The 41,559-nt window shown below is 33.9% G+C and carries 44 protein-coding genes and 2 pseudogenes; 27 read left to right on the top strand and 19 right to left on the bottom strand.

The window, feature by feature from the left end; genetic code table 11:
* The first annotated feature begins 521 nt into the window (after positions 1–521).
* From ACFX4R_RS27895 to ACFX4R_RS27870, 6 genes are all read left to right on the top strand, one after another.
* Complete coding sequence (locus ACFX4R_RS27895; protein WP_074683099.1) at positions 522–1,052, top strand: MerR family transcriptional regulator; 531 nt, start codon at positions 522–524, stop codon at positions 1,050–1,052.
* A 1,225-nt stretch (positions 1,053–2,277) separates the two neighbouring features.
* A complete protein-coding gene (locus ACFX4R_RS27890) occupies positions 2,278–3,579 on the top strand; it encodes a replication protein (RefSeq protein ID WP_377571448.1) in 1,302 nt (433 codons plus the stop codon).
* 109 nt (positions 3,580–3,688) lie between these two features.
* Positions 3,689–4,477: a ParB N-terminal domain-containing protein gene (locus ACFX4R_RS27885; RefSeq protein ID WP_377571446.1), complete on the top strand. Its 789-nt coding sequence runs from the start codon at positions 3,689–3,691 to the stop codon at positions 4,475–4,477.
* A 19-nt stretch (positions 4,478–4,496) separates the two neighbouring features.
* Positions 4,497–4,793: a hypothetical protein gene (locus tag ACFX4R_RS27880; protein ID WP_074683324.1), complete on the top strand. Its 297-nt coding sequence runs from the start codon at positions 4,497–4,499 to the stop codon at positions 4,791–4,793.
* Between the two features lie 131 nt (positions 4,794–4,924).
* Positions 4,925–5,404, top strand: a complete 480-nt coding sequence (locus ACFX4R_RS27875) for a MerR family transcriptional regulator (RefSeq protein WP_097826788.1) — start codon at positions 4,925–4,927, stop codon at positions 5,402–5,404.
* Positions 5,405–5,746: 342 nt separating this feature from the next.
* Positions 5,747–5,977 carry a helix-turn-helix domain-containing protein gene (locus tag ACFX4R_RS27870; RefSeq protein ID WP_377571442.1) on the top strand — a complete coding sequence of 77 codons (231 nt, stop codon included), beginning with the start codon at positions 5,747–5,749 and terminating at the stop codon, positions 5,975–5,977.
* Positions 5,978–6,090: 113 nt separating this feature from the next.
* Here ACFX4R_RS27870 and ACFX4R_RS27865 read toward each other — a convergent pair whose 3' ends face one another.
* Positions 6,091–7,644 (bottom strand): DUF4365 domain-containing protein, encoded by a 1,554-nt coding sequence (locus ACFX4R_RS27865; RefSeq protein WP_377571439.1) that lies wholly within the window; start codon positions 7,642–7,644, stop codon positions 6,091–6,093.
* A 467-nt stretch (positions 7,645–8,111) separates the two neighbouring features.
* On the opposite strand from ACFX4R_RS27865, the gene ACFX4R_RS27860 reads away from it, so the two are divergent.
* A complete protein-coding gene (locus ACFX4R_RS27860; protein ID WP_377571436.1) occupies positions 8,112–8,243 on the top strand; it encodes a hypothetical protein in 132 nt (43 codons plus the stop codon).
* Between the two features lie 1,007 nt (positions 8,244–9,250).
* Here ACFX4R_RS27860 and ACFX4R_RS27855 read toward each other — a convergent pair.
* The 3 genes from ACFX4R_RS27855 to ACFX4R_RS27845 are packed head-to-tail and all read right to left on the bottom strand — an operon-like array spanning position 9,251 to position 11,388.
* The gene (locus ACFX4R_RS27855; RefSeq protein WP_377571433.1) at positions 9,251–9,946 is read right to left on the bottom strand and encodes a hypothetical protein; all 696 of its coding nucleotides are present in this window, start codon (positions 9,944–9,946) and stop codon (positions 9,251–9,253) included.
* Positions 9,946–11,076, bottom strand: coding sequence for an FtsK/SpoIIIE domain-containing protein (locus ACFX4R_RS27850; protein ID WP_377571430.1), 1,131 nt, complete (start codon positions 11,074–11,076; stop codon positions 9,946–9,948). The genes ACFX4R_RS27855 and ACFX4R_RS27850 overlap by 1 nt, the downstream gene beginning before the upstream one ends.
* A 12-nt stretch (positions 11,077–11,088) precedes the next feature.
* Complete coding sequence (locus ACFX4R_RS27845) at positions 11,089–11,388, bottom strand: hypothetical protein (protein ID WP_377571427.1); 300 nt, start codon at positions 11,386–11,388, stop codon at positions 11,089–11,091.
* Positions 11,389–12,010: 622 nt separating this feature from the next.
* Between ACFX4R_RS27845 and ACFX4R_RS27840 the strand changes: the two genes are divergently transcribed.
* The 3 genes from ACFX4R_RS27840 (at position 12,011) to ACFX4R_RS27830 (ending at position 15,770) form a co-directional block, all read left to right on the top strand.
* The gene (locus ACFX4R_RS27840) at positions 12,011–12,934 is read left to right on the top strand and encodes a polysaccharide deacetylase family protein (RefSeq protein WP_377571424.1); all 924 of its coding nucleotides are present in this window, start codon (positions 12,011–12,013) and stop codon (positions 12,932–12,934) included.
* Positions 12,935–13,049: 115 nt separating this feature from the next.
* Positions 13,050–14,741 carry a DUF6044 family protein gene (locus tag ACFX4R_RS27835; RefSeq protein WP_377571421.1) on the top strand — a complete coding sequence of 564 codons (1,692 nt, stop codon included), beginning with the start codon at positions 13,050–13,052 and terminating at the stop codon, positions 14,739–14,741.
* Between the two features lie 12 nt (positions 14,742–14,753).
* Positions 14,754–15,770: a glycosyltransferase family 2 protein gene (locus ACFX4R_RS27830; RefSeq protein ID WP_377571418.1), complete on the top strand. Its 1,017-nt coding sequence runs from the start codon at positions 14,754–14,756 to the stop codon at positions 15,768–15,770.
* 331 nt (positions 15,771–16,101) lie between these two features.
* Here the strand turns inward: ACFX4R_RS27830 and ACFX4R_RS27825 are convergent, their stop codons facing one another.
* The gene (locus ACFX4R_RS27825; RefSeq protein ID WP_377571415.1) at positions 16,102–16,503 is read right to left on the bottom strand and encodes a GtrA family protein; all 402 of its coding nucleotides are present in this window, start codon (positions 16,501–16,503) and stop codon (positions 16,102–16,104) included.
* Between the two features lie 199 nt (positions 16,504–16,702).
* Between ACFX4R_RS27825 and ACFX4R_RS27820 the strand changes: the two genes are divergently transcribed.
* A complete protein-coding gene (locus ACFX4R_RS27820) occupies positions 16,703–16,972 on the top strand; it encodes a hypothetical protein (RefSeq protein WP_377571412.1) in 270 nt (89 codons plus the stop codon).
* 153 nt (positions 16,973–17,125) lie between these two features.
* Here the strand turns inward: ACFX4R_RS27820 and ACFX4R_RS27815 are convergent.
* The 8 genes and pseudogenes from ACFX4R_RS27815 to ACFX4R_RS27780 all read right to left on the bottom strand — a co-directional run.
* Positions 17,126–17,242: pseudogene (locus tag ACFX4R_RS27815) on the bottom strand (small, acid-soluble spore protein, alpha/beta type); the annotation flags it as partial.
* Positions 17,243–17,692: 450 nt separating this feature from the next.
* Positions 17,693–18,667 carry a zinc-dependent alcohol dehydrogenase family protein gene (locus tag ACFX4R_RS27810; RefSeq protein WP_377571409.1) on the bottom strand — a complete coding sequence of 325 codons (975 nt, stop codon included), beginning with the start codon at positions 18,665–18,667 and terminating at the stop codon, positions 17,693–17,695.
* A gap of 323 nt (positions 18,668–18,990) precedes the next feature.
* Entirely contained in the window at positions 18,991–19,254 is a 264-nt protein-coding gene (locus ACFX4R_RS27805; protein WP_377571406.1) for a hypothetical protein, read from the bottom strand.
* 213 nt (positions 19,255–19,467) lie between these two features.
* On the bottom strand, positions 19,468–19,605 hold the full coding sequence (locus ACFX4R_RS27800) for a hypothetical protein (RefSeq protein ID WP_377571403.1): 138 nt from the start codon (positions 19,603–19,605) through the stop codon (positions 19,468–19,470).
* Positions 19,606–19,724: 119 nt separating this feature from the next.
* Positions 19,725–19,907: a YolD-like family protein gene (locus ACFX4R_RS27795; protein ID WP_377571400.1), complete on the bottom strand. Its 183-nt coding sequence runs from the start codon at positions 19,905–19,907 to the stop codon at positions 19,725–19,727.
* Positions 19,908–19,951: 44 nt separating this feature from the next.
* Complete coding sequence (locus ACFX4R_RS27790) at positions 19,952–20,125, bottom strand: Fur-regulated basic protein FbpA (RefSeq protein WP_377571397.1); 174 nt, start codon at positions 20,123–20,125, stop codon at positions 19,952–19,954.
* A 1,152-nt stretch (positions 20,126–21,277) separates the two neighbouring features.
* Positions 21,278–21,505, bottom strand: a complete 228-nt coding sequence (locus ACFX4R_RS27785; RefSeq protein ID WP_377571394.1) for a hypothetical protein — start codon at positions 21,503–21,505, stop codon at positions 21,278–21,280.
* Between the two features lie 201 nt (positions 21,506–21,706).
* The gene (locus ACFX4R_RS27780) at positions 21,707–22,033 is read right to left on the bottom strand and encodes a YflT domain-containing protein (RefSeq protein ID WP_377571391.1); all 327 of its coding nucleotides are present in this window, start codon (positions 22,031–22,033) and stop codon (positions 21,707–21,709) included.
* A 252-nt stretch (positions 22,034–22,285) separates the two neighbouring features.
* On the opposite strand from ACFX4R_RS27780, the gene ACFX4R_RS27775 reads away from it, so the two are divergent.
* The 4 genes from ACFX4R_RS27775 (at position 22,286) to ACFX4R_RS27760 (ending at position 24,933) form a co-directional block, all read left to right on the top strand.
* Complete coding sequence (locus ACFX4R_RS27775) at positions 22,286–22,711, top strand: CBS domain-containing protein (protein ID WP_377571388.1); 426 nt, start codon at positions 22,286–22,288, stop codon at positions 22,709–22,711.
* A 70-nt stretch (positions 22,712–22,781) separates the two neighbouring features.
* Positions 22,782–23,060 carry an MTH1187 family thiamine-binding protein gene (locus tag ACFX4R_RS27770; protein ID WP_377571453.1) on the top strand — a complete coding sequence of 93 codons (279 nt, stop codon included), beginning with the start codon at positions 22,782–22,784 and terminating at the stop codon, positions 23,058–23,060.
* 159 nt (positions 23,061–23,219) lie between these two features.
* Positions 23,220–23,714 (top strand): general stress protein, encoded by a 495-nt coding sequence (locus ACFX4R_RS27765; RefSeq protein ID WP_377571385.1) that lies wholly within the window; start codon positions 23,220–23,222, stop codon positions 23,712–23,714.
* 352 nt (positions 23,715–24,066) lie between these two features.
* Positions 24,067–24,933, top strand: a complete 867-nt coding sequence (locus tag ACFX4R_RS27760; protein ID WP_047934286.1) for an Rpn family recombination-promoting nuclease/putative transposase — start codon at positions 24,067–24,069, stop codon at positions 24,931–24,933.
* Positions 24,934–25,263: 330 nt separating this feature from the next.
* Here the strand turns inward: ACFX4R_RS27760 and ACFX4R_RS27755 are convergent, their stop codons facing one another.
* Entirely contained in the window at positions 25,264–25,473 is a 210-nt protein-coding gene (locus tag ACFX4R_RS27755) for an alpha/beta-type small acid-soluble spore protein (RefSeq protein ID WP_047934289.1), read from the bottom strand.
* Positions 25,474–26,001: 528 nt separating this feature from the next.
* Between ACFX4R_RS27755 and ACFX4R_RS27750 the strand changes: the two genes are divergently transcribed.
* On the top strand, positions 26,002–27,186 hold the full coding sequence (locus ACFX4R_RS27750; RefSeq protein WP_195694602.1) for an Alp7A family actin-like protein: 1,185 nt from the start codon (positions 26,002–26,004) through the stop codon (positions 27,184–27,186).
* 17 nt (positions 27,187–27,203) lie between these two features.
* Positions 27,204–27,581: a hypothetical protein gene (locus ACFX4R_RS27745; protein ID WP_318619137.1), complete on the top strand. Its 378-nt coding sequence runs from the start codon at positions 27,204–27,206 to the stop codon at positions 27,579–27,581.
* Positions 27,582–28,630: 1,049 nt separating this feature from the next.
* On the opposite strand, the gene ACFX4R_RS27740 is transcribed toward ACFX4R_RS27745, so the two are convergent.
* Positions 28,631–28,963, bottom strand: coding sequence for a YolD-like family protein (locus tag ACFX4R_RS27740; protein ID WP_377571379.1), 333 nt, complete (start codon positions 28,961–28,963; stop codon positions 28,631–28,633).
* Between the two features lie 456 nt (positions 28,964–29,419).
* On the opposite strand from ACFX4R_RS27740, the pseudogene ACFX4R_RS27735 reads away from it, so the two are divergent.
* The 5 genes and pseudogenes from ACFX4R_RS27735 to ACFX4R_RS27715 all read left to right on the top strand — a co-directional run bounded on the left by ACFX4R_RS27735 (position 29,420) and on the right by ACFX4R_RS27715 (position 34,902).
* Positions 29,420–30,262 (top strand): annotated as a pseudogene (locus ACFX4R_RS27735) (metallophosphoesterase family protein).
* Positions 30,263–30,508: 246 nt separating this feature from the next.
* Positions 30,509–31,198 (top strand): response regulator transcription factor, encoded by a 690-nt coding sequence (locus ACFX4R_RS27730; RefSeq protein ID WP_377571376.1) that lies wholly within the window; start codon positions 30,509–30,511, stop codon positions 31,196–31,198.
* Positions 31,199–31,212: 14 nt separating this feature from the next.
* Positions 31,213–32,214, top strand: a complete 1,002-nt coding sequence (locus tag ACFX4R_RS27725) for a sensor histidine kinase (RefSeq protein ID WP_377571373.1) — start codon at positions 31,213–31,215, stop codon at positions 32,212–32,214.
* Between the two features lie 86 nt (positions 32,215–32,300).
* Positions 32,301–33,065 (top strand): ABC transporter ATP-binding protein, encoded by a 765-nt coding sequence (locus tag ACFX4R_RS27720; protein WP_377571370.1) that lies wholly within the window; start codon positions 32,301–32,303, stop codon positions 33,063–33,065.
* On the top strand, positions 33,040–34,902 hold the full coding sequence (locus ACFX4R_RS27715) for an FtsX-like permease family protein (RefSeq protein WP_377571367.1): 1,863 nt from the start codon (positions 33,040–33,042) through the stop codon (positions 34,900–34,902). Before ACFX4R_RS27720 ends, ACFX4R_RS27715 begins: the two co-directional genes overlap by 26 nt.
* A gap of 333 nt (positions 34,903–35,235) precedes the next feature.
* On the opposite strand, the gene ACFX4R_RS27710 is transcribed toward ACFX4R_RS27715, so the two are convergent.
* On the bottom strand, positions 35,236–35,601 hold the full coding sequence (locus ACFX4R_RS27710) for a hypothetical protein (protein ID WP_241771348.1): 366 nt from the start codon (positions 35,599–35,601) through the stop codon (positions 35,236–35,238).
* Between the two features lie 19 nt (positions 35,602–35,620).
* Entirely contained in the window at positions 35,621–36,292 is a 672-nt protein-coding gene (locus tag ACFX4R_RS27705; protein WP_377559155.1) for a hypothetical protein, read from the bottom strand.
* A gap of 1,020 nt (positions 36,293–37,312) precedes the next feature.
* Here ACFX4R_RS27705 and ACFX4R_RS27700 point away from each other — a divergent pair.
* From ACFX4R_RS27700 to ACFX4R_RS27690, 3 genes are all read left to right on the top strand, one after another.
* A complete protein-coding gene (locus ACFX4R_RS27700; protein WP_074898160.1) occupies positions 37,313–37,495 on the top strand; it encodes a hypothetical protein in 183 nt (60 codons plus the stop codon).
* Positions 37,496–37,580: 85 nt separating this feature from the next.
* On the top strand, positions 37,581–37,919 hold the full coding sequence (locus ACFX4R_RS27695) for a VOC family protein (protein ID WP_377571363.1): 339 nt from the start codon (positions 37,581–37,583) through the stop codon (positions 37,917–37,919).
* A gap of 72 nt (positions 37,920–37,991) precedes the next feature.
* Positions 37,992–38,576, top strand: a complete 585-nt coding sequence (locus ACFX4R_RS27690) for an NAD(P)H-dependent oxidoreductase (protein ID WP_377571361.1) — start codon at positions 37,992–37,994, stop codon at positions 38,574–38,576.
* 145 nt (positions 38,577–38,721) lie between these two features.
* Here the strand turns inward: ACFX4R_RS27690 and ACFX4R_RS27685 are convergent, their stop codons facing one another.
* On the bottom strand, positions 38,722–39,102 hold the full coding sequence (locus tag ACFX4R_RS27685) for a UPF0715 family protein (protein WP_074898156.1): 381 nt from the start codon (positions 39,100–39,102) through the stop codon (positions 38,722–38,724).
* Positions 39,103–39,523: 421 nt separating this feature from the next.
* The gene (locus ACFX4R_RS27680; protein ID WP_377571358.1) at positions 39,524–39,838 is read right to left on the bottom strand and encodes a hypothetical protein; all 315 of its coding nucleotides are present in this window, start codon (positions 39,836–39,838) and stop codon (positions 39,524–39,526) included.
* 419 nt (positions 39,839–40,257) lie between these two features.
* Here ACFX4R_RS27680 and ACFX4R_RS27675 point away from each other — a divergent pair, with 419 nt between their 5' ends.
* Entirely contained in the window at positions 40,258–40,638 is a 381-nt protein-coding gene (locus ACFX4R_RS27675) for a DoxX family protein (protein ID WP_377571355.1), read from the top strand.
* A gap of 231 nt (positions 40,639–40,869) precedes the next feature.
* Entirely contained in the window at positions 40,870–41,307 is a 438-nt protein-coding gene (locus tag ACFX4R_RS27670) for a GNAT family N-acetyltransferase (protein WP_116327370.1), read from the top strand.
* The last annotated feature ends 252 nt before the right edge of the window (positions 41,308–41,559 follow it).

The raw sequence follows: 41,559 nt of genomic DNA, 5'->3' as shown, positions 1-41,559 counted from the left end.
ACCCGGACATGATGCAGGACGACATTAAAACTGAGGATTACCAGGTTGTGTTGCCCATCGACATGTTCTTTATTACCAGGACATGATGCAGGACGACATTAAAACTGAGGATTACCAGGTTGTGTTGCCCATCGACATGTTCTTTATTACCAGGACATGATGCAGGACGACATTAAAACTGAGGATTACCAGGTTGTGTTGCCCATCGACATGTTCTTTATTACCAGGTACAATACAGATTGATGTAGAATTATAATAGGGGGAAACCATGTTATTCTAAACAATATAAGTTTCCCAATTAATGCTACATGGACATACTTTAAAATCTTATTACTATCAATAAAAGGAATTTGGTAAAGGACCTTTTACAAAAATGATGCAGCCTTAAAACATTATAACTACGAAAAATTTCTAATTCCCAGTAACTTATTAGTTAGCAAACCATTTTTCTAAAGAAAATTGGTCTATAAAGGACTTCACTTTACCATATAGAATTCTACATATAAAAGGAGGGTGTCGCTATGGAAAACGACACAACAAGATCTGAAAAAGCATATTGGACAAACGAAGTTGCTAAAAGATTAGACATAGCAGTTACAACAGTACGCAAGTATGCTACTTTGATGGAAAAACATAATTATAAATTTATACGTAATGAACATGATCAAAGAGCCTTTTTGGAACGTGACATAATTGTTTTAAAAGATATTCAATCCCTAAGTAAATCACCTGGTATTACATTAGAAGAAGCTGTAAAAACTGTCCTCGAAGATATCCCTAAGACACCCGTGTCGCCACCCGACATAAAGGAGAATGACCAGTTACAAGCTATAATTAAACAATATGGTAATGAATTTACTACACTAAAAAATGAGAATGCTGAGCTGAAAAATATGATGTTAGAATTACAGGATATGATGAGGGAGCAAAAAGAATATATTGCTGTTTCACTTGAAAAACGTGATAAACAAATTACTGAGTTTTATAAAAAGACTATTGAAGAAAAACAAGAGAGAAAAAAAAGTTGGTTTCAGCGTCTCTTTAATAATTAATTACTATTAACCTGAACTTGAGCTAAAATAATAGTTCAATCAAAACTGTATCGCCCATCGACATAGTATTTTTCCCTAAATAAGATATAATTTAGGATTAAAATAGTAGTTAGTTATTCATATGTCGCCCCGCGATACAAAANATTCATATGTCGCCCCGCGATACAAAATTAAACTTCAAGTACGACATAAGTCGAACTTAAAATAATAATTAGCATTCATATGTCGCCCCGCGATACAAAATTAAACTTCAAGTACGACATAAGTCGAACTTAAAATAATAATTAGCATTCATATGTCGCCCCGCGATACAAAATTAAACTTCAAGTACGACATAAGTCGAACTTAAAATAATAATTAGCATTCATATGTCGCTCTGCGATATACGTTCCCTTCCACAAGTTGAACTATAGTTCAACTTGTTTTTTTATACCAGCAATTTTAAAGATCATTTGTTTTACTAAATGATCTTTAAACCCTAATTATTTAATGTTTAGAGATACTTAAATCTTTGAAATCCACGTTGTATGCATAGTAGGATACTTTTGAATGTAATATAAAGTGAAAATAAAACTTTAATATCAATAAAAGGGGTTATAAATGTTACAGTCATGAACTTATTTTTATAAAAAAAATGGATGTAAAAGAGGATTATAAAAGCTGAGAGGAATAAACAATATTATTGCTAATAGATAAAGACTTATATATCTTTCTTTTTTAGGCAGGGTGAGAAAAAATCACCCTACCCAAACTAATCTTTTCGCATTAACATAGAGAGAGTAATTAATCTATTACCTTTGAACAAACCTTGTCTTAAACATTTCATTTTCTAATTAAGTACTCTATTCTGTAATAGTTTCATTTCTACGTAGATATGTAGTTAAAAATAATTGTTTTAAGAGATATTATAATTTTTATTGAATTTTGAGACGAGTTAACGCTATAATAAAACTAACAAAAATGACCGGAATAGAAAAAAGACTTCAACTGTTTAAGAAGTGTTGACCGCACTCTTAAACCGTTCCCCCTAATGACGGTAGGGAAAACACTTGTCGAAGTCTCTTGTTAATAGAGTTAGTTTTTCTATAAGATAAAACTTATGTTTTTATTTTATACGAAATAGCTATCTATTTCAAGGGCTTAGTTCATCAAAATCAAGGCATTGTTTTCCTTTTTCCAGGGAAACAGTGTCTTTTTTGTGTTCCTTAAAGGAGACGATGAACAAATGTCAAAGATTTTGACCTGCTATTTAAAAGATGTAGACACCTTTAATGGACGGTTCAAATGGTTATGGACCCACAAGTCCACGCTTCGTAAAAAGAAAGAAGAGTTTTTAGAAAATCTTTGTATCCACTTTAAACAACAACAATCTGCTATCCATAAAGAATTTCCTAAAAAGAGAATGGAAATGCTCGATCACGTCATCTACAACCTAGTGGCTACGGGTATTCAAGCGATCCGTTCTGAAACACTTATGAAGAAATTTAATGTGTCCAAAAGTACGGTTTCTCGTTTTGTACGCTCGTTAAAAGCGACTCCGTTTGTACTTGTGGCACGTTATATCAAAGAAGATGCAACAGGTACTCATCCTGACAGTTATGTATTTGTCCTTAAAAGTCATAAAAACTTTCAGCAAATTTGCGGCGAAATCTTTTTTGCTCATGATACAACAGGTGTACAAACGCTTCAGCAAGAAGAAATGACCACTCCTGTGACACGTCCTGTGACGTCTCCAGAAAGTGCTGAAAACGTTGATACACCAAGCTTAGAGGCCGATAAATCATCTGATGCCTTTATTAACCTTGATTTACCTTTAAATCATATAAATAATCATTTAATGTCTGTTTCACAGTCATTCAGCTATATCAAAGGTGTTCCTAAGAAAGTCAATCAAGTCTATGCAGGTAAATATGGGCATCAACTACAAGACTTTTATGCTCGTATTCAAAATGCTGCAAAAGCAGTAAAAAAAGATACAGAGATTACGATTGAGAAAGAGCAAGTACATGAAATTGCGTATTCAACCATAGTTGGGTTAGATAAATATGTACATGAAGCAAATCAACAAGGCAATCCGTTATCCCTACGGGATATGTGTCGATTAATCTATCAGATTGCGAAAAATCAATTCTATGAATTAACAAAGCCTAAAAGTCAGGATTATTCATCAGTATACGCAAACCAACAAGAAGTTATACATAACGAAAGCAAAGAAACAACATTAGCGACTCCAAAACGGATTATCCGTAAGGAACTCGTTCCAAATTGGTTAAAGTCTGAACAGCAGCAAGAAGAAGCTCCAAAAGAAACAGAGGTTTCTCTGAATCAGCAGCTTGAAATGATTCAGTTAAAGCAAGATTTAGAGCAAGACCTAACACCAGAAGAAGAGAACTTGCTGCAGGAGCACAGCTCCACGTATAGTTTGTTGGAAATAGCTCAGGTAAAACAAGACCTAGGACAAGCTTTAACGCCAGAGGAACAAGAATGTTTGCGTCAACATAACCAGTTAAAAGACACAGCTTCCTAATCAAAAAAAGTAGAAATCTCTTAGAAGCTGATGTTTTAATAGAGTATGTTTATTTAGAACTGTGTTCTAAATAAACAACAACTAATAATCTACGCAGGAGGAGACTATTATGCCACATAAAATTACGTTAACCGGATCAGCCACAGGACCTTTACGAGAATATGATCGCTACGTTGCCTTTGATATGCGTGAAAAAGGGTCACCATCTGCGCCGAAAGGATTAAAGAAGAGTACCTTTATTTCGTATACCGTGTTTGTTGCGAAGAAAGCCTTTAATAAAACAGGGCTTACGAAGAAAAGCATCATGCATGAAAAAATCTTAATTCAAGGGGAACCAACGTTAGACATTCCCATTGATGAATGCCCTGGTGAAGTAGGGGTCATTTGTTTTCAGATTACTGTTCTCCCGAACAAAAATGACAAAGAGAAGAATGAGTCAGATGCGAAAAAAGAACCTAAAAAAGAGGATTCTGCGCCTTCTCAAGAACAAAAGAATACGGAACCTACTAAACAGCAGGAAGAACAAGCACCTGTTTCTCAACCTATAGCAAAGGAAGAGAAGAAAGAGGTAAAGCCTATTCAGCCAGAAGTACAACAAGCGCCTACAGAAGAGAAAAAGGCCGAGGAAAAAAAGACAACACTATCCAACCAGCCGAAGGGAACTCAGGATCTATTGAACTTTGATGATATTATCGTTCCTGAAGAGTTTTTAAAGACACGCCCAAACCCTGAAAAAACACAAAAGGTGATCGATTTTGTGAAGCGTACAGGACGCCTAGATGAGCCATTAACGATTGAAAAAGGATCAAAGATCTTAAAAGATGGCTACCGTCGTTATGTCGTGGCCAAAACGGTCAAAATGGATCAAGTTCCTGTTGTCTATGAATATCAAAAATAAGGGTGTAGGAGTCTACTAAATGAATAATAAACAAAAAGCGATTGAATATATTCAAAAGGCGTCTGATGAATTAGAAAAGCATCGGGAGTTTCTTGCAAATCTAGGCCTGAATGTATCCTTCTTGAATACGGCTGATAGAAAGTTAGATCAGGCCATCCATTGTCTTGTTCATTCAATCGAAGAGCCTGAGGATGACAATGACAAAGAAATTAAAGAAGTGTCCTTTCATGAAGGTGAAAAGGTTATTGTATTCAAAAACGGGGATATCAAAACGATTAAATATTTTAATCAAGCAGAGAATGTAGATAAAAATTAGATCATTTTGAGTAGGATTTAGATTGGTATATTAACGGCAAAATGACAAAACACCAAATATGGTCCTCTTATTATTTGAAGGTTTTTACATATATACCTAGAATAGTTCTCTTGATAAGAGGAGGTGATCATATGTTGAGAGTCATAACCGCAGAAGCAGCATATACCACCGAAGAATTAGCCGATATACTTGGTTTGCCCATATCAACTATACGAAAATACAACTTCCATTTTGCCAAAATTGGTGTGCACTTTACTAAAAAACAAGGTAGATTAGCTTATACAAATGACGACGTTACCATCTTTCATGAACTAAAAAGAATTTATGCTCATCCCGAAATGACCTTAGAAAAAGCCGTTATAACCGTTGCAAAAAAATTTAACTTAGTACAAATACCAGCCACTCCACCTAACATTTCAACTGAAAAGCAAACCCTTAGCCTAGAACCACGTGAGATGCAAATGAAAGAAATACAAAGCTATATCGATGCAAAATTTGAGGAACGCGAACGTCAATTAATTTCAATGGCTCGGGAAATTCGGGCGTTAAAAAAAGCACAACAACAAAAGAAGAGTTTTTATAAGTGGTTAAAAACCTTTTTTGAAAAATGATTTGCTAGAATGATGGTATCTGGTTATCTAATATTCACATAAAAAAACCTTTTTCCTCTGCCTAGAGGGAAAAGGTTTTTTGTGCAAAGTTCAATTGTAAAGAATATCGATAACAAAGACCGCCCATTACTTATCAGTGTATAAGGCGGTCTTAACTGTATTCATGCTATATGATTATGACAAAAATATCGACAGTATTCTAAAGAAATTGGTTTTTTCTCTTTTTCTTTCAGTATATGAAGGTACAGCAGACCTTTATGCCTACATTTTTATCTTTTTGGAATCAACGTGATTCAAGATGACTCAAAGTGGACAAGATGATAGAAAAGGAGTGATGTAGATATGTTGTTATGGTGGAAGAACCCCAAAAGGTCTAAATTCGGTAGATTTTTGGACCAAAATGGTATTGCTCAGACAGACTTTGCTGAGAGAGCAAACGTATCGAGAAGCACGATTTGGCGTTTATGTAACAGGAAAGACTACATACCCACACCTGTCTCATTAAAAAAAATCATGGATACTGTACGAAAAATTGATAAAAATAAGCAAATTCAAGATTTTTTTGATTTATAAGCCCTATCATAGGAAAATAGGGCTTATTTATTGTATTAAGTACAAAAAACTTTATAAAAAAGAACTTTTATAACAGTTTACTAGCAATCTATATACAGAAGAAAATGAGCACACTATTCTAAGTTTTGATAAAAACGGTAGATTGGAAATTCCATGATCTCTTCTTTTTCCTCACTAGGAAGAGTAGCAAATATTCTCTTCGCTTTTGTCTTATTTTTCAACAAAACCTCACATGCAAAACATATTGTTTGCTCGTTATTCATTTCTGCTCTTGCTTGTATGTTATAAAGATCATTTTGTTCATCTTCTGATAATTCATGGCCTTGCTTGAGTTTAATGAGATAAATATTAACTTTTGCAATTTCATCTTTTGGATACTTAGCTAAGTATCGTTGGTTTAGATCAAGAGCAAGCTCTAAATAATTTTCATCGAGGGTTTTATCATAAAAGTCTATATAGTCTAAAGAACTAGTAATTGTTAAGTCAGCTTGTATATCATGATGCTCATCGGCAAAAGACAATTTTACTATGTCGAAATCAAAGTTTGTATCTTTCACCATTTCTTCAATTTTTCGAGAAGCGAAAATGCTTACTTTTTGGTCATAATTTTCCCGATTATCAGATAACATAACAGGTTCAACAGTATCCTGCCCGTGATTACTAGCTACATCTGTTATAGACGAAGATCTATCCATTATTTTTAACGCTTCTTCACTATAAAGGTTAAGGAAACACCCATTTGCATACACTAATGCTAGTTTCACATATTGAGAAAGTTCAATATTGATTATCTCCGTTCTTTTCAGTTTCTCATGACGAATATTAAGCAAGTTATATTGTTTATTTTTAAAGATATTGATTATAGCATTGAATAGGGAAGGTAAATCTTCTTTATTACCGAATATATAATTTTCACTTATTCCAATTTGAGTGCAACTATCTCTTAGTTCTTCGTAAGACTCAATCTCTTCCTCAATTTGTTGGAGATGTCCCTTTACATTTAATGTTCCACCAGATAACTTTAAAGTTTGAAATGGAAACTTATTGCGCTGTATGTAATAGTTTATTAATCGTAAACATTTCATGTAGGAACCGAGGCTTTTTACTTTTCCTAAATGAAATACACCAGATTTCTTTCTCTTATCAAAATCCAGCGTTAAAGTATCTTCTATAACGACCTTGAATCCTTTCTCTGTTTCAATGATTTGGTAAGTAACAAGGGTAGATTCATTGTTCATATAAACGACTTCATTTTTTTCAATTTTTAACCCGTCTGACTCAGCCTCTTCCACTGGCAACCTAATACCATCGTCTGGGATACCATATACGTGGATAATCTCTTCAAATAAATTAAAATCTTCCTTTTGCATACTAACAAAATCCACTTTGTAATTCGAAGCTTCTTTCTTTTCAGATGCTTCGGTAAAATGTTTTGACTGTTTGTCTATCTCTTCTATAAAAGTATTACAGAAGGGCTCTAAATCTCTATTTTTAAATTGTGTTAAATCTAGGGGAATAGACTTTTTTCCACTTAAATCAAGACGAGATAAGAGGGATCTCACTTCTAGTGGGGCTAATATTCGATAATACGCTAGCTGTTCAACAGTTGTTGTATCAGTTTCTAGATCTTTTACTGCAACCTTTTTTTTGATTTTTGTTGTAACCATTCAATTCTCTCCTTCTTAATGATGAACATTTAAGTCGTTAAAAACTCATCGAATCCTAGTATAGCAACAACGAAACAGCATTCGTTAGATAAATTAAATCCAACGAGTGTATTTCTCAGCTATTTCTTAGTCAATGAAATGGGTTTACTATCAAACAAAAAAATCCTGTTATATACAAGATTCTTGATCAAACATTATTATAAACAATCCAAGTCCAAACAAAATAAAATGAAAAAGGGCACTTTCCCGGCTAGGAAAGCACCCCCATGTCAAAACTTAGTACGTAACGGACTTTTATTATAACATAGGTTGCCCTCAAAAAGTAGAAGGGCCTTATCATGGATAAAAGCGAAAAACTATTAATGGGTATTGAAAATATCTTGAGTGTAGCGTCTGATTTAGTTGGTGAAGTTGCTGGGCTAAAGAGTGCAGAAAAAGAATGTAAAACCCTGGAATAGAAAGTATTTATGAATCAAATAACTCAAGCAGAACAAGAAGTCTTTGCTCTTGATGGTCATTCTATTTCAGCAACACAAGACATTTTCCATAAAGAAGAGTTCACGATTAAGAATCAAAAAAGAAGTATCTTAAAGAAGTGAAATACATCATGTATGACAGAAGCTGTTCAACAGTTTCTGAATTTGTATCAAGAACCCTTACAAGAACTAATACGTACTTCTTAACTATAAAATAGCCTCTAAGGCTACAAAAGCAGGCTTGAGCCTGCTTCTTCTTATACAGAGAAAAGAGCATTCCTCTCAAATGAGAAATGCTCTTTCCTATAAGCATGATTTGGGTTATCAAACGTGAACCCACCGTTAGGCTGACCACTTATATCTTACTATCTATGATGATCAATGTCATCACTTAATATTTTGAAAAGATAAATATTTGTGTAATTTTCGAACCAATAAAAAAAGGACTACCTTATCCCCAAAGGTAATCCTTTCTTTTTTATGTAGATTCTACACAACTTCATTTTACATAATTAGAATAAAAAAACCATCATTCTGTTATATTTCCTGACTTAAATTATCAAATGCTATTTTTACTTTTTTCATAAAAATAAAAAAGGACATTTCTTTTATGCCCTGTTCCCTCGTATTAGCCCCGCCTACGCTAAATACTATGACAGCCACTCATGCCATCCAACCTACCCTTATTATAAATGAAAGCGATTACAAAGTAAACTAATTAATTAAAATATTCTGTCTATTATTTTGTTGTGTCTAGTAGATTGAATAATTTCACATGTTATGAACAAACTACTCAAGAAGCTGTAAAGTTTCTATCCTTTAATCAAATAAATGTAGCAGAAAAAACAACTGAACGGACCCAGTTGTTTTTTCTGTTTTTGAGCTATATATGATGGACAGAGCTCCTTCTTTAAATTGAGTAATATCAATGGGACTTTTTTATTTCAAGACACCAAGTAGCTAGTTTACATATATTTGTCCAAGGTCAACATATATTGATTTATTTCTTGATTTATTATAAAATTATTCAGACTTTTTATAAATTAGTTTATGAATTCCCTCAAAAGCTACCTGTCCTGCAACGATGGGGTAGCTTTCTTTTTTATTAGAAAACATAGTTTCTTAGTCTCCTATGTTAAGTTAATTTTGATTCCATTTGACGATGATACTACTTTTGGTCTTTCTTCCCTTTGTTTTTTATGAGAACTTTTATATTTCTCCATCAATTCATGAATACTTGCTACCTGTATAATGCGGATGTGGTCGGAATTAACAGCATAACGAACAGGTGTAATTAAGATGACGGAAGGGAATATAGCTGCTCGATCTTCAGGCTGCCACTGCAACGTTTTCCACTCGTCCGAAAAGAAAAACTCCTCATATAAATGAATCTTATCCTGCATTTTCTGTTCTGAATACTGATTTCGTTGAATTTCGATCCAAAACGGAGATCCTTTAAAAATACAAAAGAGATCGGGTTCAATGCCTCCTTTTCTTCCAGTCGGCTTATCTTCGACAATGACCTGTTTAGGTATACTATACGTACACATTTGTTTATAGACATCCAAGATAGAAAGGAAATGTAGTATTTTTTGAGAGTTCTTTTTAATTTTGGCATCTATAGGCAAATATACAGTTGGAGAATACTGCTGTGTGCGTTCAATGAGCCCTAATCGATATAAACGCACCATGACACTATTACACGCATTTACAGGCGATTTCAGCTGTTTAAAGAAGAGTTCTACTAATGAGTTGCGATCCACAGCCCGAAACTGATTGATAAACCCAATGATGTCTTTATCACGCTGAGATAGTCGAAAACTCATTACTGTTCCTCCTTCTCTAATAATCCAAAGATAGACTGTGACACAACCTCTAGTTGCGGTTCAGGATCTTTCACACGTGTTTTATAAGGAGAAAGCATTTCCTTACAAGCTTCTTCATTTAAAAAATAGGCTTGAAACTCTTTCACGTCATCAATCTTAATTTTCATACGACCTCTGGCAGCTGCATTAATTTCTTCTGCCCCGAGTACTCCAGCTACTTTCGCATTCGTCGCATCGGCTTGCCTTCCAGAAATCCGCACCCTTAAATTGGCTTTTAACGCAGAGTTTAATAAATCAGCATCCGGACGCTGCATGGCGATAATCGTATGAACACCTAACGCACGACCTTGGCTGGCAAACTGTTGAATCATCTCTACGAGATCCGTTTCTCTCTTCACGATAGACATTTCATCAATTACCACAACGATACGAGGTAGCTTAAAAGGAAGCCTGCTGATATGTGTGACGCCATGCTCTAACAGTAAATCACCCCGTCGATACATTTCGGCTCGTAACAATGAAAAAGGTTTTCGCATGTCTTTCGCTTCAAAACAAAGCGCATCCACATGTTCAATGCCATGAAACAAACCTAAATCGGCTCGTTTAAGGTCTACTAATACCAAGCGCAAGTCTTCAGGAGAGGTATACTTCGCCCATGTGGTGAGAATCACGCGCATTAAGCTACTTTTTCCTGCTCCAATTTCGCCAGAAATCAGTAACGTTTCTAAATCCGCAAAATCCCATGAAACAGGGTTTCCATAGATATCTTGACCAATGCATACTGGAAGCTCCATTTTCTCAATATGAGGATGTATGGCTTCATAATTGTAGTTAAGCATCCTAGGTAGGCTTTTGTGGTGAACCGTGATACTAAAATTCTTTAAGCTGCCATTTATTTCGATGTTGCTGCCTAATACTTGGCGTAACGCCCATCTTTTTTTCGTTAAGAGCTCAGGATCAATCCCATTTAATAAGGAAAAGGCGTACCGAGTGTACGTATGTTGGCTATCGATTTGATGAATTTTCGGAAACAGATAGGAGGTACGGTCTCCACGTTTAACCATCCGGTAAATCTCTGCGGTACGAAATGCTTTAATTAATTGACCACGCAATTTTAGTTTTTCAAACATACACATTCCTCCTCAGAACATAAAAGTCGCAAAAAAATAAATCAAGGCGCTATAGAAGGTGACAGGCAGAATCAATCGCATGATTTTCCCAAACTGATCTACAACATCAATGACACCCCATCGTTCTAATATTCGTTCGATAATCGCAATTCCTAAGACAATGCCTCCTATGGTCAAGATAGTTGGGTCAAGCATAGCTAGGGGACTAAAAGGAACAAAGGAATAAGCCTTGAGGGGAAGAGGCCTCGTAAGAGATGGTTTGTGGGGTGGAGGTAATATTTTCCGAAAGGTAAATCCTTTTGCTTTTCTCATGTTGGTACCTTCTTTCATTCTTTTTATTTTTTGCCTTTCAGGTACTCATTATTTCAGCTCAACGCATCCGGTCGCCCCCTTCGCCTCTTCGGCTCAGCTCCCTTACAGGTTCCATGAAGGGCTTCACTACGCGTATACAACTTGTATTAACGCGGTAGCGATAGTGAACTAGATACTGATTAGGCAACGAAGTCGTAATTCTTTAGATACTATGTAGCTACCTCGGTAAGCTTGCCTGTCCAATCGAAAAATAAAGAAAAACCCTTACTGCAGTATGTAAGGAGTAGGTAGTGATGTAAGCTGGGCTTGATTTTTATATAGAGAGGGCTTGTCCTATAGGCTTATCTTTTTCATTAAGTGGACGGGAAATCTAAAGATGTCCCAGCATCTAAAGTAGAATGTAGGGAGAAGCAATAGCAGCGTGACAAATCGTATACTCCAGATCTTAAAAAATGAGAAATCTATATAAAAGAGAGAAGGCTTTAACCTTCTCTTTGGGTTCAATAAGAAAAAATTTCCACAAGAATGACCCTGCCAATATTTTCAATTTATTACCTGTGATTTTTAAAGAAATACTGTAAATCTTAAATGATATATGACGATTACAAGGAGTGCAGACAAGATGAAGAACAGAAAATATTTATTTGGTCTCTTATCAACCATTTTATCTGTAGGGTTTCTCTTCGGCTGTAACGATAACAAAGATGACGCTGAACCTGATCAAACGGAAAGGCTCTCTAAACAAGAGGAAGAGAATAATCATCATAACAATGGACCAAAAAATGTAGGGTACCAACCTGATAACGATAAGGATGTACAAAGGGAGTTTGATGCTGACACCCCGGACTTAAGAGGTGGACCTGAACATTTAGTAAGAGAACCTCATCCTCTTTCTCTGGCAGATTTAAGAAAAAAATATAGCCATACTTTTCTTCTTAATGGTGATCGAGCGAAACGGGAAGTAGCACTAACATTTGACGACGGGCCAGATGGCAAGTTTACGCCTCAAGTATTAGACGCTCTAAAAAAATCTGGGGTAAAAGCTACATTTTGTGTGGTAGGGAACCGTGTTAAAGCACACCCTGATATCTTGAAACGGATGATTAAGGAAGGACATGCAATAGTCAATCATTCTTATAGTCATCCTAATTTTCCTAAACTTAAGATCGAAGAATTCCGTAAGGAGATTGTAAATACAGATCATATTATTCATAAAGTAAGTGGTTATAATACGTCGATAGTGAGACCTCCTTATGGAAGTATAAATGAGGAGGAAATTAAGTGGTTAGCTCATGAAAACAAGAAAGTCGTAAATTGGGATGTTGATTCATTAGATTGGAAAGGATTGAGTGCAGAGCAAGTTTCTACAAATATTCTTGCGCAGGTTAAACCAGGATCGATTATATTACAACACTCTGCCGGAGGAGAAGGTGAGGACTTATCGGGATCAGTAAAAGCTTTGCCTGAAATTATTCATAAGTTAAAAGGCGATGGAGTAAAGTTTGTAACTATTCCAGACATGTTGGGGATTCCTGTAAATAAATAAAATAGGTTGGTATGGGTCAGGATAATGGGAATAGTAACAAACAGATATTTTGTATGAGTAGGATCACCAAAGGGAAGAAATACGCTTTAAAAATAATTCAATGGATGTGTAATAGATGGCAGTGACTACAACAGGAAAGAGAAAAGAGAAAATTTATATTATAAGTGCACTTGTGTTACTTTTTCTTTATTTTCTTCCTATGTATGTACTAGGAGAAGATGCCCACATACGTGTTCATGATAATTTAGATTCTAATATTGCCTGGTATAAGGTGCTGACTGAAAGTGGTCAGATATTTGGAGGCCTTCACTCTACGATTCCTCAAGTTATCAATGGATTGCCTCGTGATGCATTCGGGACAGTATTTAGTGGGATTGTTTGGCTTTACGCTCTCTTTCCTTCTATGACTGCTTATGCTTTAAGTCAAACGATTACTCGGTTAGTTGCTTTTGGTGGAATGTATTTACTATTGAAAAAACACTTTATTAAACATGAAGATGCCCAATTTGTTCGTGTTGGTGTATCACTTGCATTTGCACTTACTCCATTTTGGCCTTCAGGCATGTTAAGTACATTAGGTTACCCTCTTGCTTTATGGGCATTTTTGAATATCCGTTCTAAAGATTTTTCATGGAAAGAATGGGTAGTTCTTTTCCTTTTACCCTTTTATTCAAGCTTTGTACTTGGTTTTTTCTTCTTTTTGGTGGCGATTTCTTTTTTATGGATTTATGACTTGATTAGAAAGAAAAGATGGAATTGGCCATTTCTATTTAGCCTTATTTTTATGACTTCCCTTTATCTTTTAATTGAGTACCGCCTTGTCTATTCAATGGTTCTTTCAGAACAGCCAAATCATAGGATGGAATTTATATCTTCACAACATGATTTTTGGCACTCTATGCGCCTTTCCCTTAAAAACTTTCTCATAGGGCATACACATGTCATGACTGTTCATACGCATGTTATTCTCCCAATATTATTTTTAACATTTATTTTATTAGCTTTTAAGAGGGAGATAAAACATAACAAACTATTCATTTTTTTATTTCTTTTAAATGTTGCTTTATCAATATGGTACGCTTTTTGGTTTAATAATTTATGGATTCCTCTCAAAGAAAAGATCACCTTTTTAAATACATTTAACTTTGCGAGGTTTCATTTCTTACGAATTATTGTTATTTACCTTAGTTTCGGCTTAGCCTGTTACATTCTATGGTCACTAGGAAAGTTTTGGAGGCAACTAGCTACTATAGCGATTCTATGTCAGGTCGTCACACTTCTCCTGTTTAACGAAGAACTTCTTTATGGCTATCACTTTCACTCTCCTTCTTTTAAGGAATTTTATGCTACAGAACAATTCAACGATATAAAAGAATACATAGGGGACCCTCAGGATTCGTATCGTGTAGGAAGTATTGGACTCCATCCAGCTATTTCGCAATACAACGGATTCTACACACTAGATACGTATAACAATGTATATCCCCTTGAATACAAGTATAAATTTCGAAAGATAATAGCAAAAGAGTTAGAAAAAAATAAGCAATTAAGAAAATATTATGATGAATGGGGAAGTCGCTGTTACATCTTTGTCAATGAACTTGGTAAAACATACGAGTTCACAAAAGATCAAAAAAAAGAAGTACGTCATTTACAGCTAAACACGAATCAATTTAAAGAAATGGGTGGTCGTTATATCTTTTCATCAGTCCCTATTTTGAACGCGAAAGATAATAACCTTGCGCTCTTGAAAGAATTTAATCATAAAGAATCTGCGTGGAAGATTTACTTGTATCAAGTAATGTAGGAGGTATAAAAATTGAAGCCAACGCTGCCCTTAGTAACCATAGTGGTTCCATGTTACAACGAACAAGAAGTATTAAAAGACACCATTACGCAACTATCCTCTATTTTAGATGATTTAAGGAAAGAAGAGTTAATTTCAGCTCATAGCAAGATATTATTTGTAGATGACGGTAGTAAAGATCGGACATGGTCATTAATTGCTATGGAGAGTACAATTAATAGCTATGTAACAGGACTAAAGCTATCATGCAATGTAGGACATCAGAAGGCGCTTCTTGCCGGACTCGAAAAAGCTAAAGCTAAATCGGACTGTGTAATCTCGATTGATGCTGATCTGCAAGATGATGTTTCTGTTATTCGAAGTTTCCTCTTAAAGTATCATAAGGGGGATGAAATTGTATATGGTGTACGCGACAGCAGAGAAACAGATACTTTTTTCAAACGAAATACTGCTTTATGTTTTTACCGTCTTATGCAAAAGTTAAATATCAACCTTATTTATAACCATGCAGATTATCGTTTAATGAGCAAGCGAGCGATTGAAGAACTTTCACGTTATAAAGAAGCAGATTTGTTTTTAAGAGGAGTTGTTCCTTTGATTGGATTTAAATCCTCAAAAGTGACATATAATCGAAAAGAGCGTCTAGCCGGGGAAACCAAATATCCTTTGAAAAAGATGGTCTCTTTCGCATTTAACGGCCTCACCTCATTTAGTGTGTTTCCAATCCGAGCCTTTACTTTTTTAGGTTGCGTGTTATTTTTTATAAGTGTGATTACAGGCTGTTATGCGTTTATTCAAAAGTTATTAGGTAACACGAGTATAGGGTGGACCTCTTTAATTATCTCTATTTGGCTGTTAGGTGCCATACAGTTAATAAGTATTGGAGTAGTAGGAGAATATATTGGAAAGATATTTATAGAAGTAAAAAAGAGGCCTCCTTATGCGGTTGATATTGACTTATACACAGAAAGGTTAGGGGTGTCCACGTTCCCAGAAGAAAGTTTATTAACTAAAGAAGAATTCAACTAAATCAGCTCTTCTTATAATAAAGTGTATAGATTATATATACCAAACTTACTTCTTTCTTTTTTAACTAGTACGATATCTTTTACTTTCACATGACTATTTGATAGCATGAATTTTGAGTTTCGTTCTAGGTTTTGTTTTAGCACTTATTAGACACTTTTAAAAGTTATTCAGATAAATGATTTGCATCCATCTAAGACAAACAAGCATATCTACAAAGGTATGCTTGTTTCGTTATGTAATGAAGTTCTTGCCTCTTAATAAAAAATTAAAGCATAACTATTTTACTGCATCTTACATGTTTCCTTTAGAATACATTGATCATTTATTTATTTTATCCTTTTAATGGTTTAAAAACCCAAAAACGAGTACCTATATAGTTTAATCCAACGCTTATAATTGTTACTAAAACCTTGCTGTAAGGAAGTGGTATGTTAAATTTATAGTGAAACAAAGTTAACAAGAAAGATGTAACAATTAAAGTGAAAACATTCAACACAGTAAACTCGAGAAATTCATGCTTCCTTCTTTTCCCCTGTTGTTGAAACGTCCATGTTTTATTTAAAAGATAACTGTTTAATACACCACACCCATAAGATACGCATTGAGCTATTATATAATATACGCCTAAATAAGATAAGAAAGAAAAAACAAAAAAATCAATAGCTGTATTTAATCCCCCCACAATACAGAATTTTAAGTAGTGAATGCTTTCTTTATTAACAACGTTCTTCATAAAAAACACCTTCTCGAAATTTTCTTGCTGCTTTTTCCTTCATTTTACATGAACAAATCTCTTACGCTCATGTCGAACACTTTATTAATTAATATTACTTAAAAGAGTCTTATTGTTGCATAAACAAGGGTGTTTTTTTAACCTTTGAGAAGATATTAATGGTATGGAATATATGGTTGAAAGTGAGTTGAAATAGAAGATGAGTATTTCTGAATTTAAAGAGGCTATTATAATTGAAGGAGATTCTGTAGTTGATCGAATGGAGAGTCTATATAAATTAGTTCACGAATGTATGGGTAAAAAGGATTTAGAGAACCTTGTATTAATTACACTGACTCAAATCGCTTTTTGTCACTACTTGTTAGGTATAGAAGTCGATGAAAATTGCCGACTTGCTTCTTTGATTACTATTGTAAACGAGCATTATGATGTTAATTATAAGCTTAGTGATTTAGATATAAGCTTTTAATCTTTTTAAATTCAAATGTTGATATAGGTGACATAAGTGTAGTCCAAGTATTAGTAAATACTTTTTTAACTTAGAAAAAGGAAGAATGGATTCCCATTCTTCCCTAAACCATCACTTTATAATATTGTCTTAGAAACGTCCTCCGCCAAGTTGTTACTCAGCCATTTGTACAAGAAGCTTGGTGAATTCCTCACCTAATGATCCGTTTGCACATGAAATCCTATCAGTACCAAGGTTTATACCAAATTCATTAGCAATTTCGTATTTCAATTATAAAATATACTGCTTTTATACGTGGATTTTCCTGTACTGATACTCCAAAATGGAACAGCTTACCTTTTAATGCGACGTTTTTTATTTATTGATGTCTAAATTTTTCAATTTCGTCCATTTTTACACAAAATATCCAATTAGTGAACCTTCTATTTTTTGAACAAGAGTAATTTAAATTTTACTCCTCTCTTTCCAGACAATAGCATAGTTGGATAGAACCAAAAGAGAAAGCTTGTTACAATGGTTTAACTTACTTCCTTCATGCAGTCAATTTAAACGAATCGAACATCAATCATATACTATGTAGCTACTGCAGTAAGTTGGCTGTCCATTCAAAAATGAAGAAGAAACATACTGAATAGCCAAAGGATATAAATATTCTTTGGCTTTTTAAAGGGACTAACTTAATATTATTAGTCTACATTTTATAAAAAATATTCCTGACTTTTAACTAGTTAAAAGTATTTTGCCCTTAATTTTAGAATTAAGAGCTTTTTTTACATCTGAAAGAGGATATTGAACTTTGGGTTTTGTTAATGTTAACTTTTTCTCGTGAACAAATTGTATAAGCTGATAAAATGTTTCGTGCCATTTACGTGTAGAGACTTTTTGGTTCCAATGACGTAAATGAAATATATTTGTATTTATTTTATTGTTATTCATAATTTCTACCCAATCGACAGGTATTCCTGATAAAAGACCTATCGTCAAAAATATTCCATTTGGACTGACACAATAGGCTAAGTTTGTACCAGATGGTCCACCAATAGAGTCAATTGCTGCTTTGGCTCCACGACCATTCGTCAATTCCATAACCGTATCGTAGAGTGGCGTCATCTCTGTATTAATTACATATGAAGCACCAAGTTGAGTTAATTCCTCTGTGTAGATATTATTTCGCGTTACTGCAATCAAACGAAACCCTAAAATACGGGAGAATTGAGCAAAAATACGACCAATAGAAGAACCGCAGGCATTTACTATTAGGTCATCCCCTGGTTTTAACGCTAATACTTCCGTACAAATCACCCATGCTGTAATAGGGTTGATATAAAGCTGTGCTGCTATGTAATCCTCTAGATAATCTGGAACAATAATGGCTAGTTCAGCTGACGTTTTTACAAACTCCTGCCATGTACCTTCACCTCGTAATGGTAATACTCGTTTGCCAAGAAACCATTTAGAAACAGATGGACCAACCTCTTCTACGATACCAACTCCTTCATATCCCGGAATGGCAGGTAAAGAAATCCGATTTGAATAGGCCCCTCGAATAGGAATTAAATCAGATGGATTGATTGGTCGAGTTTTCATTCGTACTAGCACTTCACCAACCCCAGGATCTTTCACTTGTTTATTTTCTATTTGTAGAACTTGTTGAGGTTCTCCGAATTCATAAAACTTAATGCTTGTTGCTTTCAAGATAGATAGCCTCCTTTAGTTTGTTTACTTATATAGTTATATTGTACAACCTCTTCATTTCTAGTTCTTATAACAACTATTACAGATAGCTTGAAAGGAATTTCAGTTGGGGTTTTAATTCATATGATTTGGGTGCATATCTCGAATTTTATTAAACTATAAACAAAAATATATAATCCATACCGCGCAAAAATAATATTTAATTAACAAGCTGATTTATTTCGGATCAAAGCCAATACTAATGTCTAGCATCAAAAACAATGACTGCATTTAATAAAGGAATTTAGATATCTGAGGAAGCGTATATATATCTTTAACTCTATTTATTTTTCAACCAGACCCATGACAAACGGAGTAAGGTCACTCAATTTTTCTTTATCGCTAAGGATCCTCAAAAAAACATTGGAGACATGTTCAGGTATAGGTGTTTGACTATCTACAGTTGCTGTCAAAAAATAATATAAAAAATCAAAATGATTTTCTCTTCTCATGGCATCAATTAAATAATAAGCATAAAGATTATTATTCAATAGTTTCCTTCTTAAAATCATTCCAAAATCATACAACTCATTAGCAGTTGTATTCACCAGCTCTTCCTCCTTCTAAGCTTTATAAGGATGAAAATTGAATTTACATAGGATTACTTGTATAAGATTATAAACACATTTGATGCATCTACTAGATATAAAAAAGGTTTATAACAGCAATAGACGACCTATTCATTCGGATTAGAAACGTGAGGTCGCCTACATTATTTTCATATTCATTTTTTATCCTTTCAATTTGCTTTATCAATAGATTTATTCTTCTATATTTTCATCTTCTAACTGCCTTGGACTCTCATCATGACATTGATTAAATAAATAAGTAAGGTACGAATGAAGTTCAAATCGGTCCTTTTGAATAAAATCAAACCATATTTGTTTGTTTTCTCTCATCATTCCTTCTCCTTTTTTATTTCATTTCTTTATCTTTACGATTTCCTATCTAGTAACCTTTTACACGTACAAAGTGACCAATTGAAAAGAAACTGAGAAAACTCTTTACTAAATTAAAATTAATAAATATCTTCAATACCGGATAAGCGAATAAAAAAAATATTTTGTTTTTCATCTTTTAAAGACAGTGTCTGTTCATGAAGGTTAAGATTGTAAACACGACCTTTACATGTTTGTAGTGACCCATTTTCATAATAATGAACCGTAACTGCCCCATTTTTGATTAGCTTTTTCAAAAACATAGATTAACCCTCCTTTTAACAAATGAATTGCAATTAGCAAAAATCTACAAAGATAGATCCCGGATTGCCGGATTAACTATTTGATACTCTGTTTCTAACTCATGTAAGGTTAATTCATAAAGCTGTTTGTTTCCTTTTTTGTAGATTCCTAAATGGATTAAAGAGTCTATAATCGAGGTTTTTTTACGTTGTATATCAGAGTAGATTTGTTCACTCATTATCCCACCGCCTAACTTTAGAATGGTCTTTGGTATGATTGTCAAATTACTTTAATTCATTATAAAGCTCGCTAGTTACAAGAAAATGAAAATGAAGTAAAACTAATGTAATAAATAAGTAAATTCGATTAGATAAGTATATATGTGTCCTATCTATTTACTTTAAAATTAGTTGTTTATCGCATCGACCCATAATAAAAAATGTCCCTATGACTTTCACTTTTAAGGAGTTCCTTTTCACAGTCCTTGGATTCTTCTCTCAAGCGATTCTAAAACACAAAAGATTGTATTCATTATTCACTGCAATAACTCCCCATAAAAACTAACATTAGGTATATTATGGTATCCTTTTTTGATTAATGAAATACTTTCTACAAAACTTCCTTTAAACTTACATAAAATCACAAAGTAAGACTAAATAATCTCACAGTAGGTGATGAGTATAGAGTATATACTTTTCTTTATATATTGGGTATTAGACTAGTCACTTATATTTTTCACGGGATGGAAGAGAGGGGAAGAGAAGAGAAGTCTTATCCACCCAACATAAAAATTTAGAGTAATCCATCATTGCTATGTTAGAATACGAACGATATGTTTTTCCTTTACAACGAAGAGTATTTAAGAAAAAACATCTTATAAATCATTTAACTAAATATAAAATTGAAAGGCCTGATTAGCTTGGCTAAATTGTTTTCTGCTCACATCGGTCCTCTATATTTTCCTGCAAGCATTCTTTTAATAATCCTTTTATTTATCTTCTTTCTATGAGAAAAAGAAACAGATATAAACCAAGTGGAGTAAAAAGAGGCATTAAGAATTATCTGTAAGTAAACCCTATCGTCAGTATTAATGGTAGGAAAAATAAGGTTTCCAGACGGGTGGATTCATTGAGTCGCCCTCAATCTCTTCAAAGCTGAGACGAAATTGCAATGAATAAAGCGTGGAACCTTCCAAATCCGAGGATAAATGTTTATGCGTATATTCTAAAGTTTTTAGTAAAAGGCTCAGTCCCCAAACCAGAGACTTCAAATGTGCTATTAGATCATGATTTGACATATAAAAAGTAGCTCCTAATATAAATACCTAAAGAAATCTTACGTATTACGTAAGATTTCTTTAGGTATTTATTCAAATTGTTTCTATCCATTTTTACAAATGAGCCAGCTCTTCAGATAGTTTCTTTAATTTAGCTTTTAGCTGTTCTTTTTGGCCTTCCAGATCTGCAACTGCAGTCAAAGCTTCAGGATTCTCGGGTTCTTCTTTAAGTTGTTTTACCATAGCGATAAGGGACTCTGAGACTTTTATCAAATTTTTGTTCACTTCATCTTGCTTTTTAAAATTAATAATTTCACATTTCTTCTTTTCGATATTATTCATCAACCTACTTCCTTTCTTTCAATATGTAACTGGAAATCAACTCCTTAATCTTTTAAAAGCCGATAATAAATATGACAAATAAACCGATTTAACCATGCAGTATGTGAAAATGATGGTCATAATCTGACTTACTAAAGGGAATGTAATCAAAGGTTAATTAAAGAGAACCTACTTAAGAGGTCCTCTCTTATATTTGTGACATTAACCTGCTTTTGTTGCAATTACTAGTACACGTCCTTGGTCTAATTCCCTTTCATATTGCTGAGCTTCTACGTCTGATAACCCTAAAGAGTGGATTTTAGAACGTAATTCATCCCCACGGGATCGGAACACGTTGGCCATTAAATCAAATGCTCCTCGTTCTGAAACACCGACATCGTTCGTCTCTAATGCTTCCGTTAAGTCTTTAGAACGATTTTTATCATGAGCTAATAAATATACTTCGTCTTTTGTGTATCCTCGATTTAGAAATTGTTCAATTACTTCTTTTGCTTGAATTCCGTTTTCTACTACTCTTACATTTTTCATAAAACAACCTCCTTTTATATTTAAATAATATGTACCCATTTCTAAGAGATAAAAATCATTTTTATACTCAACAATAAAGTTTAAGAATCGTACTGTAGGTTCATCCAACCTATGTTTCAGGTCATCTATTAAGTTACTTTCTTCCCCTTAAAATCTAAAGCTGTAGGGATTAAAACTCAGGATTACGTTTTGGAAGAGAGTGTACGGGAATGAAATTATATAAGACAGCTATTAAATAAAGGAGGAATTGTTATGAATATAACAGAAGTAATGACCTCAAATGTTGAGAGCTGTAACCTTAAAAGTTCTTGTGGTGAGGTAGCTACTATGATGAAGAAACTAGATGTAGGGATTATTCCAATTTGTGAAGACGATAAGCTAATAGGACTAATAACGGATCGTGATTTAGTTGTCAATGGATTAGCCAATAACCTAAATGCTAATACACAAATATCTGAAATGATAACTAAGGATGTCATTTCTGGTACAAAACAAATGTCCGTAGAGCAAGCCGCAGAAATCATGTCTCAGTACCAAATACGCAGGCTTCCCATTGTAGAAGATGGAAAACTTATTGGAATGGTTTCTTTGGGTGATTTAGCAGTAAGTAATGCTTTAAATAAAAAAGCAGGGAAAGCTCTTGAGGACATTTCAGTTCCTGCTGAACCTAATAAATAAAAGTCAGGAGACTTTATATAAGTAGTTTCTTTTCCAATTAAAAGCACATACTTATGAGGAAGGAGTAGGTATTATACCTGTTGGAACAGATTCAACAAGCTTTAGTTCGGAAGTAATTAATGCTGTACGCAAAGTTAAGGAAAAGGACTTACATTATGATGTAACACCTACCTCTACCATAATTGAAGGAGACCTTGAACAGTTATGGCAAGTAGCAAAAGACATACACCAAGAAGCAATCTCAAGTGGTCCTAATCGAATTATCACGAACATACGTATTGATTATCGAAAAGATAAGAAAACAGATATGAACCATCAAATAGACACTGTAGAGAATGCATTAGACTAGTTTTTAACACTTATTCAAAATTTATAAACCTAATTAAAAGAACCTTGATATATATACGAAAAAAAGATAGCAATTAGTATTTACTCATTGAGGAGTGACCCTTTCACTGCCCTTTTATCTTATTCGAAGATGGGATTCTTGATTTAGGAGGAGATAAAAATGGAACGAACTGCAAAGAGAGTTGTAGGAGTATATAAGTCAGAGCAAGAAGCTATTGCAGCTGTAGAGGACCTAAAAGCACAGGGATACGCTACACGTGACATCTCCATCATTGGAAGAGATAGTAGAGAAGTAGATATGGTAACGGAAGAAACAGGTACCGAAGTTGTTGACGGAATTACAACGGGTGCGCTAACTGGTGGAGCACTTGGAGGGTTAACGGGCTTATTGGCAGGAGCTGGTGCACTTGCTATCCCAGGAATAGGACCAATTGTTGCTGCAGGACCAATTGCAGCTGTGTTAACTGGCGCTATAACGGGCGCAGGAGTAGGAGGTTTAACAGGGGCTCTTGTTGGAATAGGTATTCCTAAAGAGGAAGCCGAATACTATGGTAACTCAGTTAAAGAAGGAAAAATTCTAGTGCTTGTGGATGAAAAGGAAAAGTTCGGCCGAAATAGGGAGCAAAAGCCACCTTTGTCGGGAAGAATTCTTTAAATCCGAATAAAAATAAAAGGATGGTTCACTGTTTATATAAAGGATGAATATGTAGAAGATTATCTGTTAAAGGTTGTATACAATATGGGGCTGACGAGGATTGGAAGACTTAGTAGTAAGTTAACCTAAAACGTTGGCTGTAAAAAAGGTCTGTATCTATTTTGATACAGACCTTTTTCACAATGTTTATCGAATTTTTTTCTTTTAAAATGTAGTAGAAATCCGTTCAAGCTTCTTGTAATGAATTCAGATTGTCATGACAACTAAATTATTTTGCTGTGAACATTTGCAAACACATCTGGCTATCTTATAAAATAAGGGTAAGAAATAAGAAAGATAGGAAGACGAATCCATGTCCACAAAATTAGTGAATTTACGAATTGATTTCGCTTTTAAACAATTATTCGGTACCAAAGGTAGTGAGGATATCTTAACAGGTTTTTTAAACGCTGTTTTAGAAAAATCTCTAGAAGCACCAATTACATCTCTTCAATTGGAAGACCCACACCTTCACAAGGCCTACGAAGACGACAAGTTATCTATTTTAGATTTACTAGCTACATTGAATAACGGGACACAAGTGAATATTGAGATACAGCTTCGTAATACGCATGATATGGTTAAACGCTCTTTATATTATTGGAGCAAATTATATACTTCACAAATGCAAGAGGGGATGCCTTATCGGGCCTTACGAAAAACTATTACCATCAATTTATTGGATTTTATTTTATTTTCTTCAGATGAAGAATTTCAAACGACAGGTCAGCTGTGGGATACAACCAAGCAACGCGTTTTAAGTGATGATATTGAAATTCATTTTGTAGAAATTCCAAAGCTTGTGAAACAGTGGCGGGAAGAAAAAGTCAACCCGTGGGAAAATGTATTCGTTCGTTGGATACTATTATTACCGGCTCATGAAGATGAACATTTAACACAAACATTGGAGGAGATTGCCATGAATCAAGATCCAATTTTACAAAAAGCGATGGATAAATGGGAAAATATGAGTCACGATTCTTCTTTCCGAAGCGCATATGAAGCGCGTGAAAAACTATTGCTGGATGAGCAAGCTAAATTAGCCCATGCTCGTGAAGAAGGACTAGAAGAAGGGAAAATTCAATTGATTCGTAACATGTATGAGAATGGTATGCCTTTAGATGATATTGCAAAATTCACCGGATTAAGTATAGAAGAAGTAGGAAGAGTAATACGATAATATAGAATATATTAAACAGATAGATAAGTTATGCTATAATAGCGTTGGGAATGATACGTGAATAATCTAATGTATTCAACGTAGCAAAGAGCCACTTGTCTTATACAAGTGGCTTCTACTTATCTACTCGGAAAAATGACGAGAACTCTCGTTATGAACTAATATACATAGCAATAAGGCCTCACAAGGGAAAATCATTTATGTTTAAACGATATAAGCCTCCATCAATGTTGATGGGGGCTTCTTTATGTTATGCACGTGTTTTTTTAACTCATAGAAAAAAAGAAGAATGGGCATCATTCTTCCTTTAGCCATGATTCTACAATTGTCTTAGAAACGTCCGCCGCCAAGTTGTTGCTCAGCCATTTGTACAAGACGCTTTGTAATTTCGCCACCTACAGATCCGTTTGCACGAGCAGTTGCATCAGGACCTAGGTTAACACCAAACTCGCTAGCGATTTCATATTTCATTTGGTCAATTGCTTGTTGAGCACCATATACTAATAATTCATTTGTGTTGCTATTTTTATTGTTTGCCATTTTATCCAGCTCCTTTATTGTTTGTAACTTTAACATGTGTAAAAGGAGAATCAGTTATTCATAAAATGAAAAAAATTTCAAACTATTACTTAGCTTATGAATTCGTATAGAAAAAGTGACTACTTAATGAGGAAAATTAAATCTCTTTGTTAAATGATATCTAATTGTTATAGCTCTTAAAATAAAAAGCAAGCTAATTTATAAAAGGATAGGCTTTAAAGAAAGAGCTAAGACGACATTTAAAGACAAGTTTCACTATATATTACCTGATTAAAGAATAAAATTTCTTGTGTTTCTAAACGTAAAAACAAACCAAGTCAGTAGGTTTTTTGATTGTGATGTTGACTATCTTTAATGAGATATTGTTGGAACTTCATATGTGAATATAAGTACTGTTTAATTCTAATAATTGTTGATAGATGTAAGTTTTTGTAGATAATTAAATTGTTCTCACATCTTGAATATTTATCCTACATCAAGTACAATGAGTTGAATATAAGTTCAACTTAAAAGATGAGGTGTGTAGAAATGAAAATTTCACGTTTTAATAAAGATTGCGGAAACTCTGTTGATATGAACATCATGGATGGATATCTATTTGATTTTCCAACAAATGTAGTTGAACTGCAAAAAGAAGCTGCAGATTCTTTTTTTACAGATGCGGTTACAGCTCCAGAAGAATTTAAGAAGCGTATTTTACTTTCCACAACTATTCAGGGAGAAGAGAAAGAGCGCTATTTCTTGGTCGGTGACATTGCCGCAAGTCAATTACTTGCCAACAATCACATTAATAAATTACATAATAAAATTACAAGCCATATTCCATACATCACCTTTTTAGCTGCAATCTCGTATTATCATGCGTTACATGCGAAGGATAAAAAGGATAACACAGTTGAAATTGACTATTTTTCTACGATGTTACCAATCTGGCTTCTTAAGAAAGAGAGCACGTTTGGGGCTGCTCAAAAAGCAATGGCTAATCGCTTCTTAGGCGACCATACGTTTACCGTGCATACGCCTGGTTTTGAAAATACGTTAAAGGTAGTAGTAGAAGAAAGTGCATGCTTAAAAGAGGGGGAAAGTGCACGTTTTGCGTTAAAAAAAGACTTAACGCTTGAAGATCGTGAAGATGCGAATGAGTATGTAGAATGTGAAACAGTTATGGTGGACATTGGTGGTGGTTCCATTGACGTAGTTATTCTACCTGAAGGGTTGAAAGCTGCCAATAGTCGTGAATCATTCCAAAGCATTGAAGGCATTCCTTATTTAGCGCATATTGATAAATTGCGTAAAGAGAAATTTCTAGAACTGTTTACAGACTTACGTGCCTTTGATCAATTTATTCTTGATAACTATAGCAAGCAAAAGTTTGTATTAAAAAACGAGAATACAGGTGAATCCATTGATTTAACAAGTACAATCAAGTCTTCTCTTCGAGAATATGTGGAAATTTTATTGGCTAAATTAAATGATGTCGCACCACCACCAGCGAATAAAGTGCGTAAATATGTGTACTGCGGCGGGGTAGCTCCTACTTTAGAAGTTGCTATTATGAATAGTATGCGTGAAAAAATTGGAGAAGAACGTACGGAAAAGTATCATAAGGTTCCTCAAGATAGCCGTCACTTAAATTTATTTGGCTTGGAAATTCGTAGCATTGGTTACGTTCAGAAGAAGCAAGCAGCAGAGAAAAAAGCCGTTAAATCCTAACAACGTAGGTGATAAGGATGTCAGAACGCCAAAATGCGTTTACCATTAAGACAAATCGATTGAGTGATGAAGTGTACAATAAACTGGCTACATATGCTAAATCGCGTAAGTTAGGAGATTATATTTCATCTTTAATTCTACGTGATCTAGATGATGCATCTACTGGAAGAAAAGCAATGGAAGACAAAAAAACCTACGAGATGTTTGAACATATCAAGAATGAACTAGCTGATTTAAAGGCATTAGCCCAAACAACAGGTTTTGTAGGAAGCGATTCCTTCAAAGAAGAAGAGCCTTCAAAGGTTCCTCAACTGAAAGAAGGAAAAGTCGCAGATCTAGAGAATATATCTGGTTCATTAGACGATGATGACTTAGAAGAATATAGCGACTTTTAAACAGTAAAACCACTAGAACCCATTCTAGTGGTTTTCTTTTTGTGGTTCACTCTAAATCGTGAGGTAACAGATACTAGCTTTTTATGATAATCAAAGTAAAATGCTTTGTATAAAAACAGCTATAAATTTTTAAATTCAACTTTTTTAATGATTTTTTTGTCTATGCATTTTATCATTCATGTGAAAAAGCCCCTAACCAATCTAAAGGCTGAATGTGTCAGATTACATATTTCTCAAATAAAATAAAAATTCTCTTCATATAAACAGTCGTCATCTCATATGCTTGAGTATAGTTTTTTTCTGGATAGACTGATAGATAACTATAAATAAACCATTAAGTATATTTTAGATCAATCCATCATATGCTCATAAATTATTTGATTTCTAAAAGAAAACTACATGGCCCCCACCATGTAGTTTTAAATAAAAAATCATCATTTTGCGTAAATGTGGTATAGAAGATAAAATCCAATTACCACAATTGCTAGAAACAAACATGATTTTAAGATTTTCATTTCAGGCAGAGAAAAAACTTCGCTTATAGTGGAATTTGGATGTTCCAATGCATGTTTCCAAATTCCCCATAAGCAACTTCCCAACATTGATAAAATTAAAACAGCGAAAATACTTTGGACAGTAAAGTTCTTGAGAAATTCCATACTACATTCCCCTTTCCTAGAAAGGTTGCTCTGTATCGCTAAATCAGTGATGTCATGTGCAACTTAGCTAGTATTATTTGTATACGTACAATCTATGCATCTCTGACAACATATATGATTACTACTGATAAATGTCTTATTCAGCAAAAAGAACCATCGTAAATCCGATGGTTCTTTTTGCTGAATATTTTATTATTTACGTTTGGTCATTTGTATCTGAAAAATTTGCGTTTCTTAAATACCTGCTCTTTGGAGTTCTTCTTTAAATGATTCTCCTTCTTTTAGTTTAAGGATTCTCTTTGAACCGTCACGTAACGTGTAGACTCTAAAATTGTACATGAACGTACCTCCACCCAAATAATTGATTCTTGCACACGATTTCTTCAGGAATTAAGCCAAGCGAACATCAATTAGCTCGCTTAATCTCATTTTATTCTTTAACTCAAATACGTCATCAATGAAAATAAATAAATTCCCAAGAGAATCAACAAACTGAATAAATCCTGTCTCTGTTATGCATTGTCCTTTCTTATAATAGGTAAGGTACACTTGTTTATTTGTATGTAAGGCTTCAATCAAGGTGAAATTGATTTGTTCCATTTGCTCTTCTGTTAAAACAGGTTGAGCTACTTCTGCTTGCTTATTTATCATTTCTTTTAACCCTATGTATTGCTCTGGCATTGTAGCAAAAGGGCGCCATTTTTTCATTCCTCTAGTTTCCATCTCTTTTTCCTCCTTACGCTTTATGGCCACCTATAAGGCCGTTTCGATAATGAGCTGTTGAATAAGGAAGGTGACTAGATGCACGTAGTACACTATTCTTTCCATAACGTAGCCTAACGATTAAAGCAGACTTTTTATAATAAGTTATAAATAAAGAAGAAGCTACCCTTGGTAACTTCTTTTAAGTTCTAATATGTGTGTTTAATCAATGTCTCAAGGAATAGGAGGGACCAAGCAGCTTACTCTTCATGTTTAATTTAAGAGCAAGACTGTTAGGTGAGACTTTATCAAAACGAAATATCTATATGCCTTGGAATAGGCTGTAAAGATTAGTACTTGGACTCATAAGGAACCTCTCCTTTTTATTCCATAATATACCACAAAATGATAAAGTTATAGAATGTGCATTCTACTTTGCTTATACTTTTAATTTCAGGGGGAGGACATATGAAATACATGAAACATAAAATTGCTTTATTAGCAGATGTCCATGGAAATGCAACTGCTTTAAAAGCAGTTATAGAAGATTCAATTCAAGAAGGTGTCACTGATTATTGGTTTTTAGGAGATTTAATCATGCCCGGTCCTGGAGCGAATGAATTATTTGAAATGTTAGATAGTATTAAAGTTTCTGCTTATGTTAAAGGAAACTGGGAAGACAGTTTCCTTGACGTACTGAATAAGAATATTGATTTTGATAACGCTACGGATATCTATGTTTCCAGGTTAGTACAATATCATTGCAAAAATTTGGATGAAAACTATATTAATCTTATTAAGAACTTGCCGTTACATCTAACAAAACAAATTAATAATTTATCTATCAGTGTTAGTCACAATCTACAAAATAAAAATTATGGAGGAGATTTATGGCCCACTAATGACCAGAAAAACTTTGATGAGTTATTTAAGCATGATTATGATGTTGCGATTTATGCTCATACTCATCACCAATTGTTACGCTATAGCAGCAATGATCAACTGATTATTAATCCAGGAAGCATTGGCCAGCCTTTCTACATAGGAGACAAGTTACGTTCTGATCTACGTGCTCAATATGCAATTCTTGAAATTGACGAAACAGGAGTTGCTGAAGTGAGATTTTAAAAAATCTCCTATGACGTGAAAGAGGAAGTAAACAATGCTATTAGTAATAATCTTCCTTTTGTGGACCTATATCGAGAAACGCTCGAGACAGGAAAAACTTATTCCCATGAAATTGAACTATTACAAAAGTTCATCTATAGATTTAATTACAAAGACGAAGTAATTAACTTTTTTGAAAAGAAATATTGGTGATTAAGGGAGAGGATATAAGCCTTTTTCAGCTGATGATAGGCTATTTGATAAGTGCTTATGATGTTCGATAATTAGACATTGTATATAACAAAAGGGAAATGCATATTAGATATGTCAAATATGTATTTCCCTTTTTGTTATAGGATTTTTATAATTTAAGTCTTGATAAAACCTTTTAATTGTTTACGTGTTTTGAATTTATATATTTTGTATGGCATAATTTTCTAGAGTAAAAGGAGTGAAGATATGCAGAAAATATTAATTGTTGAGGATGATCCCAAAATTGCGGAGCACCTTCAGTCGTATATAGGGAAATATGGCTTTAATACTATTGTTGTGGAGAATCTTGATGATGTGATGGAAGAGTTTCATAGGCAGAAACCAGACCTCGTATTATTAGATATTAACCTTCCTAGCTTTGATGGTTTTTACTGGTGCAGGCAAATACGAAAAGAGTCTATATGTCCTGTTATATTTATATCTGCGCGAGTAGGAGAGATGGATCAGGTGATGGCACTTGAAAATGGCGGCGATGATTTTATCACAAAGCCGTTTCATACTGAAATTGTAATGGCGAAAATTCGCAGTCAACTTCGCCGCGCCTACGGTGAGTATGCCTCAAAATTTCAAGAACGAATTTTAGAGATCCAGGGATTAAAGCTGTTCCCAGAAAGATTAGAAGTGTCATTTCGTAATAAAACAATCCTGCTGTCAAAAAAAGAAACGGATATAATTGAAAGTTTATTAGAACGACATCCTCGTATTGCAGGTCGTGAAGACTTGCTAGAAAAACTATGGGATGAACAAGTCTATGTGGATGAAAATACGCTAAATGTAAATATTGCAAGAGTAAGAAAAAAATTTGAGGAAGTTGGACTTTCAGGTTTAGTAGAAACAGTTAGAGGTGCTGGCTATCGTCTAATCGTTAACTGGTGAAGGGTTGAAATAAAATGAAATTATTCCTTAGAGAGCATGTTTTTTTAATTGCAGTACAAATCATACAATTTTTCGTAGTTCTTTCCATCTATTGGCTTGATGGTTATCGCCACCTCCTTCCAGCCTTCTATGCAATCTTTCTTGGACTATTTTTTCTCACAGGTTATCTTGTTTACCACTATTTAAGCAGGCGGAAGTTTTATAAGAGAATAACAAACGAACTTTCTTCTTTGGATGATTCCTTCCAAACAACAGAAGCTTCTCCAATTTCACAGGCGCTTGATCATTTGCTAAAGGATCAGTACAAGCATTATCAAACAAAGATAAAAGTGCTGGAGTCAAAACAAGAGGAACACTTAAAGTTTATGGATCAATGGGTTCATCAAATGAAAACACCCCTTTCCGTTATTGAGCTTATCGCCCAGAATTTAGACGAACCTGACTCTTCGAGTATTCGTGAAGAGACGGACCGAATGAAAACAGGTTTAAACACCATCCTTTACATGGCAAGACTTCGGACCATCGAGCAGGATTTTCATATCAAACCTGTAAACTTGTCTAAAATGATCAAGGATGTAAATGGTGAAAATAAACGATTTTATATTCGGAACCAGGTATATCCGAATGTCTTACAGCAGAATCAAGAAATGGTCGTAGAGACGGATGAAAAATGGCTGTTTTTCATTCTTTCACAACTGATTAATAATGCAGTGAAGTATTCTAAAGGGAAGAGCAATAGAATTGATATTACCATTTTTGAAAAAGAAGGAGAGGCTATTTTAGAGGTGAAAGACTTTGGCGTTGGGATTCCTGAAACGGATAAGCGCCGTGTGTTTGACCCCTTTTATACAGGTGAAAATGGAAGGAAGTTTAGAGAATCTACAGGTATGGGTCTATATTTAGCGAAGGAAGCAGTCAATCATCTTGGTCATCGACTTGAATTTGAATCCCAAGTGGGTCAAGGGTCAGCCTTTCAAATTATTTTTGGCAAAACACAAAACCTTACAAGAGTGTAAGATAAGTGAAAGGAAAATCGATTTTTTGAAGATGCCATAAAAGATATACTAATCACAAGTCAAGTGTATGGAGAGGAGAGCTTGTGATGCTAAAAGTAAAACAAGTGAGTAAGATTTATGAAGGAAAAATTGCCTATCGTGCGTTAACGGATATAAATTTGACTATTGACGATGGGGAATTTGTAGGGATTATGGGTCCATCAGGAAGTGGAAAAACAACGCTTCTAAACATGATTGCTACTATTGATGAACCAACGACAGGAGAAATCCTAATCAATGAAAAGAACCCTCATATATTAAAAAAAGACGCGTTAGCAAAATTTCGCCGCCGTGAATTGGGTTTCGTCTTTCAAGACTTTAATTTACTTCATACCCTAACAATTGAAGAAAATATTGTCTTACCATTAACATTGGACGGAAAAAAAGTGAGCGAAATGAAGGAAAAGGCATATGAAATCGCTGGAAAGTTAGGGATTACGGGCATTATGGAAAAAAGAATCTATGAGATATCTGGTGGACAAGCACAAAGAGCAGCTGTGGCGAGAGCAATGATTCATACTCCTAAGCTTCTACTTGCAGATGAGCCAACAGGAAATCTTGATTCTAAATCTTCAAAAGATGTGATGGAAATGCTTGAGTTTATCAATAAAAACGAGAAGACAACAATGATGCTTGTTACACATGAGGCGCAGGCAGCGAGCTATTGCGATCGTGTCATCTTTATTCGTGATGGTAAGTTCTATTCAGAGATACATCGTGGTGATAATCGTCAGGCCTTTTTCCAAAAGATTATAGATACACTTTCTTTATTGGGAGGGGATGCACATGACCTTTCGGCAGTTCGCGTTTAACAACGTTATACGTAATAAAAGGTTATATGCAGCCTATTTTCTTAGCAGTTTATTCACAGTCATGGTCTTTTTTACCTTCTCTATTTTTGCTAATCATCCTGTATTAAGCGAAGATGATATGAGCTCAAGTGTAACCACAGGAATGAATGCAGCAGCAGGAATTATTTATGTGTTTTCCTTCTTTTTTGTCTTATATTCTATGAGCTCGTTTTTACAATCTCGAAAAAAAGAATTTGGTTTGTTAATGATGCAAGGTATGTCAATGAAACAAATTCGTTTGATGGTGTTTTTAGAGAATATGCTTATTGGTTTTTTAGCAACATTAGGAGGTATACTTCTTGGCCTTGTTTTTGCGAAGGCTATTTTACTACTAGCTGAAAATGTATTAATTATTGAACATGCCCTGTCTTTTTACTTTCCAGTTAAAGCAATTATAATTACTTTTATCTCTTTTATAATTTTATTTTTCTTTATTTCCCTATTTGTTACGTATGTTCTACGTAGTAAAAAGCTGATTGAATTGATAAAAGGCAATAAAATTTCGAAGGGTGAGCCAAAAGCGAATCTTTTTTTAACGTTGTTAGCTGTGCTTTTATTAGGATTAGGGTATGGTGGTGCCTTATTAGTAAAAGGAGTAACGGTTGTAGTTGCAATGGTTCCAGTTATTATCGTTGTTTGCGTTGGCACTTATTTGTTGTTTACGCAACTAAGTGTGTTTATTATAGGGAGACTAAAGAAGAATGAGCGTGTATTTTGGTTTAAAACCAACATGTTGCTATTTTCGGACTTAGCCTTTCGTATGAAAGACAATGCGCGAACTTTTTTCATGGTAGCTATGGTTTCAACCGTCGCATTTTGTGCAATTGGTTCTTTATTTGGATTTCAAACCGTTCTGACTTCAAGCGTAAAATCTACTTATGCAGCTACATTTTCTTATAAGCCATCTAAAGGTAATGAAAAAGATAATGTTGCGTTTATAAATAAGACTTTAAAGGAAGAAAGCATTAAGGCAAATTCAGAGCACACAATGTTAAATTATTATAATGTTGACGGAGATAAAATACTTATTACTAACCAGTCTAATTTTAACAAATTTGCCTTACTTACTGAGGAAACTCCCGTTAGCTTAAAACATGAGCAAGTTATGGCTGTTGATTTTAACGGTACGAACCTTGGACCAAAAAGAGATTTATTAAATGAAACAATTAGATTAACGTCGGGTTCTTCTTTAAGAGCAAAGGAAATGATTCAATCGAAAGCCCTTCCTGTATCTGGTTCATACTATATTGTCTCGGATGAAGACTATAGTTATCTTCCTAAGCCAGAGGACAAGCAAAGTTATTATGCTTGGCAAGCCCAAAGTGGAGAAGACGGGGTAATGGCAGCTTCTGAAAAGCTATACAAGAAACTACCTAGATCTGAGATTACAGCAGTAGATTATGAAATATACCAAATGATGAAAGGCTACGGTCCCATCTTATTTGTTGGACTATTTATTGGGATTGTCTTTTTTGTATCAGCTGGTAGTTTTCTATACTTCCGACTTTATATGGATCTGGATGAGGATAAACAAAAGTTCAAATCTATATCAAAAATGGGATTAACTAACAAAGAGCTAAAAAAGGTATTAAACAGGCAAACCATGATGCTGTTTTTCGTGCCGATAATCGTAGCGCTTATCCATGGTGCTGTAGCTCTTACGGCCTTATCACACTTGTTCTACTTTAATCTATTTAAGGAATCCGTTATTGTTCTAAGTGTTTTCCTATCTATTCAGATTGCCTATTTCTTTATTGTACGCTTTTTCTATACAAAGCAGATTAAGGCGTCGATTTAAAGTCAATATGAATATAAAAGAGAAAAAGCCAGACAATAACTCTTAAATTCCTAAACAGTATGAAAAGAAGCGTGTATCTAAGAGAAGATACACGCTTCTTTTTTTTGAATTTAAATAAGTTTGATTATAGGAAGTAGACTTTTCAATCTATTAGTTTGCTAAAAGCGTTCATAAAACTACATGCATTTTAAAGAACGTTCGTAAATTGTTTTTAAATTTAAACAAACGTCGAGAATGATAGATTTTTTATACAAACACACAGTCCGTAAAAGTATACTTTTACGGACTGTGTATTTGACTTTATTTCAAAACATTAAAGGTGTAAACATTCTATTATTCATTATTTTTTTCTTTGTCAGGTATATTCTTAAAAATATTTTCTCCTGGATCAAATCCCTCTGGTCTCCAATAGTGTTCTTCGTACTTACCTTCTTCAAATATCTTTCTAAGATAACTGATAGCATCAAACCATGTACTAAATACTAAAAATGAATAAGGAAGGCTACCTTCATCATTCCATACAATCCACTTATCTTCTTTAGATTGTGTAACAAGGTAAGAAGCATCGGGAGGCATTTTGAATATCTCATATGTATTCTCAAGGACATCATCCCAAGAGTTAAAGCCTAATTCTTTAGCAAAAGTTTGATATTCCTTTAAAAATATATTTTTTACGAACTTGAAAATATGCCCCATCATCTAGTCCCCTTTCTTTTACTTAAATATCAAGTAGTCGGTCATTAATTTGTACTACTTTTGAGTCTTCTGGGAAAGTTGAGCACACTTCTTGTATAGATGAATATCTATCCTCATTTGAATACAAGAAAAACCCTGCTCCATCATGGAAAATAGTTATGAATGTAGTATTTCCTTCCGTTTTAAAAATAGGGATAGATACGTTTTTCCATCTGCCCCATTCCTTAACTCTCTTGAGCTCAAAATTTAAATTTTCAGAATAAGAAAGCGAATAAAATTCGTTCATATTAGCAAGGTAAAAGGTATGTTCTAATGCTAAGGATAATGTACGCGCATCTTTAATTGGTAAAGTAAAACATCTAGGGTGATAGGTAACCCGTTTAAAAAATGTATAGTAAGCTTGTTTTTCCTCTAATAATTCATACCTATATTCTATACCTAATTCATTAAATTCCTTTTCAAACTCCTCTGCCATCATATCATCACAAAGGAATGTAAGATATAAAGGATACCTATCCTGCTTAATTAAGAAAGCGAGTAAAAAATCCCTTTGTTCATCCCTATCGTCAACGCTTTCCATTGTTTCAGATATAAAGTAAACAGAATCAATAGGTCCTTCCAATTGAACATAATGCCCCACCATTTCATCAAACTCCGCATTTAAATGTTCCTCTTGAATCCAAATCTCACTCATATAAAACCTCCTTCACATATAAGAGACCTGCATAAGCTAATAATTTTTCTTATTTGGCTTTAAAGATTTGTTGCATATTGTATAGAAAAATAGTTAAGGTTCAGATTTGTTGTCTAAAACAGCCGTGCAAATAACATCTGGAGGAGTAGTAAAGTCCTTTATGTACAAGAGCAAAATAAAAAGCCACCCAGTATTTGCAGGACAGGTGGCTTTTCACTATTAAAATGCATGTGCAAAAATATAATAACACATTATTTCCATATAGACTATATTTTACCGTACAAGCATATGTATAGAAGGTGTACTTTTTATACATCTTTAGGTCATTCATACCTACGGTAAAACCCGTCATATCAAGGATGTATAAAAAGCTGCATATTGCAGAAATCGTAGCCTGACTAGAACCTTTGCCTACCAAGGGTTCTCTTTTTTATGTCTTCCGGAAAGAGTGATTATGTTAACTAGGATTGTATATGATATACAGCGTAGAAAGAGAAAACCTCCTCATGCGAATAAGGGAGGTTTTCTCTTTTTTGAGATGTACGCTCTTGTTTTAAGGATAGATGCCTCACGGCGTCTTAGGTAGTTTGCTCGAATAATAATAACTTATTCATTTTTAAGTACTTTTGTTAGAAGTACTATCTGATTATGCAACTCGTTCTTAGTAGGTAAATGTCTACAGTTATCATAATCTGCAATTAGACATTTAACCTCCCTATAGAATAGGAAATGTTCATAGTTATCGAGCATATTTTCTCCTCCTGATGCTATCCCTATCTTTTATATGTACCCCTTCAACACTTTCTTCTAACACATGATTTCCGATAAATGACATTATGTTAAGTAAACTCTAAAGTACTTCATAAAAATTATTAGTTGTATATACGTTTGCTTTTATGTAGATATGTACTATGAGACTTACATAGAAGAAACTTATTACACAGGAATTCTATAAAAACTGTAGAAGATATTATGGGTAATTTATTTTATAAATATTTCCAGTTAAGGGTGGGGGTACTCGTGGGAAATGAGAAATTGATTGAAGTACTAGATAAGTTAATTGAAAGGTCGGAAAGGTGGTCTAAGGATGCAGAAAAAAGAAAGGATTTAAATAGCTCCATATTTTATGAGGGGCAAACCAAAGCTTTTGAAGAAATAAAACGAATGGTTAAAAGAGATATAGATAAATATTTACATTCCTAGAGTAAACTATTCACCTAATCAAATGGGTTTTTATAGGATACAACACAAGGCTTATTAGTAAGTGTATTTAAGAAAGGGTGAAAACATGAAAATTCATCACCTCAACCTAACGGTTACAGATGTCTCTGCTACTCAAGAATTTTTGGAAACTTATTTTGGTATGACATGCAGGGCAAAAAGGGGTAAAGGTTTTGCTATAATGCATGATGAAGATGGTTTTGTACTAACTTTAATGAAGGGAAGCGAGGTCAATTATCCAAAGACCTTTCATATTGGATTCCCCCAAGAAAATGAAGAGGCGGTAAATAAAATTAATCAAAGATTAAAAGAAGATGGATTTAATGTCGAACCTCCAAAACAATTACACGGTTATACATTTTACGTGGAAGCACCTGGAGGGTTTACAGTTGAGGTACTTTGTTAAACTATCAGAGCCTCTCTAATATATTTTTAGTGGTTCTGGTGTAAGAAATCCAATATAAATGGAGGAATATAAATGAAACACCTTATTGTATATGCCCATCCACATCCAGAAAGTTTTAATTATTCTATAATGGAAACCACTGTTCAAACCTTAGAGAACAAAGGTCATGAGGTTGTTGTGAGGGATTTGTATGCATTGGATTTTCAGCCTGTACTGAAACCTGAAGATACGGACGCTATGAAATCTGGTCATATCCCAGATGATATTAAAACGGAACAAGAATTCATTACTCAATCGGATGTAATAACATTTATATATCCAATTTGGTGGGCTGGTCTTCCTGCCATTATCAAAGGCTATGTAGATCGTGTATTTTCTTATGGCTTTGCGTATGCTTATGGTGAGGAAGGAATTATTCAGTTACTCAAAGGTAAGAAAGGTTTGATAATTAATACTCACGGTGCTCCCAAAGAGATGTATGACAAAATTGGAATGACAGCCGGGTTAAAAATCACTTCAGATGTTGGGATATTTGATTTCACAGGGATTGAACCTATAGATCATTTATTGTTTGGAAATGTCTCTGAACATCTTGAGGAGTCAGTGCTGAAGGAAATGCTAAAACAAATTGAAGAGAGAATAAATTCTATTTTTTAGAAAGATACAAATATCACTACAAATAAAAAGAGAGCCTTGCTTATTTTTAGGCTCTCTTTTTTATTTACTACTGATAATTCACACTATGTAAACTAACCATGTATATGTATATACAACTTAAAAATAGGTAAAATGCTTATTTTTACTAACTAGGTTTTGAGACTAGAATAGTTTCCCAAAACCAATAAACGATTGATGTACTAACTATATAAATATAGACCTCATAGTTTTTTATAAATGAAGTCAGGTTATATGTTAAAGTATAAAAAATATAGTAAACAATAGAAGATATTAATAAATAGCACAGTAAACTTATTATACTGAATCTGGGTAACTTTTTAGTTAAAAGCAGAGATGCAGGTAGTCCAAAAACTGTATATAAAATGACGTAAACTACTGTGCTTATAATTATGCTAACTGGCAATGCAGGTGAAACAAGATCTTCCACTCCGTATTCAGTAATTAAATACAATAAAGATAAGCAAATTGAGGATAGAAATGTAGTCAGTACATATTTTTTAATCATAAAAATTTTCTCTTTCTTTTGAGATATAAGTAGAAATCGAATGAAATGATTGTATAAATACTACACTTTATAATAAACCAAAATAATTGTTTGTTAACCCCAAATCCACCAATGGAAGCTTTTATTTCATTAAGCTGTGTGAAAATTAGATCGATGTCACTCTCATATGCTACAGTAAAAGATTTGATAACAAGCATGGTCATAATCACTGCTTCTACTGATACATAAAATACTTTTCTTAATATTCGAAGGAGTTGATCAATCTTTAGGTTTGGGATTTTATAAAACAACTTCATTTTTTTCTTTCGTCCTCTCACTTTATTTTTATAAACAATAAGCCCAAAAAGTAAAAGCATTTAACAATTTGAATAGACGCTTTTGTTAACTGAAGGGCAATCATAAAAATTTACCTCTCGTTCTACTAACTCCCCATTTCCCCTTCTACATAACGGATTCCAAAAAATGTGTAATAGGTAACACGGTAATTTTTAACTGACTTTTGTTTTACTGAGTCCCACTGGTGTCCATTGGGTTTAACCTCATAACCTTGCACCATGAATTTATCCAGTGGTCTAAGTGACCATTGATGAAACTCTTTTTCAAGTTGTTTCACTTGCTTTTTCTCTTCTGGCAAACTCAAAGAACTTGCTTCATTACTTGTTATTCTAGGTATACCAACAGCTAGAGAAATAATAACCACAATAAGGATTCCCCAACTCCAAAAACGCTTTTTCATATTGGATATTTCTCCCTTTTTGTTCTTATTATATTATATCTATTCATATAACACTAATTGATTATGGGGAGTGAACAAGGAACTATTCTGTAATTCTTTTTTTGTTGCTGAAATGGTGGTTATGTTAACTAACTTTGTATAGCATATACAGTCTGAAAACAAGAAAAGCCACTGGACCTAATCAGTGGCTTTTTCTGTACCCGTAAGGAATGGAGAGTTATTTTATGATGCCTCACGGCGTCTTGGGTAGTTTGCTCAAATTATTAGGTATTATTCATATAGACAATTACTACTTAGGTTCTATGAGTATCGATGAAGTTCCCTTATTTAAATAAAAAACGTCTGCAACATACATACAAATCATCTAGCATATATTTTCAAAGTAACTTTAACAAAGAATAGTATAGGAGGTGTCTGTTATGAAGTGGGTTACAAGAATTATCCAGGGACTATTAGTTATTGATTTTTTATTATCCGGAATTATGAAATTAACAGGTAATAATACGGTGGTGCAGGAATTTACAAAGGTCTACAATTTTTCACTAGGATTTATGTATACTATTGGTATTCTTGAAGTCTTGGGTGCACTTGGACTATTTATTGGTTATTGGAAGCCAAAACTTGCAATAGCTGCTTCTGGAGGAGTAGGGCTAATCATGATAGGTGCGATATTCACTCTTTTTAATGCAGGACAAGGATTGATGGCTCTAATGCCTTTAATAGTTCTTATTTTAAGCATTATTGTATTTATAAGAAATCAAGCAATTTTAAAGCAGAAATCAATAATTAAAGAAGGATAATTGATTATACAAATAGATATTTAAATATTCTTGTTTTTCAAACCCATATACATCAAACGCCCTTAGAATCATTAATTCTAAGGGCGTTTGATTCTTATAATCTACATTATGGTAACTAGAAAGTGACAGCATAAATTATATCAAATCTGACCCTACCCTAAGTATCAGCAATACTTTAAGCTATACATATATACTTGAAAATTATAGTTTAGATAACGAGGGGGATAACCTATGATAGCTTCACCAGAAAAAATTATAGAGTTAATTGACCAAGATCAATATTTAGAAGCATTCCCGATATTAAAGCAATTACGCACAGATTTAACAGAAGAAAGTTATTTAGAACTTCTAAAACAGATGAAACAAAATGGATACAAGCTTTTTGCCCTATATAATGAAAACAGAATTGTGGCATTAACGGGAGTGGGCTTACAATTAAACTTTTATAATAAAAAGTATGTCTTTGTATATGATCTAGTAACAGATGAAGAACATCGTTCCAAAGGTTATGGTTATAAACTATTAAGCCATATAGAGAAATGGGCTAAGGCAAACGGAGCTGAATTTGTTGCCCTAGAGTCAGGAATTCAACGAACCAATGCACACAGATTTTATGAGGAAAAACTTGACTATAATAAATGGTGCTATTCTTTCCGTAAATCGATATGAGACACATTCTTATAAATAGCTACCTGGATAAATAAACAATTGGTTACAGATAGGCCATATTTCTATATGGCTTATTTGTTTTTCAATATTATTGAGTACCTATAAGTGGTTTTATGGTGCGACAAGAAGTCGCTTTCTTACAGTGTAGCTAACGCTACTCATCTAGACGCACAGGTGATCTCCATCCGAAACGGCATTCTTGGTAACGAGTCTGTCGGTTGCATGAGGAAATGTGGAAACAGAGGACAAATG

This window comes from Priestia sp. YIM B13490, from assembly GCF_042787735.1.
GTDB lineage: Bacteria > Bacillota > Bacilli > Bacillales > Bacillaceae_H > Priestia > Priestia megaterium.
Note: the sequence above shows the minus strand (reverse complement) of the source record. Positions and strands in the feature narration are given on the sequence as shown.

Coding starts and splice junctions, on each gene's coding strand:
- ACFX4R_RS27895 (WP_074683099.1), top strand. CDS start 522: ATGGAAAACGACACAACAAGATCTGAAAAAGCATATTGGACAAACGAA.
- ACFX4R_RS27890 (WP_377571448.1), top strand. CDS start 2,278: ATGTCAAAGATTTTGACCTGCTATTTAAAAGATGTAGACACCTTTAAT.
- ACFX4R_RS27885 (WP_377571446.1), top strand. CDS start 3,689: ATGCCACATAAAATTACGTTAACCGGATCAGCCACAGGACCTTTACGA.
- ACFX4R_RS27880 (WP_074683324.1), top strand. CDS start 4,497: ATGAATAATAAACAAAAAGCGATTGAATATATTCAAAAGGCGTCTGAT.
- ACFX4R_RS27875 (WP_097826788.1), top strand. CDS start 4,925: ATGTTGAGAGTCATAACCGCAGAAGCAGCATATACCACCGAAGAATTA.
- ACFX4R_RS27870 (WP_377571442.1), top strand. CDS start 5,747: ATGTTGTTATGGTGGAAGAACCCCAAAAGGTCTAAATTCGGTAGATTT.
- ACFX4R_RS27865 (WP_377571439.1), bottom strand. CDS start 7,644: ATGGTTACAACAAAAATCAAAAAAAAGGTTGCAGTAAAAGATCTAGAA.
- ACFX4R_RS27860 (WP_377571436.1), top strand. CDS start 8,112: ATGAATCAAATAACTCAAGCAGAACAAGAAGTCTTTGCTCTTGATGGT.
- ACFX4R_RS27855 (WP_377571433.1), bottom strand. CDS start 9,946: ATGAGTTTTCGACTATCTCAGCGTGATAAAGACATCATTGGGTTTATC.
- ACFX4R_RS27850 (WP_377571430.1), bottom strand. CDS start 11,076: ATGTTTGAAAAACTAAAATTGCGTGGTCAATTAATTAAAGCATTTCGT.
- ACFX4R_RS27845 (WP_377571427.1), bottom strand. CDS start 11,388: ATGAGAAAAGCAAAAGGATTTACCTTTCGGAAAATATTACCTCCACCC.
- ACFX4R_RS27840 (WP_377571424.1), top strand. CDS start 12,011: ATGAAGAACAGAAAATATTTATTTGGTCTCTTATCAACCATTTTATCT.
- ACFX4R_RS27835 (WP_377571421.1), top strand. CDS start 13,050: ATGGCAGTGACTACAACAGGAAAGAGAAAAGAGAAAATTTATATTATA.
- ACFX4R_RS27825 (WP_377571415.1), bottom strand. CDS start 16,503: ATGAAGAACGTTGTTAATAAAGAAAGCATTCACTACTTAAAATTCTGT.
- ACFX4R_RS27820 (WP_377571412.1), top strand. CDS start 16,703: ATGAGTATTTCTGAATTTAAAGAGGCTATTATAATTGAAGGAGATTCT.
- ACFX4R_RS27800 (WP_377571403.1), bottom strand. CDS start 19,605: ATGAGAGAAAACAAACAAATATGGTTTGATTTTATTCAAAAGGACCGA.
- ACFX4R_RS27795 (WP_377571400.1), bottom strand. CDS start 19,907: ATGTTTTTGAAAAAGCTAATCAAAAATGGGGCAGTTACGGTTCATTAT.
- ACFX4R_RS27790 (WP_377571397.1), bottom strand. CDS start 20,125: ATGAGTGAACAAATCTACTCTGATATACAACGTAAAAAAACCTCGATT.
- ACFX4R_RS27785 (WP_377571394.1), bottom strand. CDS start 21,505: ATGAATAATATCGAAAAGAAGAAATGTGAAATTATTAATTTTAAAAAG.
- ACFX4R_RS27780 (WP_377571391.1), bottom strand. CDS start 22,033: ATGAAAAATGTAAGAGTAGTAGAAAACGGAATTCAAGCAAAAGAAGTA.
- ACFX4R_RS27775 (WP_377571388.1), top strand. CDS start 22,286: ATGAATATAACAGAAGTAATGACCTCAAATGTTGAGAGCTGTAACCTT.
- ACFX4R_RS27765 (WP_377571385.1), top strand. CDS start 23,220: ATGGAACGAACTGCAAAGAGAGTTGTAGGAGTATATAAGTCAGAGCAA.
- ACFX4R_RS27760 (WP_047934286.1), top strand. CDS start 24,067: ATGTCCACAAAATTAGTGAATTTACGAATTGATTTCGCTTTTAAACAA.
- ACFX4R_RS27755 (WP_047934289.1), bottom strand. CDS start 25,473: ATGGCAAACAATAAAAATAGCAACACAAATGAATTATTAGTATATGGT.
- ACFX4R_RS27750 (WP_195694602.1), top strand. CDS start 26,002: ATGAAAATTTCACGTTTTAATAAAGATTGCGGAAACTCTGTTGATATG.
- ACFX4R_RS27745 (WP_318619137.1), top strand. CDS start 27,204: ATGTCAGAACGCCAAAATGCGTTTACCATTAAGACAAATCGATTGAGT.
- ACFX4R_RS27740 (WP_377571379.1), bottom strand. CDS start 28,963: ATGGAAACTAGAGGAATGAAAAAATGGCGCCCTTTTGCTACAATGCCA.
- ACFX4R_RS27730 (WP_377571376.1), top strand. CDS start 30,509: ATGCAGAAAATATTAATTGTTGAGGATGATCCCAAAATTGCGGAGCAC.
- ACFX4R_RS27725 (WP_377571373.1), top strand. CDS start 31,213: ATGAAATTATTCCTTAGAGAGCATGTTTTTTTAATTGCAGTACAAATC.
- ACFX4R_RS27720 (WP_377571370.1), top strand. CDS start 32,301: ATGCTAAAAGTAAAACAAGTGAGTAAGATTTATGAAGGAAAAATTGCC.
- ACFX4R_RS27715 (WP_377571367.1), top strand. CDS start 33,040: ATGACCTTTCGGCAGTTCGCGTTTAACAACGTTATACGTAATAAAAGG.
- ACFX4R_RS27710 (WP_241771348.1), bottom strand. CDS start 35,601: ATGATGGGGCATATTTTCAAGTTCGTAAAAAATATATTTTTAAAGGAA.
- ACFX4R_RS27705 (WP_377559155.1), bottom strand. CDS start 36,292: ATGAGTGAGATTTGGATTCAAGAGGAACATTTAAATGCGGAGTTTGAT.
- ACFX4R_RS27695 (WP_377571363.1), top strand. CDS start 37,581: ATGAAAATTCATCACCTCAACCTAACGGTTACAGATGTCTCTGCTACT.
- ACFX4R_RS27690 (WP_377571361.1), top strand. CDS start 37,992: ATGAAACACCTTATTGTATATGCCCATCCACATCCAGAAAGTTTTAAT.
- ACFX4R_RS27685 (WP_074898156.1), bottom strand. CDS start 39,102: ATGATTAAAAAATATGTACTGACTACATTTCTATCCTCAATTTGCTTA.
- ACFX4R_RS27680 (WP_377571358.1), bottom strand. CDS start 39,838: ATGAAAAAGCGTTTTTGGAGTTGGGGAATCCTTATTGTGGTTATTATT.
- ACFX4R_RS27675 (WP_377571355.1), top strand. CDS start 40,258: ATGAAGTGGGTTACAAGAATTATCCAGGGACTATTAGTTATTGATTTT.
- ACFX4R_RS27670 (WP_116327370.1), top strand. CDS start 40,870: ATGATAGCTTCACCAGAAAAAATTATAGAGTTAATTGACCAAGATCAA.